Here is a 55,490-nt window from a genome sequence, read left to right as displayed (position 1 = left end):
TACGACATGACCCGACGGGCCATGACGGGCGAGCCGATGTCGGACCCGACCTTTGCCGCCTTCCAGCGCGTGGCGATCCGCCACCGGCTGCCGGAGCGGTGGGCGATGGACATGATCGACGGGTTCGCGATGGACGTGGAGCACAGGGACTACGTCACCCTGGACGACGTCATGGCCTATTGCTGGCATGTCGCCGGGGTCGTGGGCGTGATGATGGCTCGGGTCATGGGGGTCACCGACCCCGAGGTGCTGCGCCGCGCGCAGGACCTGGGGCTGGCGTTCCAGCTGACGAACATCTCTCGCGACGTGATCGAGGACGCGCAGGGCGGCCGCGTCTATCTGCCGGCCGACTGGCTGTTCGAGGCAGGCCTTGAGCCCACCGCCGAGGCCGTGGCGGACCCCGCCAACCGGCAGACCGTGCATGCCGTGACCCGGCGGCTGCTGGCGGTGGCCGAGCCCTATTACGACAGCGCACGCGACGGCCTGCGCGGCCTGCCGTTCCGGTCCTCCATGGCCATCGCAGCGGCGCGGGGCGTCTATCGCGAGATCGGCCGCAAGGTCCGGCGGGGCGGACCGGGCGTCTGGCGCAGTCGGGTGTCCGTGAGCCGGCCGATGAAGTTGTGGCTCTTTGCGCGCGGTGCCCTGATCGCCGTCTGGACCCAGACCCTGGACCGCGGAAAATCGGCGCCGCCTAGACCTGTTCTGTGGACGCGGGTCTGAGTCCTTCGCGGTGAAGCGTCGGCAACCTCCACCAAGGGGTGGCCGGCGAGCTGTGATGTTCGTGGTGCAGGCCGAAGTGGAAACAGGTCAGCAGTGACAGGATCCACGGCATCTGCAGGGTCCGGGCATTGTGCCGGTCGATGAAGTCTGCACCGTGGGCCTCATGCCGGTGCGGCAACCAGGTGCCGAACACGAACAGCTGCAGCGCGCTGACGATCGCCGGCAGACCCCAGAACAGCATCATGTTCAGCGGGCTGGCCTTCAGGACGAACAGGTAGATCCCGACCACGGCGCTGACGATCAGCAGTTCGCGCAGGCCGAAATACCGGGTGAAGAAAGCCATGAACCAGGGACCGAAGGCTTCGGGCCGGTCGGCGTGGAAGTCCGGGTCGGCGGCGCTTCCGGGCGCGCGGTGGTGCTGGTGGTGACAGACGTTCAGCGTCCGGTACGAAAACGCGGCGTAGGCCCCCACGCACAATTGGCCGATCGCGGCATTGAGGCGGGGGCGGCCCGGCGCCAGTGAGCCGTGCATCGAATCATGGGCGACGATGAACATGCCCGCGCCCAGCCAGCTCTGGGCCAGGATCAGAAGCGGAGCCAGGGCCACCGCGGGCCAGGCGAGGCTCTGGAAGAAGACGCCCCAGATGTGGAGCGTCAGCCACCCGCCAACGATCAGCAGGGCGAGGGTCAGGCCGATGGCGGTCTGGCGTCCGGGGCTCACGGCGCGATGTCGCCCAGGCGTTCGGCCCGCCGGGCCTTGAGGATCGCATTGAGCCGGTGAGGATTGGGGGCCAGGACGAAGCCGAAGGAGACGGCACCGTCGCGTGTCTGAACAGCGTGGTGCAGCTTGTGGGCCTGGACGAGGCGGCGGGCGTATCCGTTTCGGGGCATCCAGTGAAACGGCCAGCGCTGGTGCACCAGTCCGTCGTGCACGAAGGCATAGACGACGCCGTAAAGTGTGACGCCAAGCGCGATCGCCCTGATCCACCATAGCCCGGTCAGCCAGGCGAGGACGAACAGGCTGATCCCGCCCAAGGCCCCGACAACGCCGTACAGGTCATTGACCTCGAACATCTTGTCATGCGGCTCGTGATGGTCGCGGTGCCAGGCCCAGCCGATCGGGCCGTGCATCACATAACGATGGGTCAGCCAGGCGACCCCTTCCATCAGAAAGAAGACGGCCACGGTCAGGGCGGTGAACCAGAGGACGAGCATGGCGCGACTCTACGCTCTGGACCCCGATGCTGCCAGCGTGACAGATCACCTCTGTTGCGCCTATCGACGGTCGCGCCAAGCTGCGGAGCCTGTGTTGTCCGAACCGAGCATCACCGATCGAAAAGATCAGCATCTGGACGTGGTCCTGGCCGGCGGCGGGCGCCATGCGCGGGACGCGGGATTCGACGCGGTTCGGTTCGTCCATGAGGCGCTGCCCGATCTGGATCACGGCAAGATCGACTTGGGCATAGATTTTCTGGGGCGCCGATTGCAGGCTCCGCTGCTGATCAGCTCGATGACGGGCGGGCCGGCGCGGGCCGAAGCCATCAACGCCCATCTGGCCGAGGCGGCCCAGGCCCTGGGCATCGCGCTTGCCGTCGGATCCCAGCGCGCCGCGCTGGAGGGCGGAGGAGGGGGCGGGCTGAACCAGTCCCTGCGCGACCGGGCCCCCGACACGCCCATCCTGGCCAACATCGGTGCGGCGCAGCTGACCCGCGGGTTCGGGGTCGATGAGGCGCGTCGGATCATCGACATGATCGGGGCCGATGCGCTGATCGTCCATCTGAACCCCCTGCAGGAGGCCTGTCAGCCCGAGGGCGATCGCGACTGGTGGGGTGTCGGCGCGGCGCTGGAGGCCCTGATCCGCAAGCTTGGCGTGCCCGTGATCGTCAAGGAGACGGGTGCCGGAATCTCGGCGGCCACCGCGCGCCGCCTGTTCGCCATGGGCGTGGCCGGGGTCGACGTCGCGGGCGCGGGGGGGGCGAACTGGGGACTGATCGAGGGAGAGCGCGCCACCGATCAGGCCGACAAGGCCCACGCACTGGCCTTCGCGGACTGGGGCATCTCCACCGCCCGGGCCATCGAGACGGTCCGGGAGGCCTGCCCTGACAGCCTGATCATCGGTTCGGGTGGCGTGCGTGACGGCGTCGATGCCGCCAAGGCGATCCGGCTGGGTGCCGATCTCGTGGGGCAGGCCGCCGGGGTTCTGGTGGCTGCGACCCAGTCCACGGAGGCCGTCGTCGAGCATTTCCAGATCGTGATCCGCCAGCTGCGAACCAGCTGCTTCTGCACCGGGTCGTCGAACCTGGTCGAACTGAAACGGGCCGCCCTGCTGGGCGGCTAGGTCGATCCACGGTCCACGGACCCGGAGTTCGAGCCTGTGACGGTGGCTCCCGGAAGTGCGTGACAAGCGAAGGCACGGAGACGGACATGGCCGATCAAGATCGCGACGTCGTCATTCTGGGGGGTGGTCACAACGGGCTGGTGTGCGCCTTCTATCTGGCGCGCGCAGGACTGAAGGTGACGGTGCTGGAGCGGCGCGGCGTGGTCGGGGGCGCGGCGGTGACGGAGACGTTCCACCCGGGATTTCGCAACTCTACCGCCAGCTATACCGTCAGCCTGCTGAATCCGCGCGTGATCGCCGACATGGCGCTGGACCGGCACGGCCTGACGATCGTGGAACGACGCATGGCGAACTTCCTGCCCCAGGAAGACGGGCGCTATCTGGCGGCTGGCCAAGGGCGCACCCAGGCCGAGGTGGCAAAGTTCTCGAGCCGGGATGCCGACCGTCTGCCCGCCTATGAGGCCCGGCTCGAGACGGTCGCGGCGGTGCTGCGGGCCATGGTGCTGGAAACGCCTCCGAACCTCACGGATGGCGGATGGCGGGACGGCCTGCCCGAGATGCTGAAGGCGGCAGGCCTGGCGCGTCGCCTCGGCGGGCTCGACCTGACGGCACGCCGCGACGTGCTCGACCTCTTCAACAAGTCCGCCGGCGACTGGCTGGACGGCTGGTTCGAGAGCGACCCGGTCAAGGCCCTGTTCGGATTCGACAGCGTCGTGGGGAACTACGCCAGCCCCTACACGCCGGGATCGGCCTATGTGCTGCTGCATCACGTCTTCGGCGAGGTGAATGGCATCAAGGGCGCGTGGGGCCATGCGATCGGCGGCATGGGCGCGATTACCCAGGCGATGGCGGCGGCCTGCGCGGAACAGGGTGTCGAGGTCCGGCTCGATTCGCCGGTGTCGGAGGTCCTGACCGAGCGGGGCAGGGCGGTCGGCGCGGTGACCGAGGCCGGCGACGTCGTGCGGGCCCGGGCCGTGGTCTCCAACCTGCACCCGCGCCTGCTGTTCGATCGGCTGGTCGATCCGGCCGTCGTGCCGGTCGATTTCCGCGAGCGGATGGCCGGCTATCGATCGGGATCCGGGACCTTCCGGATGAACGTCGCCCTGTCCGAACTGCCCCGCTTCAGCGCTCACCCGTCTGCCGGGGATCATCACACGGCGGGAGTCATCCTTGCGCCAAGCCTGTCCTATATGGACCGTGCCCATGCGGAGGCGCGCCTGACCGGATGGTCCGGACGTCCGATCATCGAGATGCTGATTCCGTCCACGCTGGATGACAGTCTCGCGCCTGCCGGTGCCCATGTCGCCAGCCTGTTCTGCCAGCACGTTGCGCCTCAGCTTTCGGACGGCCGGTCATGGGACGACCACCGGGACACCGTCGCCGATCTGATGATCGATACGGTCGACCGGTGGGCCCCCGGCTTCAAGGCCTCGGTCCTGGGCCGACTGGCGCTGACGCCCCTGGATCTCGAGCGCCGGTTCGGGCTCGTCGGCGGCGATATCTTTCACGGTCGGCTGACGCTGGATCAGTTGTTCAGCGCGCGGCCCGTCCTGGGCCATGCGGATCACAGGATGCCCGTGCCCGGCCTGTATCTCTGCGGATCCGGCGCCCATCCGGGAGGGGGCGTGACCGGCGCGCCGGGGCACAATGCGGCGAAGGAAATCCTGAAGGATTTCAGACGGTGGCGACGCCCAGCGCCTTGAACAGGGCGGTTCGGACCGCATCCTCGGTGAAGGGTTTCTGGATCGTTGGCTGGCCGCGCCATTCCTCGGGCAGGCCGCCTTCGCCGTAGCCCGTGGAAAACACGAACGGCACGCCCTTGGCCTTAAGCGCCGCCGCCACGGGGAAGACTTCGCGGCCGGCGACGTTCACGTCCAGCAGCGCTCCATCCAGCATGGAATCGTCGGCCAGCACCTCAAGGGCCGTGTCGATGTCACCCACGGGACCGACCGGCCTGAAACCCATGTCTTCCAGCATCGTCTCCAGCAGCATGGCGACCAGGGCTTCATCCTCGACCACAAGGATGCGTCGACCACGCACGGCATCAGACATCAATATACCCCAACCTGCGGACGAATTTTTCCGCGACATATCCGGCACCTGTCTAGCGCGATATGCCCCCGGTTGCCAAATCGGCCGCGGGCCGCCCCGCGCGCACCGGCCGTCGCCGTCAAGATTGCCCCCGGGGTCAAGTTTGCTAAGGATCGCCCCATGTTCCTAGAAAGCCTGATCGCGGCCCTGATGACGACCAGCCCTTCCGTCCAGTCCGGACCCCAGATCGCCGTGGCGCAGGGGCGGATCCAGGGGACGGCGGCGGCGGGGGTCACGGCCTTCCAGAACCTTCCCTATGCCGCACCGCCGGTGGGGCCGCTGCGCTGGAAACCGCCGACCCCTCCGGCAGCCTGGACCGATGTGCGCGACGCCACCCGGCCCGGGGCCATCTGCGTCCAGGCCCCCGCGAACGGCGATCCCGGCGTGGGCCCGTTGCCGATGAGCGAAGACTGCCTGACGCTGAATGTCTGGGCCCCCGAAAACGCGGCAGGTCCGTTGCCCGTCATGCTGTGGATCCACGGCGGAGGGTACAACAACGGCTCCGGGACGGCAGGGCTGTATGACGGGTCCAATCTGGCGCGGCGCGGCGTGGTGGTGGTGACTGTCAACTATCGGCTTGGCCGACTGGGGTTCTTCGATCATCCCGCGCTGGCTGCGGAGCGGCTGCCCGACGAACCGGCGGGCAACTATGGCGTCATGGACCAGATCGCGGCGCTGGAGTGGGTGCGCGACAACATCGGTCAGTTCGGGGGTGATCCGGCCAAGGTGACGATCTTCGGCGAATCGGCCGGAGGCGTGGCCGTGACCCAGTTGATGATCGCGCCCGGCGCGCGAGGCCTGTTCCATCGCGCCGTCGTCCAGTCCGGACTGGGGCGTCAGAGATCGGCCCTGCTGGATCAGGATCGGCCCGGCCATCCCTCGGCCCAGAGTCTGGGCGTGGCCTTCGCGCGGTCGGTGCAGCTGGCCGGCGCGACGGCCGACGATCTGCGGGCCCTGCCGGCCGAGCGCACGCTGTCGCCCATGCCCGCCTTCTACACTGACAATCTGATCGTCGACGGCCGGGTGCTGACCGAGGATGTGGTCGAGGCCTTCGCCGCGGGCCATCAGGCTCCTGTGCCCCTGATCCTGGGCACCAACAGCGCAGAGTTCTGGTGGATCCGGCCGTCCGATGCCGGGGCCTATGGCCGGACCGACGATCTGATGACCGATGCCGAGTACGAGGCGCTGGTCGCGGCCTATGGCGGGCAGGGTGGCTATGACACCTCGGTCGTCAGCGACCTGATCTTCAACGAGCCCGCGCGGCACCTCGCGCGGCTGCACGCCGGGGCGGGACATTCGACCTGGCTGTACCGGTTCGACGTGGTGCCCGAATCGAACCCGGAGCCCAGCGGGGGCGCGACCCACGCCTCGGAACGCCCCTATGTGTTCGACAATCTGCACACCGTCGGCCGGCCGCTGCAGGAGCGGGACGCGCGGGCGGCGACCGACATGGCGAATTACTGGACCGACTTCGCCAAGACCGGTGATCCCAACGGGCCGGGGCGGGTGGACTGGCCCGCGATGACCGGCGACCTGTTGCTGGAATTCACCAACGACGGGCCGATCGCCAAGCCTGTGCCGCAAGCTGAACGGCTGGACCTGATCGAACAGTTCTACGATCGAATCCGTCCCTGACAGCGCATCAGGATCATCGATAGTCCCGGTATTTCAACGGCCTTTCGTCGTTGGTGTATGCCGATTGCGAGCTTGCGATGCGGCGGCCGACCGGTCGGCCGCCGCAGGCGGCAGCAAGGCGCGGCCTCAAAAAACCCGGCTATGGCGAAACTGCGGCACTTGCGGGGCTAGACCATGGTGTGGCATGTAACCGTTTACAGTAATCTATCGACGGACCTTCGATAAAGGGGGCCGGTACGATCCGGGATGGTTCAGGACACGGTGTGACAGGGCAGACTGCCTCACAATCAGCGCAGCGCGCGACGCGGGCCGGCCTTCGATGAAGGCCGCCACGATCCGTGACGTCGCGGAACGGGCCCACGTCTCCGTGGCCTCGGTGTCGCGGGTGCTGACCGGAGCCGGGGCCGTCACGGATGCCACGCGCGCCCGGGTGATGGAGGCCGTCGACGCCCTTTCATACGTCCCGCATTCGGGCGCACGCAGCCTGTCCACGAGCCGCACCGACACGGTCGGGGTGATCCTGCCGGACCTGTTCGGGGAGTTCTTTTCCGAATTGATCCGCGGCATGGACGTGGCGGCCAGGGCCCATGGCCTGCATCTGATCGTGTCCAGTTCGCACGACGACGCTGCCGATGCGTCGGCCGCCATCCGCTCCATGCGGGGCCGTGTCGATGGCCTGATCGTGCTGTCGCCGCATCTGGACTCGGCCAACCTGACCGGCAATCTGTCGGGGCGTCTGCCGGTTCTGCTGATGAACGGCGGGGAGGCGGATTCGGGTCGGCCGTCGATCGCGGTGGACAATGTGGGCGGGGCCGTCGCGGCCGTGGAACACCTGGTGGCGATGGGCTATCGCCGCATCGCGCACATCGGGGGTCCCGCCGGGAACCTGGAAGCCCGCGAGCGCCAGGCCGGATACGTGCAGGCCGTTCTGGCGGCCGGCCTCGAGCCCGCCGTCCACAACGGCGATTTCACCCAGGCGTCCGGACATGTGGCCATGACGGCCCTGCTGCGGGGCCGGGACCGCCCTGACGCCCTGTTCGCCGCCAACGACATGATGGCGATCGGCGCGCTGCTCGCGCTTCAGGAAGCCGGTCTGCGCTGCCCCGACGATATCGCCGTCGTCGGCTTCGACGATGTGCCCATCGCCGCGCTCGTGCGGCCCGGCCTGACGACGCTGCATATCGATATCGCCGAGACCGGACGCCACGCCATGGAGCGGCTGGTGCGTCTGATCGCGGCCACCAGTCTCCCCGACGCCGTCCCCGACACGACCCGCGAAACCATCCATCCGCGCCTTGTCATCCGCCAGTCCTGCGGAAGTCCCCAGTTTTCAACCCTAGACGGCGGCGCATCCGCGCCGGCCCGCCTCGTCTCTAACGGAGAGTGAGAATGATCAGCACGACCCTTCGCAACCGCGCCCTGTGCGCCGCCTCGGCCCTGGCCATGGCGACCCTGCTGTCCGCCGGCACGGCATCCGCCCAGGCCACGACGTCCACCGTCCGCGGGGTCGTCTCCGACGGCCAGACGCGGGAATCGGGCGGAACGGTCGTCGCCCGGGAGCAGTCCACGGGCTTCACCTATCGCGGTCGCGTCAACGCGGACGGCAGCTATGTGATCGTCGGCATTCGCCCCGGCTCCTATGAGATCACCGCCACCACCACCGATGGTCAGACGGCCTCGGACGTCGTGACCCTGGGCGTCGCCCAGACGGGCAATCTCGATCTGGACGTGGGCGGGCAGGTTTCCGCCGATGCCGGCGAAGGCACCGCGGTCGGCGATATCGTCGTCACCGGCCGCCGTCTGGCCGAGGTCCGCACGCCGGAGAACGCCACCAACGTCACGACGCAGCAGATCCAGACCCTGCCGCAGATCAACCGCAACTTCCTGAACTTCGCGGCCCTGGCTCCCGGCGTGCGCGTGTCGCAGAACGAAACTGAGGTCACGATCACGGCCGGTGGGCAGCGCGCCGAGTCGATCAATGCCTTCATCGACGGTGCCAGCCTGAAGTCCAACGTCATCGGCGGCGGCATCGCCGGCCAGGACGATAGCCGCGGCAACCCGTTCCCGCAGGCCGCCATCGGCGAGTTCCGGATCATCACCCAGAACTTCAAGGCAGAGTACGAGCAGGCCTCGTCGGCGATCATCACGGCCGTGACGCGGTCGGGCACGAACGAGTTCCACGGCGAAATCTTCGGCCAGTACCGCGACCAGAGCTTCATCTCGCGCGACGTCTTCACCCGCCGGGCCCAGCGGGAACTGCCCGAGCTGGAAGTCCAGCAGTACGGCGCGGCTCTGGGTGGTCCGATCATCCAGGATCGTCTGCACTTCTTCGGCAGCTACGAGCACAAGCAGGAAAACCGCGCCGCTGCGGTGAACCTCGGTCGGCAGACCCCGGCCTATCTGACGCAGTTCGCCCAATACATCGGCACCTTCGCGACGCCGTTCGAGGAAGACCTGTATTTCGGCAAGCTGAGCTTCCAGCCGGCTGACGGCCATCTGATCGACCTGAGCGTGACGTACCGCGACGAGGCCGACACGACCAGCGTGGGTGGTGCCAACTCGTTCGAACGCGCGTCCGGCCTGCAGCAGACCACCCAGAGCGCGAACCTGCGCTATCAGTGGCAGGGCAATGGCTTCGTCAACGAAGCGGCGGTCGACTACCGCAACTACGAATACAATCCGACGGCGTCGAACTTCAACACAGCCGGTGCCAGCTACCGGGTGTTCGATGCCGCCTATGATCCCTTCGGTGGCGTCTCCGTCATCAACATCGGCGGTTCGGGAAGCCGTCAGCAGATCACCGACGAAACCCTGACGTTCCGGAACGACCTGACCTTCACCGACTTCGAGTTCAGGGGCTCGCACACAATCAAGCTTGGTGTGAAGTTCTCGGCACAGAACTACGTCGTCGACAAGGAATTCGGTCGTAACCCCGAGTTCTTCTATGACCTGAACCCCAACAACGCGACCAACGCCAGCGGCAACCCTGCGATCCCGTATCGGGTCCAGCTGGGCAACCGTTTCCCGACCGTCGATCTGGATAACAATGTCTTCGGCATCTACGCCCAGGACGACTGGCAGATCACGGACAAGCTGGAGCTGAACATCGGCATCCGTTGGGACTACGAGGACAATGCCAACAACGTCGAATACGTGACGCCGGCGGACATGCGCACTGGTCTCAACCAGTGGATCGCGTCCACGGACGGCGGCAAGGCGGCGGGCTATGTGCCCAGCTGGTTCAACGCCAACGACTACTTCTCGACCGGCAGCAACCGCGAAGCCTTCAAGGACGCCTATCAGCCGCGGATCGGCTTCTCGTATGACGTCTTCGGCGATCGCGAGACGGTGATCTTCGGTGGCGCGGGCCGCTACTACGACCGCGTCAACTTCAACTTCGCCTTCGACGAAGTGGCCAAGGGCGGCGACTTCACGCGCAATGCCTTCTTCTCGACGACGGGCCGTCCGGCCGGCGTCGCGTCGGGCGCTTCGAACGATCCGATCCTGTGGCAAGCGAGCTATTTCACCGCCGCCGGTCTGGATCCCGTCCTGAACGCCATTCCGGCCAAGGGTGAAGCCTTCCTGCTGAAGAATGACTTCGAGCCGCCGCGGACCGATCAGTTCAATCTGGGCCTGCGTCAGCGCTTCGGCGACTGGCAGACCGAGTTCACGCTCGCGTACGGCAAGACCGAGAACGAGTTCACCTGGCAGTACCTGAACCGCTGCCGTGAGCCCAACGCGCCGAACGATGGCGACGGGTTCGGCGATAACGGCGGGTTCTGCTCGCCGGGCGGAAGCAATCCCTACCGGACCTATCTGGTCAGCGACCACAGCAAGGAGCGGGAGTTCACCGCCCTCTATGTGAAGCTCGACAAGAACTACACGCCTGAGTCCGGCTGGGGCCTGAACATCGCCTACACGCTGCAGGACGCGACGCAGAACGGCGGCGACGACAACTTCTGCTTCGACTGCTTCAGCGTCGAAAGCTCGCCGATGCGCAACTCGCCCCAGAACGAGCGTCATCGGATCGTCGCCAACGGCATCGTCGACCTGCCGTATGACTTCCAGCTGTCCGGCATCCTGACCCTGGGGTCGGGCACGCCGTTCAACGTGTTCGACGGGACGGGCTCGCGGTTCTACTACCGTCCGTCCAGCGCCTACCCGGACAAGGAAAACTTCCTGATCCCGAACGCGTTCGCCTATCGCAACCTGGATCTGCGCCTGACGAAGACGATCGAGGTCTATGAGGCGGGTGAAGTCCAGCTGTTCGTCGATGCCATCAACGTCTTCAACTTCGACAACTACAGCGGCTTCGATGGCGGCACGGGTTCGGCGGCCTCGCCCAATCCGCGTTTCGGCAACCCGTCCACGGTCCTGTTCCCGACCCGGACGATCCAGCTGGGCGCTCGCTTCAGCTTCTAAGGTCTTCTCCTGAGACTGGCCGCCCCCCGTTCGCGAGGGGCGGCCATTTTTTCATCGCCTGAATGATCCAGGGTGCTGTTACCGCGTATGAGGATATCCATGGATCGACGCAGATTTCTGATGGCTTCGACCGTCGCCGGGGTGGTGGCGGCCGCCGCATCACCCGCCTTTGCCCAGGCGCGCCAGCGCCAGGACCGCTCCGCCCGGATCAACCCCCTGGACCCCGAGGTCGCAGAGCTTCAGCGCCGGACCTTCGACTGGTTCGTTCACGTGACCGACCGTTCGACGGGCATGACGCCGGATCGCTGGCCGACCGAATCCTTCTGTTCGATCGCCGCCGTCGGCTTCGCCCTGACCTGCTGGCCTATCGGCGTCGAACGCGGCTGGATGACGCGGGCCGAGGCGCGTGAGCGGACCCTGATCACGCTGCGCTACTTCGCAGCCCTGCCGCAGGGGCCCGAGGCGACGGGCGTCGCGGGCTACAAGGGCTTCTTCTATCACTTCATCGACATGAAGACGGGGCACCGGTTCGGCACAACCGAACTATCGACCGTCGATACGGCCCTGCTTCTGGGCGGGATGCTGGTGTCGAGCCGCTTCTTCGACGGCCGGCATGCCGACGAGGTCGAAATCCGGGACATCGCGAGGGGACTCTATGAACGGGTCGAATGGGACTGGGCCGTGGTCCGGCCGAACCGGATCTCGATGGGCTGGCACCCCGAGACCGGGGCGATCCCGCATGACTGGTTCATCTACAACGAAGGTACGCTGCTGCTGCTGATGGCGATCGGTAGCCCGACCCATCCGGTCCCCGCGGCCGTCTGGGACGAGTGGGCCTCGGCCTATGAAACCAGTCTCGCCGAACAGGGGGGCGAGCCCTACCTGCAATTCGCCCCGCTGTTCGGGCATCAGTACAGCCACATGTTCGTGGATTTCCGTGGCATCCAGGACGCCTGGATGCGCGGAAAATCCGCCATGACGGGCCGGCCGATCGACTATTTCGAGAACAGCCGCCGCGCGGTCCAGGCCCAGCGCCAGTATGCCGTCGACAATCCCGGCGGCTGGGACGGCTATTCCGCCGAGGTGTGGGGTCTGACGGCCTGCGACGGGCCGGGCGACTTCAAACAGGTCATCGATGCGCGCGAGCGCGAGTTCTTCAGCTATTCGGCACGCGGCCCGGGTGAGCGGGATGACGGCACGATCGCGCCGACGGCCGCCATGGCCAGCTATCCGTTCGCCCCGACCGAGGTGACCGCCTGCCTGAAGGCCATGAAGGCGCGCTATGGCGAGGCCATCTACACACAGTGGGGGTTCCTGGATTCGTTCAATCCGACCCTGACCGAGCGGGAAGGGCGTCTGCAGCATGGGCGGATCATCCCCGACATCGGCTGGGTCGACGGCGACTATCTGGGTATCGACCAGGGACCGATCGTCGCCATGATCGAGAACGGGCGATCCGGTCTGATATGGCGCCTGATGCACGGCGAGCCGAACCTGCTGCGCGGCCTGCAGCGGGCCGGATTCACCGGCGGATGGCTGGACGCATGATCGACCGCCGCGCCGCGCTGGGACTGCTGGGCGGAGCGGGAGCCGCACTGTCGGGGTGCGGCCGGTCGGACGGCGTGACGCGACTGACCTTCTGGGCCATGGGCGCGGAGGGGACGAGCGTCCAGACGATGATGCCGGCGTTCGAGGCGGCCAATCCGGGCATCAAGGTCGAGGTGCAGCCTCTGCCCTGGACCTCGGCGCACCAGAAGCTGCTGACCGCCTATGCGGGCAATTCGATGCCGGACCTCAGCCAGATCGGCAACACCTGGGTCGCGGAGCTGTCGGCCATCGGGGCCCTGTCGCCGACGCCGGCCTTCGCCGCCGACCTGTCGCAGGACCAGTTTCCGGCGGTGCTGGAAACCAATGCCATCGACGGCCGCAGCGTGGCCACGCCTTGGTACGTCGACACCCGGCTGTTCTTCTATCGCACCGACCTGCTCGCCCGGGCGGGCTATGACGCCATGCCCACGACGTGGGAGACGTGGAAGGCCTCGATGCATGCGGTCAAGCGCGCGGCCGGGTCTGGAAACTATGCGATCCTGTTGCCTGTCAACGAGTTCGAGCAGCTTCTGACGTTCGGGCTTCAGGGCGACGAGGCCCTGTTGCGGGACGACGCTACGCGCGGCAACTTCTCCAGCCCGTCGTTCCAGGCGGCGCTGGGCTTCTACAAGAGCCTGTTCGACGAAGGCCTGGCCCCGCTGGCGTCCTCGACGCAGATCTCCAACGTCTGGACCGAGTTCGCACGCGGCTATTTCAGCTTCTACTTTTCGGGCCCCTGGACCATCGGCGACATGAAGAGCCGCCTGCCGCCCGAGATTCAGCCGCACTGGACGACGGCGGGCGTGCCCGGCCCGACCGGCCCTGGCGCCTCGGCCCCCGGCGGGTCGTCGCTGGCCGTGTTCCGGTCGTCGCCGAACCAGGAGGCGGCCTGGAAGCTGGTGCGGTTCCTGTCCGACCCCAAGACCCAGGCCGAGTTCAACGTCCTCACCGGCGACCTGCCCGCGCGGCCGTCCGCCTGGGCCGCGCCGAGGGTCGCCGACGACCCGTATGTCGCCGCGTTCAAGGGCCAGCTCGCGCGCGCCAAGGCCGTGCCCAAGGTGCCGGAGTGGGAGCGGATCGTCACCGAAATGCAGATTGTGGCCGAGCGGATGGTCCGGGGTGAGTTCACCGTCGCGGCCGCGGGGGCCGAGATCGACCGCCGCGCCGACCGCCTGCTGGAAAAGCGGCGCTGGATGATCGAACAGGGGCGGGCCGCATGAGCGCCGGCCGCATCAGCCGTCGCGAGCGCGCGGCCTGGGGCTTCGTCGCGCCGTCCCTGATCGCCATCGCGGTCTTCTTCGTTGTGCCCGTCCTGTCGGCCATGCTGCTGAGCCTGACCGATTTCGACATCTATGCACTGGCCGACCTCGGGAACCTTCGCTTCGTCGGTCTGCAGAACTACGAGCGGCTGCTGACCAACCCCCTGTTCTGGGGCGCGATGAAGAACACCGTGGTGTTCAGCGTGCTGGGGGTGCCTCTGGCGATCGGCATGTCGCTGGGCGCGGCGGTGATCCTGAATGCCCGGACCGTGAAATGGCGGCCCTTCTGGCGGGTGGTGTTCTTCGCGCCGTTCGTCACCACCCTGGTCGCCACGGCGGTGCTCTGGAACTATCTGCTGCACACCAAATACGGCGTCATCAACTGGGCGATCACCTCGCTGGGCCTGCCCGCCGTCGACTGGCTGGGGGATCCGCGGACCTCGATCCCGGCCATCCTGCTGTTCGTGGTCTGGAAGATCTTCGGCTACAACATGCTGATCTTCCTGGCGGTGCTCCAGACCGTGCCGGACGACCTGTATGAGGCCGCGCGGATCGACGGGGCGGGGCCCTGGGCGCGGTTCGTGAACGTGACGCTGCCGGCCATCGCGCCGACGCTTTTGCTGGTCTCCATCATCTCGGTCGCCGGCTTCTTCCAGCTGTTCGCCGAGCCCTATGTGATGACGCAGGGCGGACCGGCCCAGTCTACCGTGACGGTGCTCTACTTCATGTACGAAGAGGGCTTCAAATGGTGGAACCTGGGGTCGGCCTCGGCCGTCGCTTTCATCCTGTTCATGTGCATCTTCGCCGTGACCATGATCCAGCTGGCCGTGTCGCGCCGTCTGGGCGGAGAGCACACATGAAGGCTCGCGACATCGCCCTGAACGTAGGCGTGGCCATCATCGGCCTGCTGGTCCTGTTCCCGCTGCTGTGGATGCTGTCGGTCAGCTTCATGTCGACGGGGGAGGCGGCCAACTTCCCGCCGCCCCTGATCCCCAACCGCTGGACGCTGGATCACTACCGCGACCTGTTCGTGAACCAGGGCATGGGTCGCTACATGGTCAACAGCCTGGCGTTGGCGACCATGGCGACCGGGCTGGCGCTGCTGTTCACGGTCCCGGCGGGATACGCCTTCGCCAAGCTGAGGTTCGCGGGCCGGGACCGGCTGTTTCAACTGTTGATCGGTGCCCTGGTGATCCCGGCGCAGATCGGAACCCTGCCGCTGTTCCTGATGCTGAAGTCGATGGGGCTGGTGAACACCTATGCCGGGGCGCTGGTGCCGTGGCTGGCCTCGATCTTCGGCCTGTTCCTGATCCGGCAGTATGCGCTGTCGATCCCGGACGAGATGCTGGAGGCCGCGCGGATCGACGGGGCGTCCGAGAGCCAGATCTTCCGCCGCATCGTCCTGCCGACCCTGACCCCGATTCTTGTGACGCTGGGCCTGTTCGTCTTCCTCGGCAGCTGGAATGATTTCCTGTGGCCGCTGATCATCCTGACCGACCAGTCGAACTATACGCTGCCCGTCGCCCTGGCCGCCCTGTCGCGCGAGCACGTCCAGGATGTCGAGCTGATGATGGCGGGGGCGGTCATCACCGTGGCCCCGGTGCTGATCCTGTTCCTGGCGCTTCAGCGATTCTACATCCGGGGAATGCTGGCCGGGAGTGTTAAGGGTTGAGTATGCGTGTGTTGTTCGGTCTGGTCGTCGCCCTGGTGTGTTCCGTGCCTGCGCAGGCGCAGTCGTCGCGTGCGCTGGACAGCTTCGAGGACATCACGGCCTGGAGTGCCGACGCCTCGACCGACGTCACCTCGACCCTGTCTTCGGTGCCCGGCCATCGCGGTGACGCCCTGAGGCTGGACTACGACTTCAACGGCCGGTCCGGGTACGCCTTCGCCGCGCGCGACCTGTCGTTCGAGGTGCCCGAAAACTACGAGATCAGCTTCTGGGTCCGGGGCGCCGGGCCGACCAACACCTTCGAAGTGAAGTTCACCGATGCGTCCGGCGAGAACGTCCACTGGCGCCAGACGACCCGCTACGCCTTCCCCGACGGCTGGGCCCTGTTCACGATCAAGAAGCGGCAGGTCGCCTGGGCCTGGGGACCCAAGCCGGATCGCACGTTCCGAGGGGCGGAACGGGTCGAATTCGTGGTCACGGCCGGGGAGGGCGGCAGGGGCTTCATCGAGATCGACGATCTGTCGCTGCGCACCCTCTCGCCCGAGCCCTCGGTCCCGCCACGTCCGCTGGTCGAGGCGAGCAGCGCGGCGGGGAATGCCGTCGCGGCGCTCAGTGTAGACGACGATCCTTTGACGGCCTGGGTCAGCGCGGACGGCGGCGAGCAGGCCCTGACGCTGGACCTCGGCTACGAGCGCGAGTTCGGGGGGCTGACGCTGCGCTGGGCCAACGGCCAGGCCGCGTCACGCTATCGGGTGATGGCCTCGTCCGACCGGCGGCAGTGGCGCGAGATCGCGCGGGTCACGGACGGCGACGGGGGCACCGACTGGCTGATGACGACAGAAGCCAGCGCACGCTGGCTGCGGCTGGACCTGCAGCAGCCGCTGCGGCCCCGCGACGGATCGGGCCAGATGGGCGCGGGACTGGGGACCAGCGGCCCTGCGCAGTCCGTCTACGGATTGACGGACCTGCGGGTCGAGCCGCTGGCCTTCGGCAAGGACGCAACGGCCTTCCTGACGGCCGTCGCCGGGCAGTCGCGGCGCGGCCACTATCCCCGGGGGTTCGTCGGCGAGCAGCCCTACTGGACGCTGGTCGGGGTGGACGGGGGTGGCGAGAGCGGCCTCATCTCCGAGGACGGGGCCATCGAGTTGAAGCGCGGCGGACCGTCGATCGAGCCGTTCGTGCTGGACAACGGCCGGCTGGTCGGCTGGGCGGACGTGCAGATCGGGCAGGCCCTGATCGAGGACGATCTGCCGATCCCGGCGGTGACCTGGATCCACGACGACTGGACGCTGAAGGTCACGGCGATGGCGGAGGGAGCACCCGACGCGGCATCGCTCTATGGCCGGTATGACCTGACCAATACCTCGAGCCGGGCGCGCACCCTGACGCTGGCGCTGGCGGCGCGACCGATGCAGGTCAACGGACCTGTTCAGTTCCTGGCGGTCCCGGGTGGGGCCAGTCCTCTTGAGCAGATCCAGTGGACGGGGGCCGAGCTGGTCCTGAACGACGCCCTGCGGGTCCGGCCCCTGGTGGCGCCGGACGACGTGCGCCTGTCGACCTTCCAGGCCGGCGCCGATCCCCAGAGCCTGATCGCCGACGGCACGGACGCCGATGTGTCGCGCCGGGTCCAGTCCGACGCCACGGGCCTGATGGCTGGGTCCCTGACCTATACGGTAACCCTGGCCCCCGGCGAGACGCGGACTTTCGGATGGGTCGCCGCGCTGGCTGGCCAGCGTCCGGCCCTGCCGGCGACCGGCTCGGTCGAGGCGGCGATGGACACGGTGGCGGCGCGGGTCGCCGCGGGCTGGCGCGAGAAGCTGGACCGGTTCGACCTGATCCTGCCGCCTGAGGGCCAGCGGATCGAGGATACGATGAAGACCTCCCTCGCGCACATGCTGATGTCGCGCCAGGGTCCGACCCTGCAGCCCGGGACCCGCAGCTACAACCGATCCTGGATCCGCGACGGCGCGATGATGGCTGAAGGGCTGAACCGGCTGGGCCATGCGGACCTAAGCCAGGACTATCTGCGCTGGTACGCCCCCTATGTGTTCGACAACGGCAAGGTGCCGTGCTGCGTCGACAGCCGGGGGGCCGATCCGGTGCCCGAGAACGACAGCCACGGCGAGTTCATCTTCCTGGCGGCCGAGACCTATCGCTACACCGGCGACGTGACGCAGCTGAGGTCGGTCTGGCCCCAGGTCCAGGCCGCGATCGCCTATATGGACAGCCTGCGCGCCGAAACGCGGGTCGAGGCGAACCGGACGCCGGAGACGCGCCACCTGTTCGGCCTGCTGCCCCCCTCCATCAGCCACGAGGGCTATTCGGACCGGGCGGCCTGGTCCTATTGGGACGACTTCTGGGGGCTGCTGGGGTACCGGGACGCGGCCTTCATCGCCACGACGCTGGGCGAGACCGAGGCGGCGGCGCGGATCGAGGCGGCGCGGGCGGAATTCGCGGCCGACGTGACGGCCTCCATCACCGGCACGGCCATCCATCACCGGATCGACTGGATCGCGGGGGCGGCGGACCGCGGCGATTTCGACGCAACCTCCACGACCATCGGCCTGTCGCCGGGCGGGCTGCAGGCCGAGCTGCCCCAGGGTCTGCTGATCCGCACCTTCGAGAAATATTGGGAGAACTTCACCGCCCGCGCCGCCAACCGGACCGACTGGAAAGACTACACACCGTACGAGCTGCGCAATGTCGGGGCGCTGGTGCGGCTGGGCCAGCGGGAGCGGGCGATGACGGCGCTGGACTTCTTCTTCGCCGATCGACGGCCCGTGGCCTGGAACGGCTGGGCCGAGGTGGTGGGGCGTGACCTGCGCGAGCCGCGCTTCATCGGCGACATGCCCCATGCCTGGATCAGCTCCGACTACATCCGCTCGGCGCTCGACATGTTCGTCTACGAGCGCGACGCGGACGATGCCCTGGTGCTGGCGGCGGGCCTGCCCATGACCTGGATCGCAAGCGCGACCGGCGTGGGGGTTCGCGAGGTCCGCACGCCCTATGGCCCGCTGACCTACGGGCTGAGGCGGACGGGGGCGACGACGGTCCTGACGCTGGACGGCCGGACCCAGCCACCGGGCGGCTTTGTCCTGCCGTGGCCCGAGGGCGAGGCACTGCCCACGCGGGTGCGGATCGACGGGCGAGGGGCCGAATGGACCGGTCGCGACCTTCTGATCCCGGCCGGCGCGCGGCGGATCGAACTGCGCTGAGGCTTTGCGCCACGCCTTGCTTGGATAAGGGGTGACGTCGGGCTAGATCGGGCGGATGACCCAGCCCGCCCTTCGCCGCCTGATCGATCTGCCCGGTATCGCCGACCTCGAGGCCAAGGCCCTGATGAAGCCCGGCCACGCCGACCCGTCGCGCCGTGACGAGTTCCCCGAGGTCGACGCGGTGTTGATGGCGGTGTTCGGCCTGACCGCCGAGGCGGCCGAGGACGCCGCCCGCCCCGATGACTGGGACGGCATCGAGCGCCTGTCGCCGCTGGATCAGGTCGAGGCTTTCGCTGCCGAGGGCTGGGACGTCACCGATGCGAAGAAGAAGCCGCTGCGGATGCTGGCGGTACTCGCCGAGCCCCTGGCTCTGGCGATGCGCGGCGTGGCGGGAAGCCTGCCTGAAGCGCCGTTCGTGCCGGAGCCGAAGGAAGACACCGACCCTTGGGGGGCCGGGCTGGCGGCGGAGGCGGTGCGGTTCCGGAAGCGGTAAGGCTCTAGCCGACCTTCACCCGCGTTGCCGCCTCGGGAAGGTCCTCGCCGAACGCGCGCTGATAGAACTCGGCGATCGTCGGACGTTCCAGCTCGTCGCACTTGTTGAGGAAGGTCAGGCGGAACGACAGGCCGAGGTCGCCGCCGAAGATGGTGGCGTTCTGGGCCCAGGTGATGACCGTGCGGGGCGACATGACGGTGGAGATGTCGCCGTTCATGAAGGCGTTACGGGTCATGTCGGCGACGCGGACCATGGCGGCGATGGCGCGGCGGCCGTCGGCGGTGGCCCATTCGGGAGCCTTGGCGGCGACGATCTCGGCCTCCACGTCGTGGTCGAGGTAGTTCAGGGTGGTGACGATGTTCCAGCGGTCCATCTGGCCCTGATTGATCTGCTGGGTGCCGTGATAAAGCCCTGAGGTGTCACCCAGGCCGATGGTGTTGGTCGTGGCGAACAACCGGAACCACTTGTTGGGGCGGATGACGCGATTCTGGTCCAGCAGGGTCAGGCGGCCCTGTGCTTCCAGCACGCGCTGGATCACGAACATCACATCGGGACGGCCGGCGTCGTATTCGTCGAACACCAGGGCGATCGGGCGCTGGATGGCCCAGGGCAGCATGCCCTCGCGGAACTCGGTGATCTGCTTGCCGTCCTTCAGGACGATGGCGTCCTTGCCGACCAGATCGATGCGGCTGACGTGGCTGTCCAGGTTCACCCGAACCAGCGGCCAGTTCAGGCGGGCGGCGACCTGTTCGATGTGCGTCGACTTGCCGGTGCCGTGATAGCCCTGGACCATGACCCGACGATCGTGGGCGAAGCCGGCGCAGATGGCCAGCGTGGTCTGGGGGTCGAAGCGATAGGCGGGGTCCGCCTCGGGCACATGACTGTCGACGGTGTCGAACATCGGCACGGTCATGTCGGCATCGATGCCGAACGCCTCGCGCACGCTCACCTGACGGTGAGGCTCGAAGGTCAACAGGGGATCAGGGGTCGCGCCCAGCGGGGAGTCGGAAAGAGCCATGTCCTCCCTTAGAAAACCCGGCGGGCCGGGTCCAGCGCTGCCCGCGTCCAGACGCCGATGACGACGTTTGGACGCAAGAGGGTCTGCTCAGATCGGGACGCTGTTCGTGGACCGGAGCCACAGCGTGCGCAGGGCCTGCAAGAGATCGGACAGGTCCCGCATCAGTCCCCGGGCGCTGAGGGTCTGAAGATCGAAGGTGTCCTGAAGCTCCGATGTATTCGAGAGCGCTGTGGGGATACGCGTATTGGTCGTCTGGCTGCGATCCATAATCTTCAGCGCTCCTCGCGCTATGAACCCTTACAGCGACTCTGTTCGATATTTGTTCCATTCGCCGATGAACAAGAAAAGGCCGGCGACTTTAATGCCACCGGCCTTTTCAATATTATGGACAGAAACCTTATACTACGCTGACTATTCGGCGCTGAGGGAGACGTCCACATTGCCCCGGGTGGCGTTCGAATACGGACAGACCTGGTGGGCCTTCTCGATCAGGTCGTCGATGACGGCCTTGTCCAGGCCGTGGTCGGTGATCTTGAGGTCGACGGAGACATTGAAGCCCTCGCCGTGGTCGTTCTTGCCAAAGCCGATACCCGCGTGGACCTTGGTGTCCGGGCCGACCGGCGTTCCGGCCTGTCCGCTGACCAGGCGCAGCGCGCCGAGGTAGCAGGCGGCATAGCCAGTGGCGAACAGCTGTTCGGGGTTGGTGCCGGGGCCGTCGTCACCGCCCATGGCCTTGGGCACCGACAGGGCAACGTCGATCTTGCCGTCGTCGGTGTGCGACCGGCCACCGGCGCGGCCGCCGCCGGAAGCCGTGGCGTGGGCTTTGTAGAGGACGTCCATGGGAAGGCTCCGTAGTTCGTTGGGGAGCTTCGCAGATAGGCGCCCCGGCGACGCGCGCTAGGCTATGCCCGCCTTCTTGAGGATCTTGTAGGCCTTGATGACGCGGACCAGCTTCGCCTCCGCGCCCCGGTCGCCCTGGTTGTGGTCGGGGTGACAGCGCTTGAGCAGGTCGTGATAGGCGGCCTTGATCTTCTCCTTGGACGCACCGGGCTCAAGGTCGAGGTCGGCGAAAGCGCCGCGTTCGATCTTGCCGACGCGGCGGTCCTCGGTGGGGTGCTGGGCCGCCTGGTCGCCCTTGCGGCCGAACAGGCCGTAGCTGTCGCGCCATGAGCCAGCGCCCGTCGTATTGGCCGTGCCCATCTTCGCCGCGAAAGCGGCGGCCTCCCGGCTGTTCTTGCCAGCCTTCATCTCCCACGTCGGGCGACCGCCCGTCATGGCCTCGTTTTCCTTGGCCGCGCGGATCTGGGCCTCGTTCATGCCGGCGTAGAAGTTCCAGCTCTTGTTGTACTCGCCCGCGTGCGGCTGGCAGAAATCGTAGAAGTCGTTCAGCCGCTCGCGCGACTTGGGCGCGCGCGCCGTCGCGGCCTTGGCGCAGTCGGGCCAGTTGCAGGGCTTCTCGCCCGGCTTCAGGTGCAGGACATCGGCTTCCGCCTCGGCCTCACCGGCCTTGGGGGGTTTGATCCGCATGTCCCTGAATCGGGGCTTGTACTCGAATGACGCTGGCATTGGTCACAGTGTAGGGTCGATTTGGTCACCATCAAGGAAGCGAATATGTCTGAAGGCCCGATCGCGACGATTATCCGCAGAAAACTGACGGGCGCGCTCGCACCGACACGGTTGGAGATCGAGGACGACAGCGCCCGACATGCCGGACACCATCACGAAGGCGGCATGGATGCGAAACCGGGCGGCGAAAGCCACTTCAACCTGACCGTGGTGTCGGCGGCCTTCGTCGGCCAGGGACGGGTGCAGCGCCAGCGCGCCGTGAACGCCTTGCTGTCCGAGGAACTGGCCGGGCCGGTCCATGCGCTTTCGATCCGCGCCCTGACGCCGGATGAAGCCGAAGGTTGAGCCGGTAAACCACCGTTCACGTCGTCTTAGAACGTTCGCCCTAGCGTCATGAACGGGACTGTTCACTGGGCATCGGGAAACGCATGGTTGGCTCCGAGGATATCGGCAAAAGCCTCGAAGGCGCGCGGAGCGGGGCCGGGGAGGCCGCCCAGGCCCTAACGGCCATCCTGCAGACCCAGTATCTCCGTTATCTGATCATCGCCAGCTGGGCCGTCGGGCTCTGGGGAACGGTGGGCACGCTCCAGGCCGTTCTCTGGTTCGTCGCGACCGTGGCGGCGGGCTCCGTGCGCGGGGCCTTCGAGCGGCGCATGAGCGGCCGTGTGGATGCAGGCTGGGGTCTGATCTTCCCGGCGGTGGCGACCGTGACGACGGCCGCCTGGGCGTCCGCGCCGCTTCTGGCCTGGTTCTCGCCGAGCAGCTTCGGCCAGTCCCTGGCGGTGGCCTTGCTGATCAGCGGCTATGTGCTGGTCTTCTCGCAGCTTCGCAGCTCTCCCAAACAGGCCATCGTGATCTCGTCGCCGTACTCCGTCGTGGCCCTGATCATCCTGGGCAGCCTGTGGGGCGGGCCGGAGTTCATGCCCTTCCTGAGCATCATGCCGTTCACGGCGGCCGGCCTGTTCGTCCTCGTCACCATGACCATGCTGCGCGAGGAAAGAATCAAGGCCTTCCAGGAGCATCAGGCCCACCTGATTGAGGAGCTGCAGGGTGCGCGCGACAAGGCCGACGCCGCCAACCAGGCCAAGTCCAACTTCCTGGGCGTCATCTCCCACGAGCTTCGCACGCCCATGAACGGGGTGCTGGGCGCGGCCCAGCTTCTGGGATCGACCCGGCTGGAATCGACCCAGCGGGAATATCTGTCGATCATCCGCAACTCGGGCGACAACCTTCTGCACCTGCTGAACGACATCCTCGACATGACCAAGATCGAGGCGGGCAAGATGACGTTCGAGGTCATCGACATTGGTCTGGAAGACCTCCATCGCCGCGTGACCGGGCCGTTCGCCGCGCAGGCGGAGGCCAAGGGCCTGCAATTCGTCTCCACCTTCGAAGGCGAGACGCCCTCGGTTGTGCGGGGCGACCCACTCCGGGTCTGTCAGGTCATCCAGAACCTGCTGTCCAACGCCGTGAAGTTCACCGACACGGGCACGATCCACTACGTCGTCCGGTCGCGCCGGATCAGTGACAAGCGGGTCGCTTTCGACTTCTCGGTCACCGACAGCGGGGCCGGCATCGCGCCTGCGGATCTTGAGCGGCTGTTCCAGCCCTTTACCCAGGTCGACGCCTCCTCGACGCGTCGGTTTGGCGGCACGGGCCTGGGGCTCACCATTGCACGACGCATGGCCAACATCATGGGCGGGGACATCCAGGTCGAATCGATCGTCGGCCAGGGATCGACCTTCACCCTGTCGGTCGAGGCCGAGGTCGTGGAATGGCAGCCGATGCAGGAAGCCGAGGCCATCGACGCCGAGGTGGGCGAGGGCGACAGCCTGTCGGTCCTCGTCGTCGAGGATCACCCGGTCAACCGCATGATCCTGGAAGCGTGGCTTGGCTCGGCCGGACATACGACGGCCTCGGCGGAGAACGGCCAGATCGCCGTCGACATGGCGGCAGGCCAGCTCTTCGACCTGATCATCATGGACGTGAACATGCCGGTAATGGACGGACTCAGCGCGACGCGCCTGATCCGCTCGGCGGGCGCCAACGCGGAAACGCCCATCGCCGTGCTGTCGGCGTCGGCGCGGCATGAGGATCATGAGGCCGGCCTGCACGCCGGAGCGGACGCCTATCTGAACAAGCCGATCGACTTCGCCGCCCTGGCCCAGCTGATGCAGAAGGTCCGCGGCGGGCGATCCGCGATGCAGGGCGCGACGGAAAGTGTCCAGACGGCGGCGGCCGCCTGAACGGCACCTGACGCGCGCCGTTCAGGCACCGCTCAAGGCGTAACTCCTAGGGTGAGGGCAAGTCGGACAGTCCGACGCATCAGGAGTAACCCCCGTGAAGAAGTTCACCACCGCCGCTCTCGCCGCCCTGGTCGCCGCCGGGTCCATGGGGGTCGCCTCGGCCGCCGACGCCCAGTCGCGCTACGATCGCAACGACCGCCAGGAGCAACGACAGGACCGTCGCGACGACCGTCGTGACGACCGCCGGGATGATCGTCGCGAATATCGCCAGGATCGGCGCGACGACCGCCAGGACTACCGCCAGCAGGCCCGGGCCTATGATCGCTGGCAGCGCGCGGAGCGTCGCTACAACGCGCCCCGGTACGCGCCGCCCCGTGGCTATCAGGTTCGCAACTGGTCCTACGGCCAGCGCCTGCCCAGCTACTATCAGCAGGGCTATGTCGTGAACGACTATAGCCGCTACGGCCTGCGGGCGCCGCCGCGTGGGTACCATTACGTCCGTAGCGGAAACGACGTCGTCCTCGCCGCTGTTGCCGGTGGCCTGATCACCGCCGTCATCGCGGGCCTATTCAACTAAAGGCCGGGTCGCCTGGCGACCAGTCTTCCGCAGACGATCTGCGCCCCGGAGGGAGACCTCCGGGGCGTTCTCGCGTTTGCAGTGACCTGTGCCTAGATGAGGCTTCATGCGCGCCTTCGCCGAACTGCTGGATCGTCTGTCGCTGACAGGCTCCCGGAACGCCAAGTTGGTGCTCCTGCGCGACTATCTGCGCGTGACGCCCGATCCCGACCGCGGCTGGGCCCTGGCCGCCCTGACCGGGGAACTCAGTTTCGATTCCGCCAAGCCGGCGATGATCCGCCGGGCGGTCGAGGCGCGGGTCGACCCGGTGCTGTTCCGCTGGTCCTACGACTATGTCGGCGACCTGGCCGAGACGGTCGCCCTGATCTGGCCCGGCAATCCCGACCACCGCCCCAACCGCGAGCCCGAGCTGGGCGAGATCGTCGATGCCCTGTCCACCGCCAAGCGAGGCGAGGTCCAGGGGCTGATCGAGGGGTGGCTGGATGCTCTGGCTCCCAAGGGGCGGTGGGCGTTGCTGAAGCTGGTGACCGGCGCATTGCGGGTCGGCCTGTCCGCCCGGCTGGCCAAGACCGCGACGGCGATGGTGCGGCCCGAGACGGCGTCCGAAGCCCCCGATCCGGCCGGGGGCGAGGCGACGATCGCGCTCGACCCCGTCGACGTGTCCGAGATCGAGGAGGTCTGGCACGGGCTCGAACCGCCCTATGCGGACCTGTTCGCCTGGCTGGAGGGCCGGGCCGAGCGACCGAGCCCGGACGCCCCGGGGCGGTTCCGCCCGGTCATGCTGGCCGTCGCCATCGACGAGGCGGTCGATTTCGCCAAACTGGCCCCTGCCGACTACGCCGCCGAGTGGAAGTGGGACGGCATCCGCGTCCAGGCCGTGATCGAGGCCGGGGTCAAGCGGCTGTACTCGCGCACGGGCGACGAGATTTCGGGCAGTTTTCCGGATGTCATGAACGCGCTCGCGTTCGAAGGGGCCATCGACGGGGAACTGCTGGTCTGGCGCGAGGGCCAGGTCGCACCATTCGGAGATCTGCAGCAGCGGCTGAATCGCAAGACGATCGACACCAAGACGATGGCGGCCTATCCGGCGGCGATCGTGGCCTATGACGCCCTCGCGGTGGACGGCGAGGACATTCGGGCGCGCCCGCTGCGAGAGAGACGCGAGCGACTGGAGGCCATGGTGGCCGGCCACACCGGCGACCGACTGCACCTGTCGCCGGTCGTCGCCTACGACAGCTGGAACGCCCTGGCGGTCCTGCGCGCCGATCCACCAGTAGGGGCAGCGGCAGAGGGGTTGATGCTGAAGCGCTGGGATAGCGCCTACGTTGCCGGGCGGCCCAAGGGGCCGTGGTTCAAATGGAAACGCGATCCGCATGCCATCGACTGCGTGCTGATGTATGCGCAGCGCGGGCACGGCAAGCGCTCCAGCTTCTATTCCGACTTCACCTTTGGCGTCTGGACGCCGGAGGGCGTGCTGACGCCGGTCGGCAAGGCCTATTTCGGCTTCACCGACGAGGAGCTGAAGCAGCTCGACAAGTTCGTGCGCGACCACACGATCGATCGGTTCGGTCCGGTGCGGTCTGTGCGGGCAGAGCGGGATTTCGGCCTGGTCCTCGAGATCGCCTTTGAGGGATTGAACCGGTCGCCGCGGCACAAGTCGGGTGTCGCCATGCGGTTTCCCCGCATCGGCCGGATCCGCTGGGACAAGCCGGCCCGGGAAGCCGCGACCATCGCCGAGGTCATGGACCTGCTGGACGCCATCGAGGGCGGGGGCGGGCGTCTGGCGAAAGCCGGCTAGGCCGCTTTACGGCGCGTGCGCCAAGCGCGGTCGACCTCTTCGGACACCCCGCAAAGCTGCAGGAAGGTGACCACGGGCACCGAAGTCTGCGCACCCATGCCGGGGATCAGGGCGTGCCCTGCAGGCCTCGGCGCGATCGCCTCGATCAGCAGAGGCAGGATGGTCCATCGGGCGGGGAAGGGCCGGACATCGATGTCGGGTTCGGCGCGCAGGTGCGGGCAGTGCTGCAGCGACAGGTCGGAACAGCGGCGGTGCAGGGGGGCGATGGCCCCGGCATCGATCAGCACCTGTTCGTCGCCGATGTGCGGCGAAAGACCGGCCCCCCGACCCGAGGCGCGCAGTCGACCGGCCGGGATACGGCGGGCGACCTGGGTCACCCGGTCATCGGGGGCGGTCGCTTCCCCGCACATGGGACACAGCATCTTCGTCACCGTCAGGCGCTGGCGCAGCAGGTGGTTTTTCGAATACTCGGGCCGCCCGTAGCCGGCGTGCTCTGCCTGGGTCAGCGCCAGGCGACCGCCGACCGAGGCGCAGGGGCGCACGCCCTGAAGGATCTCCCCGGTCCAGCTGGTGACCCAGGGCACGTCGACGCCGACGGTCAGGGAAGACTTCTTCAAGGGACAGGGACTCCGCAGCGCGCGTGCAGCTTGAGGCCGCGCGCCATCGCCGTCGAGAGGCGGATTTTCGTCCGCGACGGGTTCCAATCCGTCGGCAAGGCGTTAGACCGCCACATGCTTTCGACCGAGAACCCCTTGAACAGCCTGATCTCCGCAGGACAGCGGGCGACGACGCTGGATGTGGCCATGATGGCCAAGCTGACCCAGATCGTCGGCGACTTTGCCGTCAATCTGGCCATCGCCCTCGCCATTCTGGCGGCCACCATCTTCGCGGCGCGGTGGGCTGCGTCGGCGACCCGCAAGGCTCTGGGCCGTGTGCGCGGCTTCCGTCACGATCCGACCGTTCTCAGCTTCGCCGTTCAGGTGGTGCGGGTCGTGGTCTTCCTGATCGGCTTCATCGCGGTGCTGCAGCGTCTGGGCGTCCAGACCACCTCGATCATCGCGGTACTGGGTGCCGCCTCGCTGGCCGTCGGCCTGGCCCTGCAGGGCACGCTGTCGAATGTGGCCGCGGGTGTGATGCTGCTGATCCTGCGCCCCTACCGGGTGGGTGATCTGGTCAATATCGGCGGCAATGTCGGCAAGGTTCAGCGGCTGGATCTGTTCTTCACCCAGCTGTCCGACGCCAACAATGTGAAGATCATGGCCCCGAACGGAAAGGTGTTCGGCGACATCATCCTGAACCTGTCCGGCCAGAAGAACCGGCGCATGGAGCTGAAGATCGGCGTCGGCTACGGCGACAACCTGAACGCGGCCAAGGACGCCCTGACGTCGGCCGCCGCCGCACAGGACAAGGTGCTGCCCGATCCCGCGCCGTGGGCCGGGGTCACCAACCTGCTGGACAGCTCGGTCGAGATGACCCTGACGGCCTGGACCAAATCGGAAGACTACTGGCAGACCCGCGCCGACGTGTTCCAGGCGGCCAAGGAGGCGCTGGACGCCGCGGGCATCGAGATCCCGTTCCCGCACCAGGTCGCGGTCCCCTATGGCGACGACGACCCGATGCCGCTGGCGGCCGAGGGCCAGCGCGGTTTGCGCGCCCGATCGAATCCCCTCAGCGCCGGGTTCGATCCCGGCCGCGACAGCGACCAGAACGAGGCCTGAGCGGCGATGCGCTACGATTTTGGTTCCGACAACACCGCCGGGATGGCCCCGGCCGCCCTGCGTGGCCTGATCGAGGCCAACGCCGACTATGCGCGCGCCTATGGGGCCGACGACATCACCACGCGGGCCGCCGACCAGATCCGGCGTCGGCTGGATGCGGATGCGGAAATCCGGTTCGTGTTCTCAGGCACGGCCGCCAACGCCATCGCCCTGTCGATGCTGGCCTATCCGCACGAGGCGGTGCTGGCCCATCACGCCGCCCACGTCTGCACCGACGAGACGGGGGCTCCGGGCTTTTTCGGACAGGGTGTCGGCCTGATCGGCCTTCCGGGCCTGTCGGGCAAGATCGACAGTCGCGCGCTGGAAGCGGCCCTGGACGAGCCCGAGGTCGGGCATCGCCAGCCGCCCGCCGCGCTCAGCCTGACCCAGTCCACCGAATACGGCACCGTCTATACAGAAGAAGAGCTGCGGCATCTGATCGAGCCGGTGAAGGAGCGCGGTTACGGCGTGCATCTGGACGGGGCGCGGCTGGCGAACGCGGCGGCGGCCGGTTTCGATCTGACCCAGATCGCGCGTCTGGGCGTCGATGTGCTGGTATTCGGCGGGGCCAAGGCCGGTGGCCTGTGCACCGAGGCGATCGTCATGTTCGACAGATCCCTGGCGCGCCGGGTCGACAACCGGCTGAAGCAGGCCGGGCAGACCGCTTCCAAGGGCCGTTTCCTGGCGGCACCCTTCCTCGGGATGCTGGAGTCCAACGCCTGGGAGGACGGGGCCGCCCATGCCAATCTGATGGCGCAGCGGCTGGCGGCCGGGATCGCCACGCGGTCCCCGTTCATCCTCGCCCATCCTGTCGAGGCCAATGCGGTCTTCGTGCGCATGCCGCCCGAGGCTCACGCCGCTATCAATGCAGCAGGCTGGGCCTGCTACCGGTTCGATGACGGCTCGGTGCGGTTCGTCTGTTCCTGGGCCACGACCGAAGCGGCCGTGGACGAGGTGCTCGAGACGATCGCCGGCCTCGGCTAGGCGAACTCGACCAGCACGTCGTCAGCGGCCACCGGGTCGCCGGCCTTGGCACCCACCGCCTTCACGACCCCATCACGGTCCGCCTTGAGGATGTTCTGCATCTTCATGGCCTCGATGACGGCGACGGTTTCGCCGGCCTTGACCTCCTGGCCGACCTCGACCGCGATCGACACAACGAGACCGGGCATCGGGGACTGGATCAGCTTCGAGGTGTCTGCGGCCTGCTTTTCAGGCAGGCGGGCGAACAGCTCGGCCATGCGCGGCGTCAGGACGCGGACCCGGGCTGTCGTGGCCCCGGTGCGGATGGTGAAGCCGTCGGCGATGCGGGCGACCTCGGCCGTGAAGGGTTCGTGGTCCAGGACGCCGCGGAACTGGGCCAGGCCCGGTCGCCAGTCGATGTCCGACAGCTGCAGGGCGCGATCCTCGCCGGCGAGGTCCAGAGTCAGAGCCTCCTCGTCGTCGTAGCCGAGGGAGACGCCGTGGGCGTCGCGGTCGATCAGGACGATCCAGTCGGTGCGGTCGGACGGATCGCCGGACTGCTCGGTCAGGATCTCGTTCATCGCGGCGGCCGTGGCGATCAGGATGTCGGTGCGGCGACGGTCGGGGGCCGCGCCCTTGAAGCCGTCGGGGAACGCGTCCTTGATATAGCTGGTCGACAGGGCACCGGAGCGGAACCGCTCCTGGTCCATGACGGCCGCGAGGAAGGGGACATTGTGGCCGACGCCCTGCAGGTGGGTGTCCTCCAGCGCCCGCTTCATGCCCTCGATGGCGGCGATGCGGGTGGGGGCCCAGGTGTTCAGCTTGGCGATCATGGGATCGTAGAACATCGAGATCTCGTCGCCCTCGCGGACGCCGGAATCATTCCGGACCGTGTAGCCGTCCTGTTCGCCTTCCTCGGGCTGGTCGTAGCGGACCAGTCGGCCGATCGAGGGCAGGAAGCCGCGATAGGGGTCCTCGGCATAGATGCGGCTCTCGATGGCCCAGCCGTCGATCTTCAGATCGTCCTGACCGAAGGCCATCCGCTCGCCGGCGGCGGAGCGGATCATCTGCTCGACCAGGTCGACGCCGGTGATCAGTTCGGTGACGGGGTGCTCGACCTGGAGCCGGGTGTTCATCTCCAGGAAGAAGAAGCTGCGGTCCTGACCGGCGACGAACTCCACCGTGCCCGCCGAGTCGTAGTTGACGGCGCGGGCGAGGGCGACGGCCTGTTCGGACATGGCCTTGCGGGTGGCGTCGTCCAGCAGCGGGGAGGGGGCTTCCTCGATGACCTTCTGGTTGCGGCGCTGGATCGAGCATTCGCGGTCGAACAGGGAGACGATGTTGCCGTGCTTGTCGCCCAGCACCTGGATCTCGATGTGGCGCGGGTCGATGATGAACTTCTCGAGGAAGACGCGGTCGTCGCCGAAGGCGGTCAGGGCCTCGGCCTTCACGGCGGAGAAGCCCTCGGCCATGTCGGCGTCGGAGTGGGCCACGCGGATGCCCTTGCCGCCGCCGCCGGCCGAGGCCTTGATCATGACCGGATAGCCGATCTCGTTGGCGATCTGGAGCGCGTGGTCGTCGGATTCGATCAGCCCCATGTAGCCGGGGACGGTCGAGACACCGGCCTGGGCGGCGAACTTCTTGGAGGTGATCTTGTCGCCCATGGCCTCGATGGCGTGGGGGTTGGGGCCGATGAAGGCGATGCCCTCGGCCTCCAGCCGCCGGGCGAAGACGGGGTTTTCCGACAGGAAGCCGAAGCCCGGGTGGACGGCCTCGGCGCCGCTCCGCCTGACCGCCTCGACGATCTTGTCCTGGACCAGATAGGATTCGGCCGCGGGCGAGGGGCCGATGTGAATGGCCTCGTCGGCCATCTCGACGGCCATGGAGCCGGCGTCGGCGTCGGAATGGACCACGACGGTCCGGATGCCCATGCGGCGGGCCGTCTTGATGATCCGGACGGCGATCTCGCCCCGGTTCGCGATCAGGATCTTGGAGAACATGCGCGGTTGGTAGGATGCCGCCGGGGCGGTGTAAACGTCAGACGGGCGGGTTCCCGCATCGGGCGAACCGTCACGCGTTCGCCGTAGTGGGTTGGCAAGGTCGCATGGGATCGGCTTTAACTCTCCGCCGAACCATAGATTTCTGGCCTGGAGTTCGCCGATGATCCGTTTCCTGACCGCTGTTGCAGCGGCCACTGTAGCCTTGAGCGCGAGTGCGGTGTCCGCGCAGGACTTCCGGGGTCTGGCCCAGGCCGACCTGCAGGCGGCGCACGACGCCCTGCGCAACAATCATCCGGCGGCCGTGATTCCGGGTGCTGCGGGCGACACCTTCCGGGCCTGGATCGACGCCGGTCTGGCCGATGCCAACGGGCGGCTGGGCCAGGTCAACTCCGGCGACAGCCACGCCTATCTGATGCGCTACTACGCCGGCGGGTTCCGTGATTCGAACATCTCCATCACTCCGTCGTACGAAGGCTTCGGGCCCTTCTTCGGGACCAGCTGGCCGGGCGTCGCCACCGGGTGGCGGAACGGGCACTACGAAGTCACCTATGTGAAGCCCGGCGTTCGCAACGCGCCGCGCGTGGGCGACATCGTCGTTTCCTGCAATCTGACGCCGATCGAGGAATATGCGCGCGGCAAGCTGGACCGGTGGGAAGGCAATCTCGACACCGAAGCGGGCCGGGTGACCTCGGCCCCCTACCTGCTCTGGAACCGGAACAACCCCTTCGCCGCCGGCGTGCCGTCGACCTGTGAGTTCAAGCGCGGTGAGCGGGGTCGCCCCCGCGCGACCGACCTGCGGCCGGTGCCGCTCGCGGCCGGTGATCTGGAAGCCGCCTACCGCGCCACCGTCTATATGCCGACGGCCACGCCGCTGAGCGTCGAGACCGTGAACGGCCGTCCGTGGGTCAACGTCCACTCGTTCGCGGACAGCGCGGGCTGGGATGCGTTCAACGCCCAGATCGAGGGGCAGGCGGCCGCGCTGCGCGGACCGCAGGGCTTCGTGCTGGACCTGCGCGCCGCCTCGGGTGCCTCGGCCTATACCTCGACGGCGCGTGGCTATGGCCTCGCCAACCGGATCTGGACGCCGGAGTTCACCGTCAGCCGCCAGCCGGCCGCCGGGGCGATCACCTATCGCGCGACCCCCGGGAACCGCGACTGGTACGCCGCCACCCTGGGCCGGATGGAGGCCGATCCCCGCTTCGTGCAGGAATCGACCCCGGTCATCGAACAGACCCGCGAGATCGTCGCCGCTTTCGATACGGCGATCGCCGCGGGTCAGCAGACCTTCACCCTGCCGGGCCGGCCGGCCGTGGCCGATACCGGTGCCGCCAATCCGGTGCAGGGCCCTGTGGTCGTGCTGGTCGACGCGGGCTGCTCGGGCGGCTGCCTGGACACGCTGGACCTGCTGTCCAAGCTGCCGAACGTCCGGATCGCGGGCTCCACCACGGCGACCGATTCGATCTTCATCGAGCCGACCGTCGCCCGCCTGCCTTCGAACTATTCGGACCTGAGCTACGGCCACAAGGCGTGGACCAGCCGCGAGCGCCCGAACAACCAGCCGTTCATCCCGGCCCAGGGCCTGGCCTACGCCGGCAATCCGGCCGACGAGACGGCCGTGCGGGCCTGGGTCGCCACGCTGTTCGGCAGCTGAGGCCATCATCACCCTCCCCTTGGCGGGGGAGGGTGATTCTGCGCCGGTTGAGACAGATAGCTGTTTAAAACCAGTGATGTGGACGGCGTTTTTGACGCCTGAAGGCCACTTCCGATCTTCGCGTGTTGGACTCGGAAAAACCGAGTCCAACACGTGCAAGTGACTGATTTTCAAGACCCTAATTTGCACTTCGTTGCACACCCTGAGTCCAACGAACTCAAAGGCCGCGGATGCGGGAAGGGGACGGGGTTGGAACCCGGTTCCGGCCTTCCTATTTCCGTTCCATGACCGACATCCAAAACGCCCATCCCGTCCGCTCCGCCGCAGGCTTCGACCTGACGCCGCCGAGCGAAAGCCAGCGTGTCGCGCTGGAGGCCGACCTGAACGCCGAAGAGAAGCGGGTGCTGCTGAGCCACGGGACCGAGGCCCCGTTCTGCGGCGTGCTGCTGGGCGAGAAGCGACCCGGCGTGTTCTGCTGCCGCGAGTGTGGCCTGCCGCTGTTCAAGGCCACCACCAAGTTCGAGAGCGGGACCGGCTGGCCCAGCTTCACCGAACCGGTGGACGAGGCGCACGTGACCGCGATCGTCGACCGGTCCTATGGAATGACGCGGACCGAGACGACCTGTGCGCGCTGCGGCAGTCACCAGGGCCATGTCTTCCCGGACGGCCCGCCGCCGACGGGCCTGCGCTACTGCATCAACTCGGTCGCCCTGCAGTTCGTCGAGGAGGGTCGCCCGCTGCCGGATCCGCTGGGCCGCGGGGACGGCATTGCCTGATGTTCACCCTTCCGCCTCAATCCGAGCTAGGATGACGGCTGTAGCGGAGTGATGCCATGCTGACCCTTGTCCTTCTCGCGAGTCTTCTGGCCGGATCGGATCCCGACGGCGTGGTGTCCACGGCTCCGCGCGGCGCTGATTCGGTCGTGGTGGGGGCGGTCGCCCCGACGACGGACGCCCGTCCCGATGCGTCGATGATCACCCCGATGCCCCAGTCCCTGACCACCGCCGAGCAGATCGATCGCTGGGTGGGCGCCAGGACGGCGGCGAACGCCCCGTTCGAGTCGGATCGCGGGCCGGTCGACGATCGCAAGATGCACGGCTTTGCCAGCGGCGCGGTGGGAACCGGCGACTTCAGTGCCGTGGCCGTCGGGGTCTCGCTGCCCATCGGTGAGAACGGGCGGCTCGACCTCAGCTTCTCGCAGAGCCGCAACGGCTATGGCTACGGCGGGTATGGCGACTATGGCTACGGCTATCAGGGCTACGGATACGACGGCCTGGGCTACCGGGGGTACCGTCCGACGGACTTTTACGGCCATCGGCCGCTGGCCCACGATCCGTTCTTCTCCGAACGGGTCAGGGTCGCGGGCAGCGACATCGACCGACGCGAGCGCGACCCGGACAAGCGGCCCTAGGCCACACGGCAGAACAGAAAAAAGGCCCGGTCTCTCGACCGGGCCTTTGTCGTCAGATGGTGCCGCCGGGGGGAATCGAACCCACGACCTCAGCCTTACCAAGGATGCGCTCTACCACTGAGCTACGGCGGCGAAATCTGAAGAAGCGGCCGTATAGCCACTGGATGGTCGGGGGGGAAGCCCTCTTTCTGCTTGCCGGGCAAGTTTTCCCGGTGCTGACTGATGCGATGACCAAGCCGCCCGAGACGACACCGGCCGCCGCCGAGGCAGCACCCTCCGAAACCGCCCGGACGCCCGAGCAGATCGCCAAGAGCGAACGGGCCCATCGGCTGGCCAAGGCCCTGCGGGACAATCTGCGCAGGCGAAAGGCGGTCCGCCCCGATCGGCGTGACAGCTGAACACTTTTCACGACAGCGTCTCTCGGCCCTTTCGCCGCTGCGCCGCGCCGCGCTAGATAGCCGGCTCGCCGGGACGCAAGATCCTCGCGGTCTCAAGGACGACATGGACAGCATCACGGTTCACGGAGGTCACACCCTCCACGGTTCGATCCCCGTCAGCGGGGCCAAGAACTCAGCCATCAAGTTGATGGCCGCATCGATTCTGACCGACCAGCCCCTGCTGCTGACCAATATGCCGCGTCTGGCCGACACCAACTTCCTGGGGCGGTTGCTGCAGCAGTTCGGCATCGCCGTCACCGAACGCGACGGAGCGGACGGGCAGGAGACGCTGTTCGACGCGCGCGAGATCACCTCCACCTTCGCGCCCTACGACCTCGTGCGGCAGATGCGGGCGAGCTTCAACGTGCTGGGGCCGCTGCTGGCCCGCACGGGGCATGCCAAGGTTTCGCTGCCGGGCGGATGCACCATCGGGGCACGCCCGGTCGATCTGCACATCGACGCCCTTACGCGACTGGGGGCCTCCATCCATCTGGAGGAGGGCTATGTCTCGGCCATGGCGCCGGGGGGCCTGCGCGGCGCGGAGATCGAGTTCCCGTTCGTCTCGGTCGGCGCGACCGAGCACACCCTGATGGCGGCGACCCTGGCGCGCGGCACGACGGTCCTGAAGCGGGCCGCGCGCGAACCGGAGATCGGCGACCTGGCGCGTTGCCTGGTCATGATGGGCGCCAGGATCGAGGGCATCGACACCGACACCCTGGTGATCGAGGGCGTGACCTCGCTGAACGGGGGCGCGTGGTCGGTGATCCCGGACCGGATCGAGATGGGCTCCTATGTCTGCGCGGCGGCCATGGCCGGCGGCGAAGTGCGCCTGACCAAGGGGCGGGCGGACCTGATCCAGTCGCTGACCGACCGGCTGGTGGAAGCCGGGGTCGAGATCACGCCGACGGACGACGGGGTCATCGTCAAACGCGATCCGGCCGTGCGGCTGAAGGCCGTCGACGTCGCCACCGAGGTCTATCCGGGCTTCGCGACCGACCTGCAGGCCCAGTTCATGGCCCTGATGACGACGGCCGAAGGGGTCAGCGTCATCCACGAGAACATCTTCGAGAACCGGTTCATGCATGCGCCCGAACTGATGCGACTGGGCGCCGACATCTCGGTCCATGCGGGCGAGGCCCATGTGACCGGCGTCGACCAGCTGAAGGGGGCCCCGGTCATGGCCACCGATCTGCGGGCCTCCGTCAGCCTCGTGATCGCCGGTCTGGTCGCGGAGGGTGAAACCTCCATCGGACGCGTCTATCATCTGGATCGCGGCTTCGAGCGGCTCGAGGAAAAACTCGGGGCGTGCGGGGCGGACATCCGGCGGGTCAAGGGTCCGCCTGTCGAAGGACCGGGCGATGACCACTGAGGCCCAGACGTCTGCGGCCCTGACGGCCGAGGAGAGCGAGGCCATCCGGGCGGCCGGTGGCAACAACGCGCCCCTGCGCCTGCTGGCCGAGGACGACGAGGACCTCGCGATCATTTCGGCCGCGCTGCAGGACTCGATCCTGCGCCCGGCCGATATCGTCTGGGAAAAGGGCGCACGACGCCTGACCATCGAGCTCAGCCGGTTCTGCTGGGAATGCGGAGGCACCTGGGTGCGGGCCGCGATGCAGTTCGGTGACGTCCTGGCGGTCAAGAGCCGGGGCCTTCCGCGCCTGCCCGATACGCCGCTCGAGCTGCTGGCGATCCACTTCATCGAGGGCGAAGCGCCCAGCGGCAAGGTGATCCTGATGTTCGCAGGCGGTGGCGACCTGCGGGTCGACGTCGAATGCCTGGACGCGGTCGTGGCCGACCTGTCGGAACGCTGGCAAGCGAGGGTCACGCCCACCCATCTGGATGGAACCGGCGAATGACAGACCAGCGCCTGGCCTCCGTCGACCTGGACGAGGCGACCCTGCCGTCGGCCACCGCCGAGATCGAGCACGAGCGGCGCGTGGCGATCTTCGACCTGGTGGAGAAGAACGTCTTCACGCCCGAGGGGGCCGACGCCGGCCCCTATGGCCTGAAGCTGTCCCTGCAGGACAACCGCCTGGTCTTCGACATCACGGGCATCGATTTCGCCCGCACCTACGCCCTGTCCCTGACGCCGCTGAAGAGCGTGCTGAAGGACTATCTGATGATCTGCGACAGCTACTACGAGGCGCTGCGCGGGTCGTCGGCGAGCCAGATCGAGGCCGTGGACATGGGCCGGCGGGGGCTCCACAACGAGGGGGCCGAACTGCTGAAAGCGCGGCTGGACGGCAAGATCGAGATCGACCACGAGACCGCGCGACGTCTGTTCACCCTGGTCTGCGCGCTCTACCGCCGGGGCTGAGCGATCGGTTCCGGGGTGCGGCGTCCTGCCACGCCGCGCGCCCCAAAGTGGCCCCATGGAGTCTTAGAACGGCGGCTCGCCAGCGTCGGTCGCCCCTGCGGGCCTTGCTCCGTCGCTGCTCCATTGCTTCCGAAAAGCGCCGCCCGAGCCGAACATTCATGCGCCGACTGCCGCCCGCCGTCCGATCCCTCCTGACCCACTCCGGCCAGACCGCCGCCCTGATCGGCGTCGCCGTCCTGGCCATGGCCATGGCACCCGCCGCTGCGCCGTCGATCGGGGAGCTCGAGATGCCGGAAGCGGTCCCGGTCCTCGCCGTGGCCGAACCGGCGGGGCCGGTTATGCGGGCCGTGACGTTCGGCGAACCGGTGCCCGGCTTTGCCATCAACTCCCGGTTCGGGATGCGGCGGCTCGGCGGGGAGCCCGGCGTGCGCATGCACAAGGGCGTCGACATCGCGGCTCCCACGGGCACGACGGTCTTCGCCGCGGCGGAGGGCGAGGTCATCCGCATCGGCCACGATCCGTCGGGCTATGGCAACTTCATCGAGATGCGGCACCCGAACGGCCTGACGACCCTGTACGGCCACCTCAGCCGCATCGATGTGGCGTCGGGCGACCGGATCGGACCGCGCGAGCGGATCGGCCTGGTCGGATCGACCGGCTATTCCACCGGTCCCCACCTGCATTTCGAGGTCCGCCGGGATGGGGCCCAGGTGAACCCGTCGCGGGTCATGGGGCAGGTGTTCGAGGTGGCCGTGGACATGCCGGGGGCACCGGTCCCCGCGGCCTGATCGTTACGCCGAATACAGTTTCGGGCATCGCGGCCCTTTGCTACCCCTAGTGCGTGTCAGGCTGGGGGGTGGTGTAGATGGCGGTGTTGGTTCTGGATGGCGTGAGCAAACGCTATGGCGAGTTCCAGGCGGTTCGCGACCTGAGCTTTCAGGTCCAGAAGGGCGCGATCTGCGGGTTTCTGGGCCCCAACGGCGCGGGCAAGACCTCGACGATCCGCATGATCCTGGGCCTGCAGGGCGCGACCAGTGGGTCCATCTCGATCCTCGGCGCGCCGGACGGACGCAAGGTACGCGACCGGATCGGTTTCCTGCCCGAGGAGCGCGGGCTCTACAAGAAGATGACCCCGGTCGACGCGATCGCCTTCTTCGGGTCCCTGAAGGGGCTGCCGGACTCCGAGGGCCGCAAGCGCGCCCGGGACATGCTCGAGGCCCAGGGGCTGGGCGCGTCGCGCAACAAGAAGATGAAGGAGCTGTCCAAGGGGATGGCGCAGAAGGTCCAGTTGATCGCCTCGGTCGTGCACCGGCCGGAGTTCGTGATCCTGGACGAGCCGTTCAGCGGACTGGACCCGGTCAACCAGCAGGGACTGGAAACCGTGATCCGCGATCTGGCCGCCAACGGCGCGACCGTCCTGTTCTCCACCCACGTCATGCAGCACGCGGAGCGGCTGTGCGATCAGGTCGTGCTGGTCGCGCGCGGGCGTAAGGCGTTCGACGGCACGGTCGGGGAGGCGAGGGCGACCTCGCGACGGTTCCTGGAGCTGGAAGGCGAGATCGCCGAGGGGGCCGTCGCGGCCCTGCCCGGCGTGACCGGCGTCGAGGTAAAGTCCGATCAGGGCGGCGTGCGGCTGCTGAAGGCCGCGCTGGCCCCGGGCGCCAACGGCCAGGAGGCCCTGAAGGCGGCCTTCGTGTCGGGTCTGGACGTCAGGCGGTTCGAGCTGAAGGAGCCGACCCTGCATGACGCCTTCATCGACCTGACGGGGGACCACCCCGACCAGGACCAGAGCGTCGCCCGACCTGCCGCCAGCCTGGAGACCGCGAAATGAACCGTGTGCTGCTGATCGCGCGTCGGGAATACCTGGCCTATGCCCGCACGGTCGGGTTCTGGCTGTCGCTGCTGGCGCTTCCGCTGTTCGCGGTGCTGGGGGGCGGTCTGCCGCTCCTGATCCGCGGGGCGGACACGGTGCGAGCCGTGGCCCTGATCGAGGAAGGGCCCGCCGCATCCGGTCTGGCCGAGGCGGTCCGAAAGACGCTGGCGGACGACACGGAACGCCGCAACACGCGGGCCCGGGAAGCGGCCGAGAAGGCGGCGGCGTCGGCCGGGGCCCCTCCCGAGGCGGCCCGGGGCGCCCTGGCGACGATCACCCAGCCGCGTCTGCGATTCGTGGACGTGCCCGCCGATCTGGCGACCGCCGCGCCCGGTCCGGCGCGCGACGCCGTCGTGCGACGGTATCTGACGGACGAGACGCCCAAGGCCGATCGTCTGGACGCCGTCGTCTTCCTGACCCGGTCCGGGGACGGTCCGGGGGCCCGGGTCTGGGCGGCGCGCGCGTCCGATGACACTGTCGAGGACTTCGTGAGAGATGCCCTGAAGGACGCCAACCGCAAGGCCGTCCTGGAGGCGGCCGGCATCGACGCCGCCGTGGTCGACCGCACCGATGACTTCAGGCCCGAGATCGGCGTCTTCTCGCCCCGGTCGGCAGGGGCGGGGGAGGTGTCTCTGCGCGACCGGCTGCCCGGCGTCATCGGCCTGGCCATGTGCTTCATCCTGTGGTCGCTGATCATCACCGGGGCCTCGATCCTGCTGAACAGCGTGATGGAGGAGAAATCCAACAAGATCCTGGAGGTCCTGCTGTCGTCGGCCTCGGCGACCGAGATCCTGACCGGCAAGGTGCTGGGCGTGGCGATGCTGACGCTGACCGTGCTGGTGGTCTGGGGCGGGATCGGGGCGTTCGGCCTGGTTTCGGCGGCCCCGGGCGTGGCGGCCGAGGTCGGATCGGTGCTGATGACGAACGGGCTGCTGTTCTATTTCGCGGCCTATATCGTCGGCGGATACCTGATGTACGCGGTGCTGTTCGCCGCCATCGGCGCCTTCTGCGAGACACCGCGCGACGCCCAGACCCTGATGGGGCCGATCATGATGGTGCTCGTGATCCCCATCCTGGTCGTGCAGATGTCGCTGGTGAACCCGGATGCGCCGGCGATCCGGTTCCTGTCGTGGGTGCCCTTCTTCACGCCCTTCCTGATGAGCGCCCGGGCCCCGTCGGAACCGCCGCTGATCGAAGTCATCGGCACCATGGCGGGGATGTTCGCGGTGGCGCTGCTGATGGTCTGGCTGGCCGGACGCGCGTTCCGGGCTGGGGCCCTGTCGGACGTGAAGCTGAGCTGGAAGAGCTTCGCCACGGCCATCGGCGGCGGGGAGCGGTAGAGCCCCGAACTCTCCCTCCCCCTCGGGGGAGGGACGTCGCGCAGCGACGGGTGGGGCGGGCCGGCGATCGAGTCGCCTCCGGGGCGCATTGCCTTGCCGCCCCCACACGGTCTCCGCTGCGCTCCGACCACCGTCCCCGAACGGGGAGGGAGAGGACGAGGCCCGAATCAAAAAGGCCGCCCCGGTGTCCCGGGGCGGCCTTTGAAATCTTGGGTCTCCGCGATCCCTTAGGGGCGCGGGACGCGGGGCTTGGGAGGGGGCAGGAGGCCTTCGCGCTGCATGCGCTTGCGGGCCAGCTTGCGGGCGCGACGAACGGCCTCGGCCTTCTGGCGGGCGCGCTTCTCCGAGGGCTTCTCGTAGTGCACGTGGCGCTTCATTTCCCGGAAGCTGCCTTCGCGTTGCATCTTCTTCTTGAGGGCTTTCAGTGCTTGATCGACGTTATTATCGCGAACGAAAATCTGTACCAGGTTGAACTCTCCTTTGGCCGCCCGCCGCGTCCTGTAGAGGCGGGCAGACAAATAAAATCATTTCCCGCGGGCGACAGCCCGGCGAGCGAAGGCGTGCGGATACACCAAGCCCTGCCGTCTGTCCAGATCGTCGCGCGCCCGATCGCGCTGTCGCGCGGCAGGCCCGGGGCAGGTACAGTGGGGCCATGACCGATGCGCCACACCTTTCCAACGAAGCCGCCGGCGACTGGGGCGACCGCACCGAACAGGCCGTGCTGGATGCCGCGATTCGCCTGGCCCCTACGCTGGGCTGGAGCGCCCGCATGGTCCGCGCGGCCTGCGCCGAGGCCGGCCTGTCGCAGGGCGACCAGGACCTGCTGCTGCCCAACGGTGCGCGTGACCTGGCCGCCCTTCTGTCGCGACGGCACGATGCGCGGGCGCTGGAGACGCTGGGTGAGCCGGGCACGATGAAGATTCGCGACAAGATCTTCGCCGCCGTCTCGGCGCGGATGGAGGCGGGGGCGGCCGATCTGGAGGCGACGAAGAAATGCGCCGGCTTCCTGGCCCTGCCGACCAATGCCGACCTGGGTCTGAGCCTGGCGTGGGAGAGCGCCGACCACCTGTGGCGCTGGGCGGGTGATACGGCGACGGACTGGAATCATTATTCGAAGCGGACGATCCTGTCGGGCATCCTGATCCCGGCCCTGACGATGCGCTGGTTCGAGGGCCGCGAGCGGGCGGAGGCCTTCGTGCGGGCCCGGATCGAGAACGTCATGGCCTTCGAGAAGTGGAAGGCGGGCAAGGATTTCGACACGCCGGTCAAGCGGGCGACGGAGTTCCTGAGCCGGATGCGGTACGGCAGGACGTAACCCTCTCCCGGCGGGAGAGGGCTTGAGGCTCGCAGAGCGCAGCGATGCGGCAGCCGAAAGGGTGAGGGGTTGCCCTCACCGTTTGGCACCAGCCCCTCACCCTTTCGCGCAAGTCTGATCGCTACGCTCTCAGGCGCTCAAGCCCTCTCCCGCCGGGAGAGGGTGAGGATCAGGCGTGCCTCGCGTCCCACCACCGCACCGCATCCGCGTCGCGGGCGCTGAGGTCGGGGTAGGCGGGGTCGGAGCCGACGTCGGGCACGCGGCGCCAGGAGCGGGCGCATTTTGCGTGATCGGCGGGCTTGATCGTCGCCGAAATCGTATCGCCCGAGACGATCATCTCGGCACCGCTGGTGCGGAACACCTCGGCCGGATCCAGACCGTCGAAAGCGGCGAATGCCTCCGCGGGCAGGGTGACGGTCGGCCAGGCGTCGAGCGCTCCGCCGATGAACTTGGCCCGACGGCTTTCCTCCAGACCGACCGTGACGACGTCGAGCACGGTGTTGACCTTCGCCCACCGCGCCGCCTCGTCCGGGTTCCGCCATTCGGACGGCGTCTCCGGGATGACCCGCGCGCAGTTCGTGCCGCCCTCGGGATACCGCGTCGTCCAGGCTTCCTCCATCGTGAAGGGGGTCAGGGGGGCCAGCCAGGCGGTCAGGCGCAGGAAGACCTCGTGCATCACGGTGCGGGCCGCGCGGCGACGGATCGCGTCGGGGCGGTCGCAGTAGAGGCTGTCCTTGCGGATGTCGAAATACAGGGCCGAGAGGTCGCCGGCGCAGAACTCCAGCACAGGGCGGACGACGTCCTGGAAGCGGTAGGTCTCGTAGGCCCCGCGCACCTGGAGATCGAGCTCCCACAGCCGGTGCAGGATGAACCGCTCCAGCGGCGGCATGTCGGCATAGTCGACGCGTTCGGCCTCGTCGAAATCGGCCAGGGCCCCCAGCAGGTAGCGGACGGTGTTTCGCAGCTTGCGATAGGCGTCGACCGTGGTCTGGAGGATCTGCTTCCCGATCCTCTGGTCCTCGGCATAGTCCACCAGGGCGACCCAGAGGCGCAGGATGTCGGCGCCGGATTCCTTGATCACGACGGCGGGGTCGGTCGTGTTGCCCCGCGACTTGGACATCTTCTCCCCGTTCTCGTCCTGGGTGAAGCCGTGGGTCAGGACGGCGTCATAGGGGGCGCGGCCGCGGGTGCCGGAGCCTTCGAGCAGGTTGGACTGGAACCAGCCGCGATGCTGGTCCGAACCTTCGAGATACAGGTTGGCCGGCCAGTGGCTGGGGCGGTCGCCGGTGTAGCCGTGGGCCGGGTCGCGCGTCTCGAGCGTGAAGGCGTGGGTGCAGCCGGAGTCGAACCAGACGTCGAGGATGTCCTCGATCTTCTCGTAGTTGGCCGGGTCGTGCAGGCCGAGGAAATCGCTGTCGGCACGGGTGTACCAGGCGTCGGCCCCGCCTTGTTCGATCGCGGCGACGATGCGGGCGTCGACCTCCGGGTCATGCAGGGGATGGCCGGTGTGTTTGTCCACGAACATGGCCAGGGGCGTGCCCCAGGCGCGCTGGCGGCTGATCAGCCAGTCGGGGCGACCCTCGACCATCGAGCGGATGCGGTTCTTGCCGGCAGCAGGGTGGAAGTCGGTCTGGTCGATGGCGGTCAGGGCCGTCTCGCGCAGGGTCGCGCCGTCGGCATGGTCCAGCGCCTTGTCCATGCGGATGAACCACTGGGGCGTGTTGCGGAAGATGACCGGGGCCTTGGAGCGCCAGCTGTGCGGATAGGAGTGTTCGAGGCGGCCGCGGGCCAGCAGGGTCCCGGCCTCGATCAGCTTCTCGATCACGGCGGGGTTGGCCGAGCCGAACTTGCCGGTCTTCTTGCCTTCGGTCTCCAGCACCTTGAGGCCGGGGAACAGGGGGACGGCCGGGTAGTAGGCCCCGTCGGGGTCGACGGTGTCGGGGACCTCGTGATGACCGTGGGCCTTCCAGACGTCGTAGTCGTCCGCGCCGTGGCCCGGCGCGGTGTGGACGAAGCCGGTGCCCGCGTCGTCGGTGACGTGGTCGCCGTCCAGCAGGGGCACGTTGAAGCGGTAGCCGTCATCCAGCTCGGCCAGGGGGTGGGCAGCGACGAGGCCGGACGGGTTGATGTCGTCCAGCCGCGTCCAGGTCGCGATCTTCGCGGCCTTGAAGACCTCCTCGGCCAGCTTGTCGGCCAGGATCAGCCGGTCGCCCTGTTTGGCCCAGGGCTCGAACTCAAGGCCCTGTTCCATCGATTGGACCTCGTACAGGCCATAGGCGATCTCCGGGCCGAAGCTGATCGCGCGGTTGGCCGGGATGGTCCAGGGCGTGGTGGTCCAGATGACGATCGACGGCGTCTGGCGGCGGAAGGCCAGCAGGTCGTCGGGATGGTCATCGGTCGCGGCGATGACCGGGAACTTGACCCAGATCGTGGGCGAGACGTGGTCGTGGTATTCGATCTCGGCGTCGGCCAAGGCGGTGCGCTCGACCGGCGACCACATGACGGGCTTGGAGCCGCGGTACAGTTGGCCCGAGTTCTTGAACTTGTGGAACTCCTTCACGATGGCGGCCTCGGAGCCGTAGTCCATCGTGGCGTAGCGGTTGGCGAAGTCGCCGGTGATGCCGAGGCGCAGGAACTGGGCCTTCTGCACCTCGATCCAGCCGGCGGCGTATTCGCGGCAGGCGGCGCGGAACTCGGCCTTGGAGACTTCGTCCTTGCGGCGGCCCTTGGCGCGGTACTGTTCCTCGATCTTCCACTCAATCGGCAGGCCGTGGCAGTCCCAGCCGGGCACGAAGTCGACGTCGTAGCCCAGCAGGAAGCGGCTGCGGACGACGAAGTCCTTGAGCGTCTTGTTCAACGCATGGCCGATGTGGATGTCGCCGTTGGCGTAGGGCGGGCCGTCGTGGAGCACGTACAGGGGCGCGCCCTCGGCCTGACGGGCGCTGCGCAGGGTCGAATACAGGTCGCCCCACTGCTCCAGGATCAGCGGCTCCTTCTGGGGCAGGCCGCCGCGCATGGGGAAAGGCGTCTCGGGCAGGAAGACGGTCTCGCGGTAGTCGCGGCCGGTCGGGGCTTCGGGATGCGTGGAATCGGTGGGGGCGTCGGACATGATGTTGCGCTCGGGGAAGTCGAAGGGGGTGGTCGGCGAAGGAACCCGGACGGCGAAAGGGCGAACCCTGACTAAGCCGCCGGGCTGATAATCCGTGCCGAAATGACCGACCGCCTGTGCATGACAGGGTCCTATCAGGGTGCGGGGGCTGGGAAAAGCGGCGGCATCCGCTAACACGGGTTTCAGGCGACGCGGATCCGCCGGTTCGTCGCATCATCGAGGGTCGTTCGCATGCGCTCCATCTCCGGTCTCGTCCTTCTCTCGGCCGCCGCATTGGCTCTGTCGGCCTGCTCAAGCGGCGATGAGGTCACGCCGGAGGCGGACGCTTCGGCATCTGGCTCCGCCGGTGTCGCGACCACCGGCCTGCCGGTCGGATCCGGGACGCGCGAGGCCGTCTACGCGGCGCAGAGCGAGGGTCCGGAGCCCTTCGTGCGGGCGCTGTACGCCCAGTATGTCGCCGGCGGACCCAAGGGCGAACAGCCCGCGCCCGGACAGGAGCCCCTGTACTCGCGCACGCTGAATGCCCTGATCGGGGCCGACTTCCGCGCCGCGAACGGCGAAGTCCCGAATCTCAACTATGACCCGATCTGCGGCTGCCAGGACCAGGGCGTCTTCACGCTCGATTCCATGGCCGTGGCCCAGGCGGACGTGAACACGGCCCAGGCCACGGTTCTGTTCACCAACGCGGGCGAGCAGAAGGACGCGACGCTGAAACTGGTCCGCGAGGGCGTCAACTGGAAGGTCGACGACATCGCGTTCGGAACCGAGGAGTCCCTGCACGACATGCTGATGAAGGTCGCCGAAGCGGCGGGCTAAGGCCTGATCAGTGGCGCTGGATAGCGCCAGAGGCGTCGTCGTTGCCGCCGAACCGGACGTCGAGATGGACGGGCTGGCCGCGGCCCTGCACGGTGACGGCCCTTAGCACGGTATCGGTGACGCTCTCGCCGCCGTCGTCGGACGGCGCATCGATCTCGGCCATGATCAGCCACTCGCCGTCCGGGACGTTCGCAAAGGTGAAGGCTCCGTCCGTCGTGCAGCGTGTCTCGCGAACGTCGGAGGCCGATACGGACGGCCATTCCCAGACAAGCGGAATGACGCCGTTCCGCCAAAAGCCGCCCGGCGCGACCCAAAGGCCGTACTCCGACTCCAGCACGAAACGAGAATGAGGCGTGTCGGGTATGAGGCGAACCCGATGTCCTTCGCAGGTGAGGACTTCGCGCGGCCCGCCACCCCCGGGAACGGACCGGGTCCCGGGTGTCGAAAGTCGGACGCTTCCCGTGACCCTGACGCCCGGCGCTGTCGCCCAGGCGTACTCGCGCGGGGCGGGCCGGCTGAGCCTTTGCGCCTCGCGTTCCTGGCGAGCCCGGTCAAGGGAGGCGGCGGCCATCACGACGCCGGTCACGCAGCCGGACAGGGAGGTGCTGAGGACGGCAGCCAGGATCAGCCTGGAAACCGCACGCAGGGCGGGCCGGTCAGTTTTCATGCTGAGTCTCCCCCGTTCAGGACGATTCTAGCCATCCCGGCGTCGCTGTCGATCTGGGTCTTGAGGGCGTCCAGACCGTCGAAATTCATCTCGCCGCGCAGCAGGGCGACCAGCTCCGTCTCGACGACCTGGCCGTAAAGCTCCTCCGCGAAGTCGAACAGCCAGACCTCCAGCAGGGGCTCGACGATCTCGAACATCGGCCGTACGCCCAGGTTGGCGACGCCGTCGATGACGCGGCCGTCCGGCAGGCGGGTCCGGGTGGCGTAGACGCCGTAGGCCGGGCGCATGTAGTCGCCGAGGCGGACGTTGGCGGTGGGCACGCCGATGGTGCGGCCACGCTTTTCGCCGTGGACCACCTCGCCCTCGATGGCGAACGGACGCCCGAGGATCGCGGCGGCCCGGGCCATGTCGCCGGCATGCAGGGCCTCACGGACAGCGCTGGACGACAGTTTCAGCCCGCCGATGTCGTCGATCCGGTTGGTGACCGAGACGCTGAAGCCGAGGTCGGCGCCGGCCTTGGCGAGGGCGTCGGGCGATCCCGTCCGTCCCTTGCCGTAGGTGAAGTCGAAGCCGACGGCGGCGTGTTTCAGGCCCAGACCCTCGCAGAGGACGCGCCGGGCGAACGCCGTATCGGTCATCGCGGCCATCTCGGCATCGAACGGCAGCAGATGCAGACGCGCCACCCCCAGCGGCTCCAGCGCGCGCGCCATCTGGCCGGGCGTCATCAGGCGGAAGGGGGCCGCATCGGGCTGGAACCAGCGACGCGGGTGAGGGTCGAAGCTGACCACGGCGAGGGGGCATTGCAGGCGATCGGCTGCCTGTCGGGCGGAGGCGATGACCGCCTGGTGGCCGCGGTGGACGCCGTCGAAGGCTCCGAGCGCGGCGGCGGCCCCGCGTGACGCCGGGGCCATATCCGCCCAGCCGGTGATGATCTCGGTCGGCACGACGCCCCGGTCAGGCCTTGGCGGGACGGCGGCGACGGGGGACGCGCACGATGGCCTCGCCCTCCATGATGCAGTCCTCGCCGACATAGCCCTCGGTGCGCAGGGTCACGCGCGCCGATTCCTGATCGACGGCGGCGACCGTGATCTGGGCGCGGACGACGTCGCCGATCCGGACCGGCTTGTGGAAGGACAGCGTCTGGCTGAGGTAGATGGCGCCGGCCCCCGGCAGGATCGTGCCGACGACGGCCGATCCGAACGAGGCGCTGAGCAGGCCGTGGGCGATGCGGCCGCGATAGGCGGTCTTCGAGGCGAAGGCCTCGTCCATATGCACGGGATTGAAGTCGTCCGAGGCCTCGGCGAACTGCTGGATGCGATCTTCGGTGACCGTCACGTCCTTGACCGCCACCATCCCGGGTGAAAGCTCTTCAAGGATATAGCCGCCCGAGGGGTGTGGTCCGGTAGTCATCGGGCGGTGTTAGCGGGCGTTTCGGGGTTTGGCGAGGACTACCATTTGAGGTCCAGCGCCGCATAGCGCGCATAGGCCGTCTCGGCGGTCAGCAGGGCTGCGGCGCGCGCCGGATCGAGGGTGCCGTCGTCGCCCCGTGCGGCGTCGCCGTGGATGCCCTGGGCGATGAACAGGCAGTCGAGCGCCTGGCGATTCGCGCCCAGCACGTCGGTGATGACACCGTCGCCGATGCACAGCACGCGCGAGCGGTCGACGGGGCGTCCCAGCAGGCGCTCGGCCTCGGCCAGGGCCAGGGCGTAGATCGGTCCGTAGGGCTTGCCGGCCATGGTCACGCGACCGCCCATCGATTCGTAGAGGTCCGCCAGGGCTCCGCCGCAGTAGATGATCCTGTCGCCCCGCTGGACGATCCGGTCGGGGTTGGCGCAGATCAGCTCGAGGTCGCGCGCGGCGGCGTCGGACAGCGCGGTCCGATAGTCCTCCGGCGTCTCGGTCTCGTCGTCGATCATGCCGGTGACGGACAGGAAGGCGGCGTCGGCGGGGCCGGCGGCGCGGACGAGATCGAGGCCTTCATACAGGGTGTCGTCGCGGTCCGGGCCGATGATCCAGGCCGGGCCGGGGGCGCGTTTCGCCAGTTCCATGCGCGTGGCGTCGCCGGAGGTGACGAAGGCCTTCCAGCTGTCGCGGGGCACGCCGAGGGCGTCCAGCTGGGCGATCACGTCGGAGGCCGGGCGCGGCGAGTTGGAGATAAGGACGACCTGGCCGCCCTGGGCGTTGAACCGGGTCAGGGCCTCGCAGGCCTCCGGCCAGCTTTCGCGGCCGTTGTGGATCACGCCCCAGACGTCGCACAGCAGGACGTCATAGTCGGCGACGACGGCGGACAGGGCAGGCAGGGCGTGGGGCAGGGTCATGGGCGCTGACTACCCGTTCCGGGAGAATGCGTGAAGGAGGGTTTGGCGCGGACGCGTCGGCCTGCTAACCGGACGCGCATGAAAATTCCTCGTATCGCCTGGGCGGCCTACGGCTTTGCGCTCGTCGTCATCGTGCTGGACCAGTTGTCGAAGGCCTGGATCCTGACCGGGCTGAGCCTGCGCGAAGTGGGCCGGGTGCTGATCGCCGACCCGATCCTGAACTTTTCCTATGTCGAGAACACGGGCGTCAGCTTCGGCCTGTTCGGCGGGGGTGCCGCGCGGTGGGCGCTGTCGGTCTTCTCGCTGATCGTCGCGGCCGGTCTGGCGTGGTGGGCGCTGCAGGCGCAGCGCCGGACCCTGGTGGCGGCGATCGGCCTGGTCATCGGCGGGGCGGTCGGCAATGCGATCGACCGGATCCGGTTCGGCTATGTGGTGGACTTCATCGATTTTTCCGGGACCGGCCTGTTTCCCTGGGTGTTCAACATCGCCGACAGCGCGATCACGATCGGGGTCTGCCTGCTGATTCTGGACAGCATCCGTTCGGAACGGAAGGCCGCCGTTGGCGTGGCCCACGAAAAGGCGTAATCAGCGGCTCTTTCGTGCCTGCAACTGAGTGACCTGGGCGCGTTCGCCGCGCCGGAGCCGAATCGAACCATGAGCATCGCCCGCCTTTCGACCGTGTCCCTGATCGCCGTCTCGGCCGTCGCCCTGACCGCCTGTGGCTCGGTCCGCCAGTCCATCGGCCTGACCAAGGTCGTGCCGGACGAGTTCCTGACGGTGTCGTCCGCCCCCCTGACCGTGCCGCCGGAGTACGGCCTGCGTCCGCCGGCACCCGGCCAGCCCCGGCCCCAGGAACTGGCCCCCGAGAGCGCCGCGCGCCAGATCCTGCTGGGTCAGCGTCAGGCCGTGACCCGTTCGGCCGGCGAGACCGCCCTCGTCAGCGCCGCCGGCGCGGACCGTGCCGACCCGCTGGCCCGCTATGTCGTCGACGACGAGTTCGGCGATCTGGCGCACAAGGAAACCAGCTTCGCCAACCGCATCCTGTTCTGGCGTCGTGACGATGCCTCGACCCAGGCACCAACCCAGACTGAAACGGCCAGCGGTGCCGTGACCATCGACGCCGCCAGCGAGAATGCTCGGCTGCAGGCCCTGACGGGCACCCAGTCGCAGATCGTGATCGCGCCGCGCCGCAGCGGCGGGTTCAAGCTGCCGGGGCTTTAAGACTTAATCCTCCCCCGCCGGGGGAGGTGGCGCGGCACGTCTTTGCGCCGTGACGGAGGGGGCTCACCGCCAATGGGGTGTCCGGGGCCTGCCCCCTCCACCCCAGCGCAAGCGCGCTGCGGTCCCCCTCCCCCGATGGGGGAGGAACAATGACCAGTATCCTGTCGCTCACCCATCTGACCGGCGTGGAGCAGTTGCGGCTGGCCTTCCAGGGCGAGGAGAATGCGGCCCCCATCGCCAGGACGCTCGACTATGCCCTGATCGAGGTCGAGGAGGGGCGGGTCGTGTTCGAGGGGACGCCGACGCGGGCGGTCTACAACCCGATCGGGACGGTCCACGGGGGGTGGATGGCGACGCTGCTGGACTCGGCCTGCGCCTGCGCCGTCCATTCGATGCTGAAGGCGGGGCAGGCCTATACGACGCTGGAGATCAAGACCGTCTTCCACCGGGCCCTGACCGAGGGCGTGCCGGTCAAGGCGGAAGGCCGTATCGTCCAGTTGGGGCGCCGGGCGGGGTTCGCCGAGGCGGACCTGCGGGGGCTGGACGGCAAGCTCTACGCCACGGCGACGTCGACCTGTCTGGTCATGGAGCTGACGCCCCCGGCGTGATCTGGACTCCGGCAAGCCCGAGTCCAGGGAGTCCAGATTTGTAATTTCCCCAGGGATGGCGGGGGCTTCCGGCTGGACTCGCGTTGGACTTTCCCTGGACTGTCCAGGTGCGCGGGCCGCAATCGTGATGTCGAAGACCGGTCTCGGCGCCATCCTGAACCAGACCTGCGTCAATATCGGTCACAGCGGCCGCGACCCTCTGTCCTCGCGCGGAACGCGACCTGTGCCGGGGCATTCGCCTCTCCTGACAACAGGAGACGAGCCATGGAAGATTCACGCGTCTGGGCCTTCGAGGAGAGCCTGTGGACGGCCGACGCCGACCACTATCGCGAGGCGATCGACGCCGAGTGCCTGATGGTCGTGCCGACGGCCCCCTATGTCCTGGGCGGTGCCGAGGCGATCGACGCCGTCATCCACACGCCGCGCTGGACCAAGGTGGAAATGAGCGACCGGCGCGTGACGCGGCCGCAGGAGGGTCTGATCGTCGTGGCCTATCACGTCACGGCGTCCAGGGCCGACGCCGGCGAGTACACGGCCTGGTGCACCTCGACCTATCGCCGGGTCGAGCATGAGGTCTGGACGGTCGTCCAGCATCAGCAGACGCCGCCCATCGCCCTCGGCGAATAGGGGTCAGGCGAAGCGTCGCCGCTTCTCGGCCGAGATCAGCGTCGAGCGGACGAAGTCCGCCGGCGGGTCGGTCTCCGCCAGGACGGCTTCCTTGATGGCCCGGGGCTCGCCGAACAGGTGGCCCTGGCCCATCGAGATGTCGAGTTCGAGGATGTCGACGATCTGGCGCTCGTTCTCGCATTTCTCGGCGATGACCTCGATGCCGTAGCGGCGGGTCAACTGGGCGAAGTCGGCCGCCTGGATGTCGCGCAGAGACGGGATGGGCGAGCCGCCGTCCAGGTCGAGCAGCTGTTCGATCAGCAGGTCGGCGGCGACCTTGACGAACTTTACGTCCGAGCGCTGCAGGTCGTTGAAGTCCAGATCCAGCGTCTGGACCTTGTCGATCGAGAAGCGGAAGCCGAGATCGGCCAGCTTGGCCATGTTGCGGGCCTCGACCGCACCGCGCGCGTCGAAGGTGGCCTGGCCCAGCTCGAAGATCAGGGCCTCCTTCAGGTCGCGGTTCTCCGACAGGAAGGCCAGGAACTGGGGGAAGAAGGTCTCGTCGCCCAGCGACGACAGGGCGACATTGCAGAAGACCCCGACCTTGCGGTCCTGGCGCGCCAGCCGGCGCACGATCTGGGCGCAGCGGAACAGCAGCAGGTTGTCGATGGCGGGGACCAGGCCCTCGCCCTCGGCGATCGACAGGTATTCGGCGGGCATCATGACCCGGTCGGACGAATCGCGCAGGCGGGTGAAGCTTTCGTAGAAGACGGTCCGGCGCTGGGGCAGGGTGACGACGGGCTGGAGATACAGGTCGACCCGGTTTTCGCTCAGCGCGTCGTGGACGGTCTTCAGCAGCAGGTTCGACTGCTGATGGCGGCGGGCCTCGACGCTGTCGGGAGCCACCAAAGGCGCGACCTTTAGGCGCTGGTCGATGGAGACGCTCATCTGCTGGATCAGGTCTTCCAGCATGCGGACCTCGCCGGTCAGTTCCTCGGTGCGGGTCAGGGCCCCGGCTTCAATGGCAGTGGCGAGGTCGCCCAGGGCGCTCTGGGTCTGTTCCATGGCGTCGGCCAGCAGGCGGTGCGCCTCGCGGACCGTGCCGATCTCGGCGCGCAGCGCCTTGCGCTCGGAAATGCCGGTAAGGATGGCATGGGCCGCCCCCAGCACGCCCAGCATGCCGAAGGTCCCGGCCGCACCCGCGCCGACGCCCAGCCCCGCCCGCCACAGGAAGGCACCGACCGTCATCGCCAGGAAGACGTAGCCGAAGAACAGGAAACCGTTGGTCAGTGCGCGCATGGGAACGGGGTTGTCCGTCTTCCCGGATGGAATCGGTCGAGTATCAGGGTATCAGGTCCAAACAGCTAGGGCGTGGTCCAAAGAAACCGCGCCGAAATCAGGGGATACGCATGGAACTGTTCGATCTGACCGGCAAGGTCGCCATCATCACCGGCTCGTCCAAGGGCATCGGCAAGGCGATCGCCGAGCGGCTGGCTGAGCACGGGGCGAAGGTCGTCATCTCCTCGCGCAAGGCCGGGCCGTGCGACGAGGTCGCGGCCGCGATCAACGCGAAGCACGGCGAGGGCCGGGCCATCGCCATTCCGGCCAACATCGCCTCGAAGGAGGACCTGCAGCGCCTGGTGGACGAGACCAATGCCGCCTGGGGCCAGATCGACATCCTGATCTGCAATGCCGCCTCCAACCCCTATGCGGGTCCGATGGCCGGCATCTCGGACGACCAGTTCAACAAGATCCTGCAGAACAACGTGGTGTCCAACCACTGGCTGATCCAGATGGTCGCGCCGCAGATGCTGGAGCGGAAGGACGGGGCCATCACCGTGGTGTCGTCGATCGGCGGCCTACGCGGCAACGCCCTGATCGGGGCCTACAACATCTCCAAGGCCGCCGACATGCAGCTGGTCCGGAACCTGGCCGTGGAGTGGGGACCGTCGAACGTGCGGGTCAACTGCATCGCCCCGGGCCTGGTGCAGACCGACTTCGCCAAATACCTGTGGGAGAACCCCGAGATCCTGAAGGTCGCCACCGACCCCGCGCCGCTGCGCCGCATCGGCCAGCCAGACGAGATCGCGGGGGCGGCCGTCTATCTGTCGTCGCCGGCGTCCTCCTATATGACGGGCCAGACGCTGGTCGTGGATGGCGGGATCACCATTGCCTGGTGACGACGACAAGGTCGGTCTGGGGCAGGACCTGATCTGGCGTCTGGAGGCCGTGGCCTTCGCGGGCTTCATCGGGCTGATGCGGCTGATCGGTCTGGAGGCGGCCTCGAATCTGGGCGGATGGCTGCTCCGGACGCTGGGTCCGCGCGTCAGCACGCACCGCGTCGTCCTGCGCAACCTGCGCATCGCCTTTCCGGAGATGAGCCCGGGCGATCGGCAGCGACTGGCCGTCGAGCAGTGGGAACAGACGGGCCGGACCTTCGCCGAGACGGCCGTGATGGACCAGCTGACGCCCGCGTCGGGCCGGATCGACGTCGTCGGGGCCGAGCGCCTGGAGGCGATCCGCCAGGCCGGACGGCCCGTGGTCTTCGTGTCCGGGCATATGGCCAATATCGAGACGATGGCGGCCGTGCTGGTGGCCAGCGGGGTGCCGGTCCAGGTCACCTATCGCGCGGCCAACAACCCCTACGTCGACGCCCAGATCCGGGCGGCGCGGGCGCGCTATGGCGTCAAACTGTTCGCGCCCAAGGGCGGCGACGGGGCCCGCGAGCTGCTGGCGGGCATGGCGCGCGGAGAGAGCGTCGCCCTGATGAACGACCAGAAGTTTTCAGAAGGCCCCGAGGTGACATTCTTCGGCCAGCCGGTGAATGCCGCGCCGGGCCCGACGCGTCTGGCGCTGCGGTTTGGGACGGTAATCCAGCCGATGTCGGTCGTCCGTCTGCCCGGAGTCCGGTTCCGGGTGACGGCCCACGAGCCGATCGAGGTGGTGTCGACCGGCGACCGGCAGGCCGATATCGCGCGCGGCGTGCAGGAGATCACGCGCTTCGTCGAGGATCGGGTTCGGGAAAATCCGGTCGACTGGTTCTGGGTCCACCGCCGGTGGCCGGACCGGGTCTACGCCGCGCTCGAGCCCGAGTAGGCGACCGTCTCCTCGACCGCATCGGTCGAGCGGCGTCTGGGGCCCACATAGCCGGGAGACGCGGTTCGACGACGGTCGGGCCCGAAATAGTCCTCGGTCTTCACGAAGGGGCGGGGCCGCATGATGACGGCCTGGATCCGGTCGAACACCGCCTTGGCGGTGATCGGTTTGACCACGAATTCCGTCACGCCCGCATCGCGCGCCTCATAGACGCGCGACTTCTCGGAATGGCCCGTCATCATGATGATGGGCAGGTAGGGGTTGGTGCTGTCGGCGCTGTTGCGGACCAGCCGGGTGAACTCCACGCCGTCCAGCGGGAACATGTTGAAGTCGACGATCGCCAGATCCACCGCGTGCGTACGCAGGGCGTCCAGGGCCATCGCGCCGTCGGACACCTCGCGGATGTTGCGGATACCGGCCGATTGCAGGATCGCCGACGTGATCGCGCGCATGTGCTGATTGTCGTCGACCAGCAGGATGTTGATGGACTGAAGGGCGGACATGGGACCGGGAGGAGACCCCGCGCGAGGGCGGACACGTGCAATTACGTAAGGCCAAACCGGCGAAGGGTCCATGCCGGTGACACGTCAGGCGTAGGGGTAACCGGTTTCCGTCGCCGACTGAGCGACCATCAATGATGGATCGCAGTTCCGATCGCGCCATTTCATGCGCCAGCAGAGGTGCGGACCCGTCGCGCGACCGGTCATGCCGACCGCGCCGATGACGTCGCCGCGCCTGATTCTCTGGGTCGGCAGGACATCGATGCGGGACTGATGCAGATAGGCGGTGATCAGCCCCTGTCCGTGATCGATCAGCGTCAGCCCGCCTTCGAAATGCATGCCGGGCCGGGCGAAGGTGACCAGGCCATCCGCCGGCGCGCGGATCGGCGACCCGGCCGGCGCGGCCAGATCGATGCCGTAGTGCGGGCGCGCGGGCGTGCCGTTCAGGATGCGCTGCGAGCCCCACCGGCTGGTGACGCGGTAGCGGTCCAGGGGCCAGATGAAGCCAGCTCGGAAGTCGTCCGCATCGGCGCGGCTGGCGAAGCCCTCGGTCTTCAGCGCGATCTCTTGCTGGATCCGTTCCAGCAGGGCCGGGTCGGTCGGCTCGACCGTAGAGGGCGGCAGGCCATTGATCCGCGACGAGGGGAAGGCGCCTGACACGATCGACAGGGTACGGTGCGCCCTCCGGTTCCGGAAGCGGGCCTCCAGCTGCACATACGGAGCCGCATCGCGGTCGAACCCGATGATGAAGACGCCCCGGGCGGATGCCGTGGTCAGGGCCTCGCCGTTCACGAAGATCATGGCGCGCGGCCAGGTCCGGCCCATGACGAAGCCGCCCTGGATCAGGCGGC

The 55,490-nt window shown here is 68.0% G+C and carries 54 protein-coding genes and 1 tRNA gene (2 of these 55 only partly in view); 36 read left to right on the top strand and 19 right to left on the bottom strand.

Annotated elements, in window-relative coordinates; all coding sequences use genetic code 11:
* Window positions 1–720, top strand: partial view of a phytoene/squalene synthase family protein gene (locus BRESU_RS11310; RefSeq protein ID WP_013269689.1) — the 3' portion only. The gene continues 222 nt to the left of window position 1, outside the view; only the last 720 of its 942 coding nucleotides appear in the window; its start codon lies beyond the left edge, outside the window; its stop codon occupies window positions 718–720.
* On the opposite strand, the gene BRESU_RS11305 is transcribed toward BRESU_RS11310, so the two are convergent.
* Window positions 692–1,441, bottom strand: coding sequence for a fatty acid desaturase (locus BRESU_RS11305; RefSeq protein WP_013269688.1), 750 nt, complete (start codon window positions 1,439–1,441; stop codon window positions 692–694). The genes BRESU_RS11310 and BRESU_RS11305 overlap by 29 nt on opposite strands.
* Complete coding sequence (locus BRESU_RS11300; protein ID WP_013269687.1) at window positions 1,438–1,935, bottom strand: sterol desaturase family protein; 498 nt, start codon at window positions 1,933–1,935, stop codon at window positions 1,438–1,440. The genes BRESU_RS11305 and BRESU_RS11300 overlap by 4 nt, the downstream gene beginning before the upstream one ends.
* 94 nt (window positions 1,936–2,029) lie before the next feature.
* On the opposite strand from BRESU_RS11300, the gene fni reads away from it, so the two are divergent.
* Both fni and BRESU_RS11290 read left to right on the top strand, forming a co-directional pair.
* On the top strand, window positions 2,030–3,058 hold the full coding sequence (gene fni / locus BRESU_RS11295; protein ID WP_013269686.1) for a type 2 isopentenyl-diphosphate Delta-isomerase: 1,029 nt from the start codon (window positions 2,030–2,032) through the stop codon (window positions 3,056–3,058).
* A gap of 86 nt (window positions 3,059–3,144) precedes the next feature.
* Window positions 3,145–4,761, top strand: a complete 1,617-nt coding sequence (locus tag BRESU_RS11290) for a phytoene desaturase family protein (RefSeq protein ID WP_013269685.1) — start codon at window positions 3,145–3,147, stop codon at window positions 4,759–4,761.
* Here BRESU_RS11290 and BRESU_RS11285 read toward each other — a convergent pair.
* The gene (locus BRESU_RS11285) at window positions 4,733–5,110 is read right to left on the bottom strand and encodes a response regulator (protein WP_013269684.1); all 378 of its coding nucleotides are present in this window, start codon (window positions 5,108–5,110) and stop codon (window positions 4,733–4,735) included. The genes BRESU_RS11290 and BRESU_RS11285 overlap by 29 nt on opposite strands.
* Window positions 5,111–5,269: 159 nt before the next feature.
* On the opposite strand from BRESU_RS11285, the gene BRESU_RS11280 reads away from it, so the two are divergent.
* The 9 genes from BRESU_RS11280 to BRESU_RS11240 all read left to right on the top strand — a co-directional run bounded on the left by BRESU_RS11280 (window position 5,270) and on the right by BRESU_RS11240 (window position 19,429).
* The gene (locus BRESU_RS11280) at window positions 5,270–6,784 is read left to right on the top strand and encodes a carboxylesterase/lipase family protein (RefSeq protein WP_013269683.1); all 1,515 of its coding nucleotides are present in this window, start codon (window positions 5,270–5,272) and stop codon (window positions 6,782–6,784) included.
* Between the two features lie 319 nt (window positions 6,785–7,103).
* Complete coding sequence (locus BRESU_RS11275) at window positions 7,104–8,171, top strand: LacI family DNA-binding transcriptional regulator (RefSeq protein WP_013269682.1); 1,068 nt, start codon at window positions 7,104–7,106, stop codon at window positions 8,169–8,171.
* A 2-nt stretch (window positions 8,172–8,173) separates the two neighbouring features.
* Entirely contained in the window at window positions 8,174–11,206 is a 3,033-nt protein-coding gene (locus BRESU_RS11270) for a TonB-dependent receptor (protein WP_013269681.1), read from the top strand.
* 99 nt (window positions 11,207–11,305) lie between these two features.
* The gene (locus BRESU_RS11265) at window positions 11,306–12,754 is read left to right on the top strand and encodes a glucoamylase family protein (RefSeq protein ID WP_013269680.1); all 1,449 of its coding nucleotides are present in this window, start codon (window positions 11,306–11,308) and stop codon (window positions 12,752–12,754) included.
* Complete coding sequence (locus BRESU_RS11260; protein WP_013269679.1) at window positions 12,751–14,013, top strand: sugar ABC transporter substrate-binding protein; 1,263 nt, start codon at window positions 12,751–12,753, stop codon at window positions 14,011–14,013. Before BRESU_RS11265 ends, BRESU_RS11260 begins: the two co-directional genes overlap by 4 nt.
* Window positions 14,010–14,912 (top strand): carbohydrate ABC transporter permease, encoded by a 903-nt coding sequence (locus BRESU_RS11255; RefSeq protein ID WP_013269678.1) that lies wholly within the window; start codon window positions 14,010–14,012, stop codon window positions 14,910–14,912. Before BRESU_RS11260 ends, BRESU_RS11255 begins: the two co-directional genes overlap by 4 nt.
* Window positions 14,909–15,724 carry a carbohydrate ABC transporter permease gene (locus BRESU_RS11250; RefSeq protein WP_013269677.1) on the top strand — a complete coding sequence of 272 codons (816 nt, stop codon included), beginning with the start codon at window positions 14,909–14,911 and terminating at the stop codon, window positions 15,722–15,724. The genes BRESU_RS11255 and BRESU_RS11250 overlap by 4 nt, the downstream gene beginning before the upstream one ends.
* A 2-nt stretch (window positions 15,725–15,726) precedes the next feature.
* On the top strand, window positions 15,727–18,936 hold the full coding sequence (locus BRESU_RS11245; protein ID WP_013269676.1) for a discoidin domain-containing protein: 3,210 nt from the start codon (window positions 15,727–15,729) through the stop codon (window positions 18,934–18,936).
* 55 nt (window positions 18,937–18,991) lie between these two features.
* Window positions 18,992–19,429, top strand: coding sequence for a hypothetical protein (locus tag BRESU_RS11240; RefSeq protein ID WP_013269675.1), 438 nt, complete (start codon window positions 18,992–18,994; stop codon window positions 19,427–19,429).
* A gap of 4 nt (window positions 19,430–19,433) precedes the next feature.
* On the opposite strand, the gene cobS is transcribed toward BRESU_RS11240, so the two are convergent.
* The 4 genes from cobS to BRESU_RS11220 all read right to left on the bottom strand — a co-directional run bounded on the left by cobS (window position 19,434) and on the right by BRESU_RS11220 (window position 22,013).
* A complete protein-coding gene (gene cobS, locus BRESU_RS11235; RefSeq protein WP_013269674.1) occupies window positions 19,434–20,447 on the bottom strand; it encodes a cobaltochelatase subunit CobS in 1,014 nt (337 codons plus the stop codon).
* Window positions 20,448–20,534: 87 nt separating this feature from the next.
* On the bottom strand, window positions 20,535–20,714 hold the full coding sequence (locus BRESU_RS11230; protein WP_013269673.1) for a hypothetical protein: 180 nt from the start codon (window positions 20,712–20,714) through the stop codon (window positions 20,535–20,537).
* Between the two features lie 144 nt (window positions 20,715–20,858).
* The gene (locus BRESU_RS11225; protein WP_013269672.1) at window positions 20,859–21,287 is read right to left on the bottom strand and encodes an organic hydroperoxide resistance protein; all 429 of its coding nucleotides are present in this window, start codon (window positions 21,285–21,287) and stop codon (window positions 20,859–20,861) included.
* A 57-nt stretch (window positions 21,288–21,344) separates the two neighbouring features.
* Complete coding sequence (locus BRESU_RS11220; protein WP_041761562.1) at window positions 21,345–22,013, bottom strand: J domain-containing protein; 669 nt, start codon at window positions 22,011–22,013, stop codon at window positions 21,345–21,347.
* A gap of 45 nt (window positions 22,014–22,058) precedes the next feature.
* On the opposite strand from BRESU_RS11220, the gene BRESU_RS11215 reads away from it, so the two are divergent.
* From BRESU_RS11215 to BRESU_RS11200, 4 genes are all read left to right on the top strand, one after another.
* Window positions 22,059–22,358, top strand: a complete 300-nt coding sequence (locus BRESU_RS11215; RefSeq protein ID WP_013269670.1) for a BolA family protein — start codon at window positions 22,059–22,061, stop codon at window positions 22,356–22,358.
* An 83-nt stretch (window positions 22,359–22,441) separates the two neighbouring features.
* Entirely contained in the window at window positions 22,442–24,259 is a 1,818-nt protein-coding gene (locus tag BRESU_RS11210; RefSeq protein WP_013269669.1) for an ATP-binding protein, read from the top strand.
* A gap of 94 nt (window positions 24,260–24,353) precedes the next feature.
* Complete coding sequence (locus BRESU_RS11205; protein ID WP_013269668.1) at window positions 24,354–24,836, top strand: RcnB family protein; 483 nt, start codon at window positions 24,354–24,356, stop codon at window positions 24,834–24,836.
* A 106-nt stretch (window positions 24,837–24,942) separates the two neighbouring features.
* A complete protein-coding gene (locus BRESU_RS11200; protein ID WP_013269667.1) occupies window positions 24,943–26,634 on the top strand; it encodes a cisplatin damage response ATP-dependent DNA ligase in 1,692 nt (563 codons plus the stop codon).
* Here BRESU_RS11200 and BRESU_RS11195 read toward each other — a convergent pair.
* Window positions 26,631–27,251: a hypothetical protein gene (locus tag BRESU_RS11195; protein WP_013269666.1), complete on the bottom strand. Its 621-nt coding sequence runs from the start codon at window positions 27,249–27,251 to the stop codon at window positions 26,631–26,633. The two genes, BRESU_RS11200 and BRESU_RS11195, sit on opposite strands and share 4 nt — an antisense overlap.
* 114 nt (window positions 27,252–27,365) lie before the next feature.
* Here BRESU_RS11195 and BRESU_RS11190 point away from each other — a divergent pair, with 114 nt between their 5' ends.
* Both BRESU_RS11190 and BRESU_RS11185 read left to right on the top strand, forming a co-directional pair.
* Window positions 27,366–28,352 carry a mechanosensitive ion channel family protein gene (locus BRESU_RS11190; RefSeq protein ID WP_156796153.1) on the top strand — a complete coding sequence of 329 codons (987 nt, stop codon included), beginning with the start codon at window positions 27,366–27,368 and terminating at the stop codon, window positions 28,350–28,352.
* A 6-nt stretch (window positions 28,353–28,358) separates the two neighbouring features.
* Window positions 28,359–29,375, top strand: a complete 1,017-nt coding sequence (locus BRESU_RS11185; protein ID WP_013269664.1) for a threonine aldolase family protein — start codon at window positions 28,359–28,361, stop codon at window positions 29,373–29,375.
* Here the strand turns inward: BRESU_RS11185 and BRESU_RS11180 are convergent.
* A complete protein-coding gene (locus tag BRESU_RS11180; RefSeq protein WP_013269663.1) occupies window positions 29,372–31,354 on the bottom strand; it encodes an acetyl-CoA carboxylase biotin carboxylase subunit in 1,983 nt (660 codons plus the stop codon). The two genes, BRESU_RS11185 and BRESU_RS11180, sit on opposite strands and share 4 nt — an antisense overlap.
* Before the next feature lie 160 nt (window positions 31,355–31,514).
* On the opposite strand from BRESU_RS11180, the gene BRESU_RS11175 reads away from it, so the two are divergent.
* The 3 genes from BRESU_RS11175 (at window position 31,515) to BRESU_RS11165 (ending at window position 34,416) form a co-directional block, all read left to right on the top strand.
* Entirely contained in the window at window positions 31,515–33,005 is a 1,491-nt protein-coding gene (locus tag BRESU_RS11175; protein ID WP_013269662.1) for a hypothetical protein, read from the top strand.
* Window positions 33,006–33,289: 284 nt separating this feature from the next.
* Window positions 33,290–33,781, top strand: a complete 492-nt coding sequence (msrB, locus tag BRESU_RS11170; protein ID WP_041761560.1) for a peptide-methionine (R)-S-oxide reductase MsrB — start codon at window positions 33,290–33,292, stop codon at window positions 33,779–33,781.
* Window positions 33,782–33,837: 56 nt separating this feature from the next.
* The gene (locus tag BRESU_RS11165) at window positions 33,838–34,416 is read left to right on the top strand and encodes a hypothetical protein (protein ID WP_013269660.1); all 579 of its coding nucleotides are present in this window, start codon (window positions 33,838–33,840) and stop codon (window positions 34,414–34,416) included.
* 57 nt (window positions 34,417–34,473) lie between these two features.
* Here BRESU_RS11165 and BRESU_RS11160 read toward each other — a convergent pair.
* A tRNA-Thr gene (locus tag BRESU_RS11160) sits at window positions 34,474–34,548 on the bottom strand.
* Window positions 34,549–34,643: 95 nt separating this feature from the next.
* Between BRESU_RS11160 and BRESU_RS17560 the strand changes: the two genes are divergently transcribed.
* The 7 genes from BRESU_RS17560 to BRESU_RS11125 all read left to right on the top strand — a co-directional run bounded on the left by BRESU_RS17560 (window position 34,644) and on the right by BRESU_RS11125 (window position 40,383).
* Window positions 34,644–34,814, top strand: a complete 171-nt coding sequence (locus tag BRESU_RS17560; RefSeq protein WP_169308020.1) for a hypothetical protein — start codon at window positions 34,644–34,646, stop codon at window positions 34,812–34,814.
* 103 nt (window positions 34,815–34,917) lie between these two features.
* Window positions 34,918–36,222 (top strand): UDP-N-acetylglucosamine 1-carboxyvinyltransferase, encoded by a 1,305-nt coding sequence (murA, locus tag BRESU_RS11150; protein ID WP_013269658.1) that lies wholly within the window; start codon window positions 34,918–34,920, stop codon window positions 36,220–36,222.
* Window positions 36,212–36,709: a DUF2948 family protein gene (locus BRESU_RS11145; protein WP_013269657.1), complete on the top strand. Its 498-nt coding sequence runs from the start codon at window positions 36,212–36,214 to the stop codon at window positions 36,707–36,709. The genes murA and BRESU_RS11145 overlap by 11 nt, the downstream gene beginning before the upstream one ends.
* The gene (locus BRESU_RS11140) at window positions 36,706–37,170 is read left to right on the top strand and encodes a UPF0262 family protein (RefSeq protein ID WP_013269656.1); all 465 of its coding nucleotides are present in this window, start codon (window positions 36,706–36,708) and stop codon (window positions 37,168–37,170) included. The genes BRESU_RS11145 and BRESU_RS11140 overlap by 4 nt, the downstream gene beginning before the upstream one ends.
* Before the next feature lie 158 nt (window positions 37,171–37,328).
* The gene (locus tag BRESU_RS11135) at window positions 37,329–37,958 is read left to right on the top strand and encodes a M23 family metallopeptidase (RefSeq protein ID WP_013269655.1); all 630 of its coding nucleotides are present in this window, start codon (window positions 37,329–37,331) and stop codon (window positions 37,956–37,958) included.
* Between the two features lie 77 nt (window positions 37,959–38,035).
* Window positions 38,036–39,001 (top strand): ABC transporter ATP-binding protein, encoded by a 966-nt coding sequence (locus BRESU_RS11130; RefSeq protein ID WP_013269654.1) that lies wholly within the window; start codon window positions 38,036–38,038, stop codon window positions 38,999–39,001.
* On the top strand, window positions 38,998–40,383 hold the full coding sequence (locus tag BRESU_RS11125; RefSeq protein WP_013269653.1) for an ABC transporter permease: 1,386 nt from the start codon (window positions 38,998–39,000) through the stop codon (window positions 40,381–40,383). The genes BRESU_RS11130 and BRESU_RS11125 overlap by 4 nt, the downstream gene beginning before the upstream one ends.
* 227 nt (window positions 40,384–40,610) lie before the next feature.
* Here the strand turns inward: BRESU_RS11125 and rpsU are convergent, their stop codons facing one another.
* Complete coding sequence (rpsU, locus tag BRESU_RS11120; RefSeq protein WP_156796303.1) at window positions 40,611–40,850, bottom strand: 30S ribosomal protein S21; 240 nt, start codon at window positions 40,848–40,850, stop codon at window positions 40,611–40,613.
* 185 nt (window positions 40,851–41,035) lie between these two features.
* Between rpsU and BRESU_RS11115 the strand changes: the two genes are divergently transcribed.
* Window positions 41,036–41,698: a COQ9 family protein gene (locus tag BRESU_RS11115; RefSeq protein ID WP_013269651.1), complete on the top strand. Its 663-nt coding sequence runs from the start codon at window positions 41,036–41,038 to the stop codon at window positions 41,696–41,698.
* Between the two features lie 169 nt (window positions 41,699–41,867).
* On the opposite strand, the gene ileS is transcribed toward BRESU_RS11115, so the two are convergent.
* The gene (gene ileS / locus BRESU_RS11110; protein ID WP_013269650.1) at window positions 41,868–44,807 is read right to left on the bottom strand and encodes an isoleucine--tRNA ligase; all 2,940 of its coding nucleotides are present in this window, start codon (window positions 44,805–44,807) and stop codon (window positions 41,868–41,870) included.
* Between the two features lie 231 nt (window positions 44,808–45,038).
* On the opposite strand from ileS, the gene BRESU_RS11105 reads away from it, so the two are divergent.
* Window positions 45,039–45,623, top strand: coding sequence for a YqhG/Tai3 family protein (locus BRESU_RS11105; RefSeq protein ID WP_013269649.1), 585 nt, complete (start codon window positions 45,039–45,041; stop codon window positions 45,621–45,623).
* Window positions 45,624–45,630: 7 nt separating this feature from the next.
* On the opposite strand, the gene BRESU_RS17420 is transcribed toward BRESU_RS11105, so the two are convergent.
* The 4 genes from BRESU_RS17420 to BRESU_RS11085 all read right to left on the bottom strand — a co-directional run bounded on the left by BRESU_RS17420 (window position 45,631) and on the right by BRESU_RS11085 (window position 48,608).
* Complete coding sequence (locus BRESU_RS17420; protein WP_156796152.1) at window positions 45,631–45,960, bottom strand: hypothetical protein; 330 nt, start codon at window positions 45,958–45,960, stop codon at window positions 45,631–45,633.
* A gap of 326 nt (window positions 45,961–46,286) precedes the next feature.
* Window positions 46,287–47,234, bottom strand: coding sequence for a bifunctional riboflavin kinase/FAD synthetase (locus BRESU_RS11095; RefSeq protein ID WP_013269647.1), 948 nt, complete (start codon window positions 47,232–47,234; stop codon window positions 46,287–46,289).
* Between the two features lie 10 nt (window positions 47,235–47,244).
* Window positions 47,245–47,700 carry a MaoC family dehydratase gene (locus BRESU_RS11090; RefSeq protein ID WP_013269646.1) on the bottom strand — a complete coding sequence of 152 codons (456 nt, stop codon included), beginning with the start codon at window positions 47,698–47,700 and terminating at the stop codon, window positions 47,245–47,247.
* A gap of 38 nt (window positions 47,701–47,738) precedes the next feature.
* Window positions 47,739–48,608 (bottom strand): TIGR01459 family HAD-type hydrolase, encoded by an 870-nt coding sequence (locus BRESU_RS11085; RefSeq protein ID WP_013269645.1) that lies wholly within the window; start codon window positions 48,606–48,608, stop codon window positions 47,739–47,741.
* A 78-nt stretch (window positions 48,609–48,686) separates the two neighbouring features.
* Here BRESU_RS11085 and lspA point away from each other — a divergent pair, with 78 nt between their 5' ends.
* The 4 genes from lspA to BRESU_RS11065 all read left to right on the top strand — a co-directional run bounded on the left by lspA (window position 48,687) and on the right by BRESU_RS11065 (window position 51,064).
* The gene (gene lspA, locus BRESU_RS11080) at window positions 48,687–49,193 is read left to right on the top strand and encodes a signal peptidase II (protein ID WP_013269644.1); all 507 of its coding nucleotides are present in this window, start codon (window positions 48,687–48,689) and stop codon (window positions 49,191–49,193) included.
* 69 nt (window positions 49,194–49,262) lie between these two features.
* The gene (locus BRESU_RS11075) at window positions 49,263–49,829 is read left to right on the top strand and encodes a DUF3035 domain-containing protein (RefSeq protein ID WP_013269643.1); all 567 of its coding nucleotides are present in this window, start codon (window positions 49,263–49,265) and stop codon (window positions 49,827–49,829) included.
* A 149-nt stretch (window positions 49,830–49,978) separates the two neighbouring features.
* Window positions 49,979–50,437 (top strand): PaaI family thioesterase, encoded by a 459-nt coding sequence (locus tag BRESU_RS11070; RefSeq protein ID WP_013269642.1) that lies wholly within the window; start codon window positions 49,979–49,981, stop codon window positions 50,435–50,437.
* Between the two features lie 264 nt (window positions 50,438–50,701).
* A complete protein-coding gene (locus BRESU_RS11065) occupies window positions 50,702–51,064 on the top strand; it encodes a DUF4440 domain-containing protein (protein ID WP_013269641.1) in 363 nt (120 codons plus the stop codon).
* A gap of 3 nt (window positions 51,065–51,067) precedes the next feature.
* Here BRESU_RS11065 and tipF read toward each other — a convergent pair whose 3' ends face one another.
* Window positions 51,068–52,342 (bottom strand): flagella assembly cyclic-di-GMP phosphodiesterase TipF, encoded by a 1,275-nt coding sequence (gene tipF, locus BRESU_RS11060; RefSeq protein ID WP_013269640.1) that lies wholly within the window; start codon window positions 52,340–52,342, stop codon window positions 51,068–51,070.
* Between the two features lie 110 nt (window positions 52,343–52,452).
* On the opposite strand from tipF, the gene BRESU_RS11055 reads away from it, so the two are divergent.
* Together BRESU_RS11055 and BRESU_RS11050 are read left to right on the top strand one after the other, a co-directional pair.
* Window positions 52,453–53,223 (top strand): SDR family NAD(P)-dependent oxidoreductase, encoded by a 771-nt coding sequence (locus tag BRESU_RS11055; protein ID WP_013269639.1) that lies wholly within the window; start codon window positions 52,453–52,455, stop codon window positions 53,221–53,223.
* On the top strand, window positions 53,198–54,139 hold the full coding sequence (locus BRESU_RS11050; protein WP_013269638.1) for a lysophospholipid acyltransferase family protein: 942 nt from the start codon (window positions 53,198–53,200) through the stop codon (window positions 54,137–54,139). Before BRESU_RS11055 ends, BRESU_RS11050 begins: the two co-directional genes overlap by 26 nt.
* Here the strand turns inward: BRESU_RS11050 and BRESU_RS11045 are convergent.
* Both BRESU_RS11045 and BRESU_RS11040 read right to left on the bottom strand, forming a co-directional pair.
* Window positions 54,115–54,642 (bottom strand): response regulator, encoded by a 528-nt coding sequence (locus tag BRESU_RS11045; RefSeq protein WP_013269637.1) that lies wholly within the window; start codon window positions 54,640–54,642, stop codon window positions 54,115–54,117. The genes BRESU_RS11050 and BRESU_RS11045 overlap by 25 nt on opposite strands.
* A gap of 84 nt (window positions 54,643–54,726) precedes the next feature.
* Window positions 54,727–55,490: the 3' portion of a M23 family metallopeptidase gene (locus tag BRESU_RS11040; protein ID WP_013269636.1), read on the bottom strand. 100 nt of this gene lie beyond the right edge of the window; 764 of the gene's 864 nt are visible here — the last part of the coding sequence; its start codon lies off the right edge, out of view — the gene reads right to left on this strand; it ends in the stop codon at window positions 54,727–54,729.

Source organism: Brevundimonas subvibrioides ATCC 15264, from assembly GCF_000144605.1.
In the GTDB taxonomy this organism is placed as follows: domain Bacteria; phylum Pseudomonadota; class Alphaproteobacteria; order Caulobacterales; family Caulobacteraceae; genus Brevundimonas; species Brevundimonas subvibrioides.
This window is presented reverse-complemented; position numbering and strand designations above follow the sequence as displayed.

Excerpts from the sequence above, each read along its gene's own strand:
- BRESU_RS11300 (WP_013269687.1), bottom strand. The coding sequence starts at position 1,935 with ATGCTCGTCCTCTGGTTCACCGCCCTGACCGTGGCCGTCTTCTTTCTG.
- BRESU_RS11290 (WP_013269685.1), top strand. The coding sequence starts at position 3,145 with ATGGCCGATCAAGATCGCGACGTCGTCATTCTGGGGGGTGGTCACAAC.
- BRESU_RS11285 (WP_013269684.1), bottom strand. The coding sequence starts at position 5,110 with ATGTCTGATGCCGTGCGTGGTCGACGCATCCTTGTGGTCGAGGATGAA.
- BRESU_RS11280 (WP_013269683.1), top strand. The coding sequence starts at position 5,270 with ATGTTCCTAGAAAGCCTGATCGCGGCCCTGATGACGACCAGCCCTTCC.
- BRESU_RS11275 (WP_013269682.1), top strand. The coding sequence starts at position 7,104 with ATGAAGGCCGCCACGATCCGTGACGTCGCGGAACGGGCCCACGTCTCC.
- BRESU_RS11270 (WP_013269681.1), top strand. The coding sequence starts at position 8,174 with ATGATCAGCACGACCCTTCGCAACCGCGCCCTGTGCGCCGCCTCGGCC.
- BRESU_RS11265 (WP_013269680.1), top strand. The coding sequence starts at position 11,306 with ATGGATCGACGCAGATTTCTGATGGCTTCGACCGTCGCCGGGGTGGTG.
- BRESU_RS11260 (WP_013269679.1), top strand. The coding sequence starts at position 12,751 with ATGATCGACCGCCGCGCCGCGCTGGGACTGCTGGGCGGAGCGGGAGCC.
- BRESU_RS11255 (WP_013269678.1), top strand. The coding sequence starts at position 14,010 with ATGAGCGCCGGCCGCATCAGCCGTCGCGAGCGCGCGGCCTGGGGCTTC.
- BRESU_RS11250 (WP_013269677.1), top strand. The coding sequence starts at position 14,909 with ATGAAGGCTCGCGACATCGCCCTGAACGTAGGCGTGGCCATCATCGGC.
- BRESU_RS11245 (WP_013269676.1), top strand. The coding sequence starts at position 15,727 with ATGCGTGTGTTGTTCGGTCTGGTCGTCGCCCTGGTGTGTTCCGTGCCT.
- BRESU_RS11240 (WP_013269675.1), top strand. The coding sequence starts at position 18,992 with ATGACCCAGCCCGCCCTTCGCCGCCTGATCGATCTGCCCGGTATCGCC.
- cobS (WP_013269674.1), bottom strand. The coding sequence starts at position 20,447 with ATGGCTCTTTCCGACTCCCCGCTGGGCGCGACCCCTGATCCCCTGTTG.
- BRESU_RS11230 (WP_013269673.1), bottom strand. The coding sequence starts at position 20,714 with ATGGATCGCAGCCAGACGACCAATACGCGTATCCCCACAGCGCTCTCG.
- BRESU_RS11225 (WP_013269672.1), bottom strand. The coding sequence starts at position 21,287 with ATGGACGTCCTCTACAAAGCCCACGCCACGGCTTCCGGCGGCGGCCGC.
- BRESU_RS11220 (WP_041761562.1), bottom strand. The coding sequence starts at position 22,013 with ATGCCAGCGTCATTCGAGTACAAGCCCCGATTCAGGGACATGCGGATC.
- BRESU_RS11215 (WP_013269670.1), top strand. The coding sequence starts at position 22,059 with ATGTCTGAAGGCCCGATCGCGACGATTATCCGCAGAAAACTGACGGGC.
- BRESU_RS11210 (WP_013269669.1), top strand. The coding sequence starts at position 22,442 with ATGGTTGGCTCCGAGGATATCGGCAAAAGCCTCGAAGGCGCGCGGAGC.
- BRESU_RS11200 (WP_013269667.1), top strand. The coding sequence starts at position 24,943 with ATGCGCGCCTTCGCCGAACTGCTGGATCGTCTGTCGCTGACAGGCTCC.
- BRESU_RS11190 (WP_156796153.1), top strand. The coding sequence starts at position 27,366 with ATGCTTTCGACCGAGAACCCCTTGAACAGCCTGATCTCCGCAGGACAG.
- BRESU_RS11185 (WP_013269664.1), top strand. The coding sequence starts at position 28,359 with ATGCGCTACGATTTTGGTTCCGACAACACCGCCGGGATGGCCCCGGCC.
- BRESU_RS11180 (WP_013269663.1), bottom strand. The coding sequence starts at position 31,354 with ATGTTCTCCAAGATCCTGATCGCGAACCGGGGCGAGATCGCCGTCCGG.
- BRESU_RS11175 (WP_013269662.1), top strand. The coding sequence starts at position 31,515 with ATGATCCGTTTCCTGACCGCTGTTGCAGCGGCCACTGTAGCCTTGAGC.
- msrB (WP_041761560.1), top strand. The coding sequence starts at position 33,290 with ATGACCGACATCCAAAACGCCCATCCCGTCCGCTCCGCCGCAGGCTTC.
- BRESU_RS11165 (WP_013269660.1), top strand. The coding sequence starts at position 33,838 with ATGCTGACCCTTGTCCTTCTCGCGAGTCTTCTGGCCGGATCGGATCCC.
- BRESU_RS17560 (WP_169308020.1), top strand. The coding sequence starts at position 34,644 with ATGACCAAGCCGCCCGAGACGACACCGGCCGCCGCCGAGGCAGCACCC.
- murA (WP_013269658.1), top strand. The coding sequence starts at position 34,918 with ATGGACAGCATCACGGTTCACGGAGGTCACACCCTCCACGGTTCGATC.
- BRESU_RS11145 (WP_013269657.1), top strand. The coding sequence starts at position 36,212 with ATGACCACTGAGGCCCAGACGTCTGCGGCCCTGACGGCCGAGGAGAGC.
- BRESU_RS11140 (WP_013269656.1), top strand. The coding sequence starts at position 36,706 with ATGACAGACCAGCGCCTGGCCTCCGTCGACCTGGACGAGGCGACCCTG.
- BRESU_RS11135 (WP_013269655.1), top strand. The coding sequence starts at position 37,329 with ATGCGCCGACTGCCGCCCGCCGTCCGATCCCTCCTGACCCACTCCGGC.
- BRESU_RS11130 (WP_013269654.1), top strand. The coding sequence starts at position 38,036 with ATGGCGGTGTTGGTTCTGGATGGCGTGAGCAAACGCTATGGCGAGTTC.
- BRESU_RS11125 (WP_013269653.1), top strand. The coding sequence starts at position 38,998 with ATGAACCGTGTGCTGCTGATCGCGCGTCGGGAATACCTGGCCTATGCC.
- BRESU_RS11115 (WP_013269651.1), top strand. The coding sequence starts at position 41,036 with ATGACCGATGCGCCACACCTTTCCAACGAAGCCGCCGGCGACTGGGGC.
- ileS (WP_013269650.1), bottom strand. The coding sequence starts at position 44,807 with ATGTCCGACGCCCCCACCGATTCCACGCATCCCGAAGCCCCGACCGGC.
- BRESU_RS11105 (WP_013269649.1), top strand. The coding sequence starts at position 45,039 with ATGCGCTCCATCTCCGGTCTCGTCCTTCTCTCGGCCGCCGCATTGGCT.
- BRESU_RS11090 (WP_013269646.1), bottom strand. The coding sequence starts at position 47,700 with ATGACTACCGGACCACACCCCTCGGGCGGCTATATCCTTGAAGAGCTT.
- BRESU_RS11085 (WP_013269645.1), bottom strand. The coding sequence starts at position 48,608 with ATGACCCTGCCCCACGCCCTGCCTGCCCTGTCCGCCGTCGTCGCCGAC.
- lspA (WP_013269644.1), top strand. The coding sequence starts at position 48,687 with ATGAAAATTCCTCGTATCGCCTGGGCGGCCTACGGCTTTGCGCTCGTC.
- BRESU_RS11075 (WP_013269643.1), top strand. The coding sequence starts at position 49,263 with ATGAGCATCGCCCGCCTTTCGACCGTGTCCCTGATCGCCGTCTCGGCC.
- BRESU_RS11070 (WP_013269642.1), top strand. The coding sequence starts at position 49,979 with ATGACCAGTATCCTGTCGCTCACCCATCTGACCGGCGTGGAGCAGTTG.
- BRESU_RS11065 (WP_013269641.1), top strand. The coding sequence starts at position 50,702 with ATGGAAGATTCACGCGTCTGGGCCTTCGAGGAGAGCCTGTGGACGGCC.
- tipF (WP_013269640.1), bottom strand. The coding sequence starts at position 52,342 with ATGCGCGCACTGACCAACGGTTTCCTGTTCTTCGGCTACGTCTTCCTG.
- BRESU_RS11055 (WP_013269639.1), top strand. The coding sequence starts at position 52,453 with ATGGAACTGTTCGATCTGACCGGCAAGGTCGCCATCATCACCGGCTCG.
- BRESU_RS11050 (WP_013269638.1), top strand. The coding sequence starts at position 53,198 with ATGGCGGGATCACCATTGCCTGGTGACGACGACAAGGTCGGTCTGGGG.
- BRESU_RS11045 (WP_013269637.1), bottom strand. The coding sequence starts at position 54,642 with ATGTCCGCCCTTCAGTCCATCAACATCCTGCTGGTCGACGACAATCAG.